We start from the raw sequence: 55,211 nt of genomic DNA on the forward strand, positions 1-55,211 counted from the left end.
ATCTCCGCCATCACGTGGAGAGCCGTGAGCAGGCCGTCGCCGGTGGTGGCGTGCCGACTGAGGATCACGTGACCGGACTGCTCACCGCCGATGGAGTAGCCGCCGGCATGCATCGCCTCGAGCACGTAGCGGTCGCCGACGGCGGTCTGGGCGAGCGTGATGCCGGCCTCGCGCATGGCGTGGTGCAGGCCGAGGTTGCTCATGACCGTGACGACGAGGGTGTCGTCGACGAGCCGACCCGTCTCGTGCAGACCCACGGCGAGCAGGGCGAGGATCTGGTCGCCGTCGACGACCTGGCCGGTGTGGTCGACCGCGAGGCAGCGGTCGGCGTCGCCGTCGACGGCGAAACCGGCGTCGGCTCCGTGCTCGAGCACCGCTTGACGCAACGGAGCGAGGTGGGTGGAACCGCAGCCGTCGTTGATGTTGAGACCGTCGGGGCGGTCGCCGATGGCGATCACCTTCGCCCCCGCGGCGGCCAGCGCCGCCGGACCTGCCTCGTGGGCCGCGCCGTGGGCGCAGTCGAGCACCACGGTGAGTCCGTCGAGGGGCTCACCCAAGGTGCCGAGCAGGTGCTCGACGTAGTCGGTGAGCGTGCTGGCGTAGGGCGTGACCCGGCCGACGTCACCGCCGGTGGGGCGGGCCACCGCAGCCTCCATCGCGGCCTCGATGCGCTGCTCGAGGGCGTCGTCGAGCTTGCGGCCGCCGCGCCCCAGCAGCTTGATGCCGTTGTCGGGCATCGGGTTGTGCGAGGCGCTGATGACGACGCCGAGATCGGCGTCGAGATGGTCGGTCAGGTAGGCCACGCCCGGCGTCGGCACCACGCGCAGGCGCAGCACGTCGACACCGGCCGAGGCCAGCCCGGCCACCACGGCGTGCTCGAGGAACTGTCCCGAGATCCTGGTGTCGCGACCGACGACGGCCAGTGGACGGCGTCCGTCGGTCGCATCGACCAGGACCGACGCCGCGGCCTCGCCCAGGCGCAGCGCGAGGTCCGCGGTCAGGTCGCCGTTGGCGAGACCGCGGACCCCGTCGGTGCCGAAAAGACGTCCCATCAGTCAGAGTCTCCCGCGGTGTGTGACGGAGTGCCTGGCAGGGCGGAGGAGGGAAGGCGGCCCGCCCATCCTGATCGATGAGGGGGCCGCCGACCGACGACAACGCCGCCGGGTGCCTGTCACACGGCGCAGGATCAGCGCTTGGAGAACTGAGGTGCCTTGCGGGCCTTCTTCAGACCGGCCTTCTTGCGCTCGATGACGCGGGCGTCACGCGTGAGCAGCCCGGCCTTCTTCAGCGACGGGCGGTTGGCCTCGAGGTCGACCGCGTTGAGCGCGCGGGCCACGCCCAGGCGCAGCGCGCCGGCCTGACCGGTGATGCCGCCGCCGTGCACGCGGGCGATGACGTCGAAGCGGCCCTCGAGCTGGGTGGTCACGAAGGGCTCGTTGACGACCTGCTGGTGCAGCTTGTTCGGGAAGTAGGAGTCGAGCGAGCGACCGTTGACGGTCCACTCGCCGGTGCCCGGAACGATCCGCACGCGGGCGACGGCCTCCTTGCGGCGGCCGGTGCCGGCCGAGGGCGCGATGGTGGCCGGGCGGTCGGACGTCGCGGCGCTGGGCGCGGACTCCGAGCTGTAGGCGACGCCCTGCTCGTCGGTGGTGTAGGTCTCCTCGGCCTCGGTGGCCTCGGTGGTGGCGTTGGTCTCAGCCATGGGTCTGCCTCAAATCCTCGTCGTCGATTACTGGGAGATCTGGCTGATCTCGAACGGCACGGCCTGCTGGGCCGAGTGCGGGTGGTCGGGGCCGGAGTACACCTTGAGCTTCTTGATGATCTGGCGACCGAGCTTGTTCTTGGGGAGCATGCCCCAGACCGCGTTCTCGACGACCTTGCGGGCGTCCTTCTCGAGGAGGTCGCCGACCGGGGTGGCGGTGAGGCCGCCCGGGAAGCCGGAGTGGCGGTAGGACATCTTCTTGGTGTGCTTGCTGCCGCTCAGGGCGATCTTCGACGCGTTGACGACGATCACGAAGTCGCCGGTGTCGGCGTGCGGGGCGTACTGCGGCTTGTGCTTGCCACGCAGCAGGGTCGCGGCCTGGACGGCGAGCCGACCGAGGACGACGTCCTCGGCGTCGATCACGTGCCACTGGCGCGTGATGTCACCGGGCTTGGGGCTGTAGGTGCGCACGGCTGTCCTACTCTCTGGGTTCGTGGGTCCGAGCCGGGGGCTCCCGGTTCGGCTGGTGCAGCTGCGGCCTCTGACGAACACGGCCCGGATCGCACCGGCCCACCGCCTGATCGACGGTGCGGCTCACGTCCGGATCAGCACCTCGCTCGAGGACGAGCGCGGCGCGGCAGGGGTCGCGACAGATGAGACTACGGCGCGCCGCGGCGTCCGGCCAAAACGCGGCGCTCGTTCCCTCACCCGAGACGGGCGGTTCCGGGCCCGAGGGGTCCGGACTAGCATCGAGGACGTGACCGAATCTCTGACAGTCCGTGACAACCGCACCGGACAGGAGTACGACGTCCCGATCTCCGAAGGCGCCATCAAGGCCAAGGACATCGGGGCCATCAAGGCCGACGACGACAGCCCCGGGCTCGCCATCTACGACCCCGGCTTCGTCAACACCGCCTCCTGCCGCAGTGCCGTGACCTTCATCGACGGCGAGAAGGGCATCTTGGAGTACCGCGGGTACCCCATCGAGCAGCTCGCCGAGTCCTCGACCTTCCTCGAGGTGGCCTACCTGCTCATCAACGGGGCCCTCCCGAGCAAGGCCGAGTACGAGCAGTGGGTGCACGACATCACCTACCACACGTTCGTCCACGAGAACGTGAAGTCGTTCATGGAGGGCTTCCGCTACGACGCGCACCCGATGGGGATGCTGATGGCGTCGGTGGGGGCCCTCTCGACGTTCTACCCTGAGGCCGGCGTGATCGGCGACGCCGACAACCGGATGATCCAGATCATCCGGATGATCGCGAAGATGCCGACGCTGGGGGCCTGGTCGTTCCGCAACGCGCAGGGCAAGCCGTTCGTCTACCCCGACAACGAGCTCTCCTACACCGCCAACTTCCTCTCCATGCTGTTCAAGATGAGCGAGAGCAGGTACGAGGCCGACGAGCGGCTGGTGAAGGCGCTCGACACGCTGTTCATCCTGCACGCCGACCACGAGCAGAACTGCTCGGCCAACGCGGTGCGCTCGGTCGGCTCCAGCCAGGTCGACCCGTACTCCGCCGTCGCCGCCGGCATCGGCGCCCTCTACGGGCCGCTGCACGGCGGCGCCAACGAGGCCGTGCTGCGCATGTTGCGGCGGATCGGCTCGAAGTCGGAGATCCCCGCCTTCATCGAGGGCGTCAAGAACGGCAACGAGAAGCTGATGGGCTTCGGTCACCGGGTCTACAAGAACTACGACCCGCGCGCGAAGATCATCAAGAAGGCCTGCGACGACGTCTTCGACGTCACCGGGGTCAACCCGCTCCTCGAGATCGCCCAGGAGCTGGAGAAGATCGCGCTCGAGGACGACTACTTCGTCTCCCGCAAGCTCTACCCGAACGTCGACTTCTACTCGGGCCTGATCTACGAGGCCTTCCAGTTCCCGCCGGAGATGTTCACCGTGCTGTTCGCCATCGGCCGCACCCCCGGCTGGCTGGCGCAGTGGCTGGAGCTGACCCAGGACAAGGAGCAGAAGATCGCTCGCCCCAAGCAGATCTACACCGGCGACCGCGGCCTGGACTTCACCCCGCGCGATCAGCGTTGGGCCTGACTCACTCGCGGTGGTTGAGCCGTGAGGCCGGCCACGGCCGAGCGTGTCGAAACCGAGTGAGATGAGAGGCGACAGCACCCGGAGCGCGACCCCCGACACCTCGGTGTCGGGGGTCGTGTGGGATCTGGGCAACGTCATCGTCGACTGGCAACCCCGCTTCGCCGTGGCCGCGGGCGTGGGCGAGGCGGAGGCCGCCCGCTTCCTCGCCGCCGACGACCTCGACTTCCGCGCCTACAACCACGGGCCGGACTCCGGTCAGAGCTGGGACGACGCGGAGGCGGCGCTGGCCATCAGCCACCCGCACTGGCTCGAGCACGCGCGGGCCTACCGGCGCCACTTCGAGGAGTCGTTGCGAGGCGAGGTACCCGGGACCGGTGCGCTGCTGCGCGAACTCGACACGGCCGGTGTGCCGCAGTGGGGTCTGACCAACTGGTCCGACGAGCTCTACCACCGCTACGCGCCGCGGGCGTACCCGGTCCTGGCGCTGCTGCGCGAGGTCGTCGTCTCCGGCACGGAGGGCGTCGCCAAGCCCGACCGCGCGGCCTACGACCTCACGGTGGCGCGCACCGGTCGGCCCGCGTCGTCCCTGGTGTTCGTCGACGACCGCGCCGACAACGTCGAGGCCGCACGAGACGCCGGGCTGCACGGCGTCGTGTTCACCGACGCCGCAACCCTGCGGCTCGAGCTGCGAGGGCTCGGCCTGCCGGTGTGAGTCGCACGGTGGTTGAGCCGGCCAAGGCCGTGCCCCACGGTGGTTGAGCCGGCCAAGGCCGTGCCCCACGGTGGTTGAGCCGGCCAAGGCCGTGCCCCACGGTGGTTGAGCCGGCCGAGGCGCTAGCCGAGGCCGTGTCGAAACCCCGCAGGGCGCCGATCAGCCTTGCGTGTCAGGTCACCGGGGCTCGACCCGCCCGTCGCGCCCTCGTTCCTCGGGCGCGGGGCTTGCTCGACCTTCGCTCGCTCGTCCGGGCTCGTCCTCGCCCGGACGGCTCGCTCACTCCAAGAAGTCCGGGACGATGAGGGCGTCGGGGTCGGCCCGGGGCGGGACGGCGGCGAGCGCGGCCTGCACGAGGGCGATGCGGGCGCGCTGTTCGACCGCACGGCGCATCCGGCCGACATCGCCGAGGGTGGCCTCGACGGCCTCGCGGATCTGGTCGTCGGTGAAGGTGGGACGGGTACCGGACTCGACCTCGACATCGGGCAGCGCGGTGAGCACGGGCAGCACCTGCCCGGAGAGCCCGTCGAGCACGACGTAACGCTGGTAGCGGTCCATCTCGCGCCAGAAGTCGTTGATGTCCTTGCCGGACTTGCGGACCTCACGCTGGGCACCGAGCACGGCTTTGGCGGCGCCCTCGAGGGCGCGGGTCATCTCGTTCTCGGTGAAGCGCACGGCGAGAAGCATGCCACCGGGGGCCGCGCGAGGCTCCGCCCGGACCTCAAGCGACGCGCTCGTGCGGCACGTCGAGCTTCGGCACCCCGCCCAGGCAGCGCCGGTAGTGCACGTGCCCGGCGTAGCGGGCGAGCGCATCCCAGAGCACCTGGTGCGCACGCCAGGGCAGCGGCTCCTCGCCGTCGCGCCAACTCTCGCCGAAGGAGACCCATACCGGCGTCCAGTGCTCGGCGTCGTCCCAGGCTCCGCGCCTGGCCATCAGCATCCGGCGCCGCACCTGGAACGCGCGGCGCGGACCATCGGCGCAGATGGGCGCGGTGGCGATCGGCCACGGGCGCAGGTCGAGGCTCATCAGGTGAACCTCGAGGTCGTGCAGCACCGTGGGGTCGACCAGCACGGTCGCCACGTTCTCGTGCGGCACTCGCTCCATGGCGTGAACGCTGCTCCGCCGACGCACCCGCGTCAACCCCTCCTCCACCGGCGGGTGAGAGGCTGGCACGGTGCTCGTCGAAGTCACTGCTCTCTTCGCGGACGACGACCACGACGACCACCACGCCCTGCGCGCCCTCGCCCAGGCGCACCTCGGTCACCCGACACGACTGTGCCCGCACTGCGCGTCGACCGCCCACGGCCGCCCGCGCAGCCGCACGCGCGGTGAGCGGCTCTCGATCTCCTACGCCCGCGGGCTGGTGGTCACCGCTCGAGCCACCGCGCGGGTCGGCGTCGACGTGGAGCACACCGGCCAGGCAGTGCCCGACGGCTTGGCCGACCTCACGCACTGGACCCGCTCCGAGGCCGTGCTCAAGGCCACCGGCACCGGTCTGCGGCGCGATCCTGCCGGGGTCCGAGCCGACGAGGCGCACACGCTGCCGCTCCCCTTGCCCGACGGCTGGGTCGGCAGCGTCGCGGTCCTCGATGCCACGGAGATCGACCTCGCGTGGCTCGTGCGGTGAGCCACGCTCCCTCCCGGGCCCGACGCCTCACGATCAGGGCAGCGGCGGGACGGCCCTCTCGTAGAGCCACGGCGCCAGCAGCGAGGTGGCGTCGAGCCGCGTGAGCGACGAGGCATGGGCGAGGAAGTCCTCGGTGGTGACCGAGCGCCCCGAGAAGGTGGCGACCCACGAACGCAGCAGCTCGAAGAACGCCTCGTCGCCCGCGGCGACCCGCAGCGTGTGCAGGGTCAGCGCGCCACGCTTGTAGACCCGGTCGTCGAACATGTCGGCCGGGCCAGGGTCGGCGAGCAGCAGATCCTGCTTCTTCTCCACCAGCCGCGCGTGGTGAGAGGCGGCGTGCTCGGCTGCGGGGCGGCGTCCGGAACGCTCCGACCACAACCACTCGGAGTAGCAGGCAAAGCCCTCGTGCAGCCAGATGTCGCGCCACCAGCGCAGCGTGACGGCGTTGCCGAACCACTGGTGCGACAGCTCATGGGCGATGAGCCGTTCCTGCTCCCAGTCGTCGCCCACGAGGTTGCGGCCGAAGGTCGACAACGCCTGGGACTCCAACGGGATCTCCAGGTCGTCGCCGGTGACGACCACGGTGTAGCCGGCGAACGGGTAGGGCCCGAACAGGCTCTCGTAGGCGTCGACCATCTCGTGCTGGCGTCCGAAGCCGGCGCGGTGCTGGGCGTCCGGCAGGTCGGCGGGTGCGGCGATGCGCAGCGGCAGCCCTGAGGCCGGCCGCCCGACCTCGCGGTCGACGTACCGTCCGATCTGCACGGTGGCCAGGTAGGTGGCCATCGGCTCGGCCTGCTCGAAGACCCACGTCTCGGTGGAGCCGCCGCGCTTGTGCTTGGTCTGCTTGCCGTTGGAGACCACGGTGTAGCCGGCGGTGCAGGTGATCTCGAGCCGGTAGGAGGCCTTGTCGTCGGGCCGGTCGTTGCACGGGAACCAGGTGGGTGCGCCGTGCGGCTGGGCGGCGACGATGACACCGTCGGTCAGCTCCTCCCAGCCGGCGTCGCCGAGGTGGCGGGCGATGAGCGGCCTGGGCTGGCCGGAGTAGCGCACGTCGAGAGTGAGCTCGGTGCCGGAGGCGACTTCCTCGGCGAGGTCGATCACGAGCCGGTGCAGCCGGCTGCCGAACCTGCGCAGCTTGGCGCCCTTGAGGCGCACCTTCTCGGCCTTGAGGTGGGAGAGGTCGAGCACGAGCCGGCGGGTGGGCTCGAGCACCTCGACCGACAACGAGGCATCGCCGTCGAGGCGATTGCCCTCCACCGCGTAGTGCAGCGTGAGGTCGTAGTGCCGGACGGCGTAGCAGGGGTCGCCGTGCGAGGGCAGGTAGTCGTCGGCGGTGGGCAGGTTCACTGGTGGTACCCAACCGTCCAGGGACCGATCGGGTTGCCGATCCACACGGTCTTGTCGGGCACCGACTCACCCCTCATCACCAACGACACCGGGCCGACCGTAGCGTGCCGGCCGATGCTGGCCGCGGGCAGCACCACGGAGTTCGGGCCGAGCGTGCCGCCGCGGCGGATGCGCACCCGGTCACACGCCAGCACGCGGTCGTGGAAGAGGTGGGTCTGCACCACGGTGCCGGCGTTCACGACGGCGCCGTCGCCCAGCTCGATCAGGTCGGTCTCGGGCAGCCAGTAGCTCTCGCACCACACGCCGCGACCGATCCTGGCGCCCATCGCGCGCAGCCACGCCACGAGCGCCGGCGAGCCGGCCGCGGCGTGGGCGAACCAGGGCGCGGCGAGCACCTCGACGAAGGTGTCGGCCAGCTCGTTGCGCCACACGAACGAGCTCCACAGCGGGTGCGAGCCCACCCGGTGCCGGCCGACCAGCAGCCATTTCGCCGCCACCGCGAGCGCGGCAGCGACCACTCCGGCCGCCACCAGGAGCAGCCCGAGCAGCACCACGGCGAGCACCGCCCCGGCGACCGGGCCGGCGGCGTCGCGGGCGTCGTCCCAGGCTTGGAGCGCGAGCAGACCCACCAGCACGTGCAGCAGCACGCCGAAAGTGACCGGCACGGAGCGCGCCGCCTCCCAGCACGCCCGCGCCACCCGAAGTCGTGGTGGCGGCGCGAAGGTGCGGGAGTCGTCACCGGCCTCGCTCGTACGCCGCAGTGCCGAGGGCGGGCTGCCCAGCCACGAGTCCCCCTTGCGCGCGGTCTTGCGGTTGGGTGCCGCCGAGAGGACGGCGACCAGCGCCCGCTTGGGCACCTTGCGGCCCGGCGCGGCCATACCGGAGTTGCCCACGAAGGAACGCTTGCCGATCTTCACGTGCTCGGCGCGCAGCCAGCCGCCGCCCAGCTCGTACCCGCCGATGAGGGTGTCGTCGGCGAGGAAAGCCTGGTCTGCCACGCGGGTGAGCGTCGGGATCATGAGCACGGTCGACGCCTCGACGTCGTCGCCGACGCGGGCACCCAGCGCCCGCAGCCACAGCGGGGTCAGCGTCGAGGAGTACAGCGGGAACAGCCAGGTGCGGGCTTCGTCGAGCACCCGCACGGTGGTCCACGTCGCGAGCGCCGGGGCGCTGCGCACGGCGTGCACGCCGGGCTCGACCGCGAGACCGGCCAGCCGCACCACTCCCAGCACGAGGAGCGCCAGCACCACCCAGCCGACCAGGGTCGCGGGCACCAGCCACGGCCACAGCGCCACGAGCGTCGAGCGAGCACCCGTCGTGTCGCCGAGGTCGGCGAGCGCGAGCGCCGTCGCGACTCCGAGGAGGACGGCGACCGCGGGCAGCACGGAGACGACCACGGCCGCCAGGGCGTAGCCGAGCGACCACAGCCGCCCGCCCGTGGGCCGCTCGGCCCACGGACCGCGCGCCCCCTTGCTGATGCGCCGGGCCGGTGCACCCGACCAGAACTCGCCCTCGGGCACCTCGCCGAACACCGCCGAGCCCGGCGCGACCTCGCTGTCGTCGCCGAGCACCGCGCCGGGGCACAGCGTCGAACGGGTGCCGACGCGGGCGCGCCTGCCGACCCGCACCTCGCCGAGGTGCAGCACGTCGCCGTCGATCCAGTGGCCGGTGAGGTCGACCTCCGGCTCGATCGCGCAACCGCGACCCAGCCGCAGGTGGCCGGTGACCGGCGGTAGCGAGTGCAGGTCGACGTCTCGGGAGACCCGGGCCCCGAGCAGCCGGGCGTACCAGGTCATCAGGGCGGCGCCGGAGAGGTTGGTGGCTCCGAGTTGCTCGACCGACCGCTCGGCCAGCCACACCCGCAGGTGCACCTTGCCTCCGCGGGGATAGCGCCCGACCTCGACACCACGCAGCACGAACCGGGCCAGAGCGGCGGCGAGCAGCATCCGTCCCGGCGGGCTGAGGAACACCAGCGCGGCGACCGCCAGCACCCACCACGGCGTGGTCGGCACCCACGGCACGACCCCGTGAGCGAGGTTGGCGCCGACTGCGAGCCAGGTGAGACGACCGGGCGCGGCGAGCATCCGCACACCCACCAGGGCGGCCACCTGGCCGGCCTGGGTCTTGAGCGGGGTCGGGCGGATCTCCCGGTCGAGCACGTTGTCGGCCCCCGCGGCCAGTGAGTCGACGTAGGCCGCCATCGCGCCGAGCCGGGAGTGGTCGTAGACATCGCCGACCGCCAGGTCGGGGTGCGTGCGGCGAAGCCGGGTCACCAGCTGGGCGGCGCCCAGACTGCCACCGCCGAGATCGAAGAAGTCGTCGTCGAGCGCCTCCGGCGCGGTGCCGAGCACCTGCTGCCACAGCTCGGCGATCATCGCCGCCGTGCCCGCGAGTCCGGACGCCGCCGGGTCGGTCCGCTCCAGCGGCCACGGCAGCGCCTCGCGATCGACCTTGCCCGAGGTGCGGGTCGCGATGTCGTCGACCACCGCCAGCCGAGGCACCAGGGCGGCCGGAAGGTCGGCACGCAGCCGCGCCAACGCGGCGGCCTGATCGAAGGCCTCGGTGGTGGTCACGTAGCCGACCAGCAACGAGGTGCCGGCCTCCGTGCGCCGTACCGCGGCGGCCGCGCCCACCACTCCGGTGAGCCCGAGCAGGGCCGAGTCGATCTCGCCGAGCTCGATGCGTCGTCCGCCGACCTTCACCTGGTCGTCGGCACGACCGCTGAACAGCAGGCCGACGGAGTCGTTCTCGACGAGGTCGCCGGAGCGGTAGGCGCGCTCCCAGCCGAGACTCGGCATCGGCGCGTACTTCTCGGCGTCCTTCTCGGGGTCGAGGTAGCGGGCCAGGCCGACGCCGCCGATGATCAGCTCGCCCGTCTCGCCTTCGGGCACCGGTTGCCCGTCGGCGTCGACGACGGCGAGATCCCAGCCGTCGAGCGGCAGCCCGATGCGCACCGGCCCCTCGACGTCGAGCTGCGCGGCGCAGGCCACCACGGTGGCCTCGGTGGGGCCGTAGGTGTTCCACACCTCACGGCCCTCACGACACAGCCGCGGCGCGAGGCCGGGCGGCACCGCCTCCCCGCCGAGGATGAGCATGCGCACCCGCTCCAGCGCCTCGTCGGGCCAGAGACTCACCAGGGTCGGCACGGTCGAGACGATGGTGACGCCGTTGGCCACCAGCCACGGGCCGACGTCCATGCCGCTCTTGACCAGCGCGCGCGGCGCGGGCACGAGGGTGGCGCCGTGGCGCCAGGCCAGCCACATCTCCTCGCACGAGGCGTCGAAGGCCACCGAGAGGCCCGCCATCACGCGGTCGTGCGGACCGATCGGGTCGTGGGTCAAGAACAGCCGCGACTCGGCGTCGACGAACGCCGCGGCGTTGCGGTGGGTGACGGCCACGCCCTTGGGCTTGCCGGTGGAGCCGGAGGTGAAGATGATCCACGCGTCGTCACCCGGGCCGGGCTCCTCGCGCTCCCGCGGCGCCCGCAGCGCGCCGTCCGGGCCGGGACGGACGTCGAGCGCCAGGCCCGCGCCCACGACCGCGGCGACCTCGGCCTCGCCGAACACCACGCGCGCCCGCTCGTCGGGGTCGTCGGCGTCGACCGGCACATAGGCCGCACCGGCGTGCAGCACCCCGAGGATGGCGACGTAGAGCTCGGTCGTGCCCGACGGCGCCCGCACGCCGACCCGATCGCCCCGGCCCACCCCCAGCCGGGCCAGCTCGTCGGCGACGTCCTCCGCCGCCTCGGCCAGCTCGGCGTAGGTCAGCTGCTCGGTGCCGCTGTCGAGCGCCGTGGCGTCGGGGTGCGTGGCGACCGAGACGCGGAAGGCGTCGAGGAGAGTGCGCGGCGCGGGAGCGTGCTCGCCGCGCATGAGGGTGGGCAACGGAGTCGCGGACGGGCTCACGGGGTCATCGTGGTGCATCCAGGTGAACGGACGGTGCCGTCGGGTCGCCGTCCGGACCGAGACTCAGCGGCGGGCGGAGAGCTGCCAGACCGGCGACACGGTGATCGTGTAGGTCGCGTCGGTCGTGCTCGCACCGATCACCGTGCCGCCCCACCCCAGCCGGCTCGTGGGGCCGCCGCCGAAGCGGGAGGTGTCCCACTGGTCGTCGGTGGAGAAGAACCCGACCCCACTGAGCGTCTCGGGGTCGTCGTCCGAGGGCGCTGACACGGTCACGATGCGATCCTCCGCCTGACCCGGGACGACGTACGGCGCACTGCCCGTGCCCTGCTCGTGCCCCGTGACGGAGTCCTCGGAGGTGGTGGACGTCGCCACCGTGGCCCCCGGCACGACGTGCACGCCCACCTTCAGGTCCGCCGCCCCCGAGCGGGTGCGATCGGCCCCCACGGTGAGCACCCGGGCGGCGAAGGTCGTGTCGTGGCCGGGGTCGGAGTCGACCTGGACCGACCAGTCGTTGATCGGGCAGAACGACCAGTCGTAGGAGTCGCGGTCGTGGCCGCTGCCGCCCCGACTGCCGGAGAAGGAGTCCCAGGTCAGTGGCAGGGCGCCACCGAGCTGGGAGTCCTCCGCACTCAGGGTCGCGTCGGTGGAGCCCTTCATCTCGCCCGCCTCGACCACGGTCCAGTCCCGGTCGAAGCTCGTCACGTCGGGGAAGTCCGAGCCGCAGGGCTGGGGCCAGGTCGACGTCTCGGTGGCGGAGGTCTCCCAGGCCAGGTCGAGATCGACGGCGACCTCGGCGCACTGCGGGAGCGCGGCCTCCCAGTCGCCTCGCCGGTAGTCGCCCTCACCGGAGCCCAGCGCCACGCGGCGCGCCGCGAGCATGCCGCGGAGGGCGGTGATGCCGCCGTCGCCCGGGGCGCAGGAGGCAATGGCCTGGTCGAGGCCGAGTCGTGCCAGGTGGTCGATCATCGTGGGCACCTGGTCGAGCAGCGCCGGTAGGGGGACGGCGTCGGCCGCCGGGCTCTGCTCGGCCTGCTGAGCCCAGTCGGAGATCGTCTGGGTCGCGCTCACCACGGCGATCGGGTCGCCGCCCAGCGCATCGTCGTAGGCCGGGATCGCCACCTCGTTCCACCGGGCCAGCAGCATGCCGAGGCGATCGGCGCGGTCCTGGTCGGGATCGAGCGGGGGCGTGCCGGCCAGTGCCGAGGCCCGTGCGGACAACGCGCCGGGGGCCGCGGCGGCCTCGGCCTGCAGGTCGCTGAGGGCGGGCCAGTCCTCATGCAGGGCGGCCAGCTGACCGGGATCGGCCACAGCGACGCCGAAGACCCCGAGATGCGAGGTGAGCACGCTGATCTCGTCGGTGCTCCAGCCGCCGCCCGGGTTCTCGACGACGGGCAGCAGGTGCAGATTGCTGCCGTCCGCGCCAGCGCCGAACACGACCACGGAGTCGGTGGGCTCGTCGAGGGTGAAGGTGACCCTCAGCCGGCGCTGGGCCAGCAGGTCGCTGGGCTCGAGGTCGACGGCGCCGAGCACGGTGAACGGCAGCGGGTGATCGGCGTCGGTCTCACTCACCCGTGCCGGGGTGAGACTCACCTGCTGGTCCTCGAGGAAGGCACCCGCAGGCACGCGGACGGTGGCGTGCACCCCCGCACCCGCCTGAGCGCTCAGCACCCGGTCGCTGGCGTAGGGCACCCACTGCTGCACGGTCGGCGGGTCGAGTCCGACCGCAACGCTCGCCGGTGCCGGAGTGTGCGGGAAGGCGGGATCGGCCCCCTCGGCGGGCGTCAGGGGTCGGGTGAGATCGACGAAGGAGACCTGACGACTCAGACAGTTGTCGGACTCGTCGCTCTCCTCGAACGGCCAGTACGGCGTGGACCGCGCCGCGTCGGCGGCGGAGGTGACTGCGTCGGCGCACACGACCAGGTAACGCGGGTCGGCCGGAACCTGGCCCGGCCAGTCCAGTGCGAAGCTCAGACGCGCGGGGTCGTCTTGGGTCCAGTCGCGGGACTGCCACACGGCGGCCCCGTCGCTCCATTGCGGGGTATCGGTGATCTCGGCGGTGACGGCGAGCGGATCACCGGAGGTGATGGGTACACCCCCGAGGGATCCGAGGTCCGCCACGTCGACCCCGACGTGCAGCGAAGAGCGCAGGTCGCCGGCGATGGCGAAGGCACCGGTCGTCAGATCCTCGAGCGTGAAGTCGGGTTCCTGGCCTTCGCTGTAGGTCGGATGCAGGCGCAGACTCGTCGTCGCGCTGGTCAGCACCCTTCCGTCCGGGGCGAGGAGCACGATCCGCAGCCCGGCTGCCCGGCGTTGCGGCTGGGAGTACGACGCCAGCGCGAGGTCGACGGGGAGCTCGGCCTCGTCGCTCGGCCCCAACGACGGGACGACGAGTCGACGCTGGTCCGGCGCGCTCCATCCCGAAGCCGGGTCGAGCTCGTCGGTCGCGGACACGATCTGGAGCGACGTGGCGGGACTCGCGACCTGGGTCTCGTTGCGCAGCGTGATCGTCAGCGGCAGCGTGCCACCCGCACCGTCGACGTCGACGACCCCCGGCAGTCCGAGCCCCACCGAGACGTCGGGCCAGCCCGGCGTGATGGTGATCGGCTGCGAGAAGCAGTTGTCGGATTCGTCGGCCTCCTCGACCGCTCGGTCGTCATCGGCGCACGCGATGACGAAGAGATCGCCTGCGGTGTCGGGCAGGTCGGCGTAGGTCGATCCGCGCTGGCTGGCACCGCCTTCGAGCTGGCCGACCTGCACGAGGCCGAGCACCACATCGCCTGCGTCGGGGGCGTCGTCGGCGGAGAGGTAGACGCGGGTGAGGCTGGCCGCAGCCGGGACCGAAGCGGAGTTCGCGGTGGTGACCTGCACCAGTTGTCGCGACCCGGCGGCCACCACGGGGCCGCTCCCCCGGTAGTCCGGGCTGCTCACGGTGAGCGCGGTGACGCCGAGGTCGGGCCGTGCCGGCTCACGGACCACGAGGGAGATCGCACGGCAGTTGTCGTCCTCATCGGTCTCCCGCACCGCGTGCCTGGCATCGGCGCAGGCGAGCAGGTGGAAGCTGCCTGGCGTCCTCGGCGCCTCGACAGCCACCGACACCCGCTTCCCGGCACCCCTCGTCAGTCGCGGCACCGCCAGCCGGGCGAGTACGACGTCTCCGCGGCTCGGCCGGGCATCGCGTGAGAGCAGCAGGGAGGTCGTGGAGCGGCCCGCGGCCCCACGGCCCCGGTTCCTCGTCGTCGTGCTCACGTGCAGGCTGCTTCCCGCCTCCACGACGGAGGCCGACGGCACCACGCGCGTCACGACGAGGTCGGGTCGAGCCCCGGCCGCCGCTGCGGTCTCGAGAGGCACGCAAGCCAGGGCCGCGAGCGACGTCGACCCGAGCAGGACGGCGACCAGGAACCCGATCCGGGGAATGCGAAGCGCCATGCGCCTGAGCCTGCACACCGCGAGGCGCCCTCGCATCGGGGTTCGACCCTGAACCTGGGAGGGCGAGGTGGATGGCCGCGGCGCGCCGCAGAGCGCGACGCGGACGCCTGGCTGGCCTTCATGCCGCTCCTCTCCCGCCCGCTCCGGCGGCACACCTATGACACAGTCCGAGGCGTGCGGGTGGCGGTGGTCGGGCTGGGCAATGCGGGCGCTACCGCGGCCTGCCTGCTGCACGACGCCGGTCACCACGTCGAGGTGATCGAGCAAGCAGCGGATCCGCGGCCGGTCGGTGCCGGCATCTGGCTCCAGGCCATGGGCCAGCGGGTGCTCGACCACCTCGGCCTGCTCGAGCCGCTGCGCGCCTGCTCCACCGTGGTCGACACGATCGACATCCGCCGTCACGACGGACACCAGCTGCTGACGCTGGGCTACGACGACCTGCCCGGGTCCACGCCGGCCCTCGGCGTGGCCCGCGGTGACCTGTTCTCCCTGCTCCACGATGCGGTCCGGGCCCGCGGCATCCCGGTCCGCACCGGCGTCCGGGTCGACGACGTCACGCCGACTGCGGCCGGCGCCGTCGTCCGGGTGGCCCGGCGCGAGGTGGGTCGCTACGACCTCGTCGTCGGCGCCGACGGCAGCCGTTCGGCCGTGCGCGGAGCCCTCGGACTCGCCCGGCGCGACCACCCCTACCGCTGGGGAGCCTGGTGGGCGGTCGTCGACGACCCCGAACAGGTGGCCGGCACGAGGCTGCTGCAGACCCTGCGCGGCACCCGCGAGTACGTCGGCGTGCTACCGACCGGACGACGACGCGCCTCGTTGTTCGTCTCCGTCGCGGTCACCGCCCTGACCGGCCCGGCTCCCGATCTCGACGCGTGGCGCGCGCAGTGCGCCGGGCTCCTACCAGGCGCCGAGCCGCTGCTGCACCGGGTGCGCGAGCTGCTGCCCGCCACCTACCGCGATGTCGTGGTGCGCACGCCCTACCGCATCGGGCAGGGAGCCGCGGCGGTGTTGATCGGCGACGCCGCGCACGCGATGAGTCCACAGCTGGGCACCGGCACGAGCCTCGCCCTCGCCGACGCATGGAGCCTGGCGGCGGCGTTGCGCACGACGTCCGAGGCGGGCGGGTCCGAGGTGGGGACGGCGCTGCGCCGGCATGCGGCCGACCGGCGGGCGCACGTGCGCTGGTACCAGTGGTGGACGCGGCTGATGATGCCGGCCTTCCAGAGCGGACTCACCCCACTGGCGGTACCCCGCGACCACCTGGCGCCGCTGGTCGCACGCCCCCCGTGGCTGCGACGTCAACTCGTCGGCACGCTGTGCGGCGATCGCACCGGCCCGTTCGGCGTGTGGCGGGCGCCCTGAACCGGCCGGTGCCCGTCGCAACGGCCGGTGGGCCCTCACTGTCCATCCGCGAGCCCGGGGCAGTGGAGGATCTCGATGCCGCTCAGCCTTCGCCGTAGGTGTCGCGCAGGGTGCGCTTGAGCACCTTCCCCGTGGGGTTGCGCGGCAGGGCGTCGACGACCTCGACGGTCTTGGGGCACTTGAAGTGCGCGAGCTGTTCGCGGCTGTAGGCGATGAGCTCGTCAGGGGTGGCCGAGGCGCCCTCGTGGAAGGCGACGACGGCCTTGACCGACTCGCCCCATCGGTCGTCGGGCACGCCGATGACGGCGACCTCCATGACGGCCGGGTGCTCGGCCAGCACCCGCTCGACCTCGGGTGAGTAGATGTTCTCGCCGCCCGAGATGATCATGTCCTTGAGCCGGTCCTGCACGTAGACGAACCCGTCGGCGTCGAGGCGGCCGCCGTCGCCGGTGCGGAACCAGCCGTGGTCCGGCCCCCCGTGGTGCAGCACCTCGGCGGTGGCCTCGGGCTTGCCGAGGTAGCCGGCGAACAGCTGTGGGGTGCGCAGCCAGATCTCGCCGTGCTCCCCGACGGGGAGATCCTCGAGCGTGCCGGGGTCGACGATGCGCACCTCGACCCCCGGCAACGGCTTGCCCGCGGAGACCAGTCGCTCGGGGTGCCCGCTGGAGACGGCGGTGCGGTGGTCCTCGGCGCTGAGCTGGGTTGCCACGCCGCAGACCTCGGTGAGCCCGTAGACCTGGATGAAGTCGGTGTCGGGCCACGCCTCCATCGCCGCGCGCAGCAGCGGCGGCGGCATGGGCGCGGCGCCGTAGGTGTAGGTCTTCAGCGCCCCGAACAGCTTGACGGCGTCCGGCCCGGACTGGAGCACCTGGGCGAGCACGGCCGGCACCAGGAACGTGCGGTTGGCGCCCCCGAGGATGGCCCCGGCCAGCGAGGCGCCGTCGGGTTCGCGGGTCATGATGCTGGGGATGCCGTCGTGGAGGCCGAACATGATGTACGACGACCCGCCGACGTGGAACAGCGGCATGGCGACCAGCGACTTGTCGCCCTCCTCGAACCCCCACCCGTCGTGGGCGGCCAGGGTGTGGGCGCTCATGTTGGCGTGGCTGAGCGTGACGCCCTTGGGCCGCCCGGTCGTGCCGGAGGAGTACATGATGAGCGCGGTGTCCTCCGGGGTGACCTCGCGGCTGCGGCCGACCGGAGTGGCCTCGGCCAGCAGTTGCTCGTAGGCATCGCCCGCGCCGCCGCCCGGTGTCACCTCGACGACGTGCTCGACGTGCTCGAGCTGGTCGCGGATCTTCTCGATGGCCGGCATGAGCTCGGTGCCGACGACGAGCACCTTCGACCCGGCGTCGTTGATCGCATAGTCGATCTCGTCGGGCGCCAGGCGGAAGTTGATGATGGCGTTCGCCGCGCCCAGCGACCCGGCGGCGAGGCTCAGCTCGAGGCAGGCGGGGTGGTTCTTGTCGAGGAACGACACCACGTCGCCGCGACCGACCCCCCATGCCGCCAGGGCGCCGGCCAGCCGGCGGATGCGGTCGTCGAGCTGGGCGTAGGTCCAGGTGCGCTCGAGGTAGGTGATCGCGTCGGCGTCGGGCGTCGTCACCGCCCAGTGCGCCACCCGGTCGTCGAGGAAACGTGGCTCCGGGGCATCGGAGGTGTCGATGAGCCGGGGCTCGGCGTGGGGCTGCTGGGTCTCGGTGTCCGTGGCCGTCATACGTCATTGTGACCCAGGACACACATCGGTCTCAACCGTGGCCAGGGTTCTTTCCCAGCGCCAAGTGGAGTCTCAGCGCAGTCACAGACATGCCACGCACGGTTGAGGACATGAACGACGAGAACCCGGGCGGTCCCAGCGATCCCCGCGACCCTGCCGGCGACGCCGACCGCTGGAGTGGCGCGCCCTCCAGTTCGGGCTCCAGCTCCTCATCCGGCGGTGGACCCACTCCCCCCACGAACCCGTTCCACGACCCGTTCAACGATCGTGGCCTGCACGACACCGCACCCGTCGGTGTCGCGGCGTCCGCGGCCCCGGCCGATGACGAGCACACCGCTGCCATGCCGCCGTACCCGGCCTCGACCGCCGTCGCACCGAAGAAGGCGCGCGGCGGCCGCATGGTCTTCGCGGCAAGCGTCGTGGCGGCGTCCCTGCTCGTGGGCGGCGGCGCCGGCTTCGGCGGCGCGGCGGCCTACCACTCCTGGCAGGGCGACGACGGCGGCACCTCCACGCCGTCGGCGGCCACGAAGACCTCCGACGTCGTCGACACCCCCTCGACTCCCGGCCAGGACGGCTCGGTGCAGCAGGTGGCGTCCGAGGTGCTGCCCTCGGTCGTGAAGATCGACGTCAAGGGCAGCCAGGAGGAGGGATCCGGCTCCGGCATCATCCTCTCCTCGGACGGCACGATCCTCACCAACAACCACGTGGTCGAGGTCGCCGGCCAGAACGGGTCGATCGTCGTCGACTTCAACGACGGCTCCAGCGCCCCGGCGAAGATCGTCGGTACCGACCCGCTCACCGACACCGCCGTCATCAAGGCCCAGGGCGTCAGCGGCCTCACGCCGGCCACCATCGGCAAGTCCAGCAGCCTGGCTGTCGGCCAGGGTGTCGTGGCCATCGGCTCGCCCTTCGGCCTCGACGCGACCGTCACCAGCGGCATCGTCTCCGCGCTCGACCGGCCCGTCGACGTCGGCCGCGACAGCAGCGACAACGTGACCGCCTACCCCGCGATCCAGACCGACGCGGCGATCAACCCCGGCAACAGCGGCGGTCCGCTGGTCAACCTCTCCGGGCAGGTCGTCGGCATCAACGCCTCGATCCAGACGACCGGCTCCGACTCCTCCTCGCCGTTCGGCCAGACCCAGGAGTCCGGCTCCATCGGCCTCGGGTTCGCCATCCCGATGGACGAGGTGATGCCGGTGGTCGCTCAGATGATCAAGGGCGAGACCCCGACCCACGCCCGGCTGGGCATCTCGGTCAGCGACAACACCGCGGCGTCCGGCGACAACGCCGACACCACCGAGGGTGCCCTGGTGCAGGACGTCTCGTCCGACTCCACCGCGAGCAAGGCCGGTTTGTCGAAGGGCGACCTCATCACCAAGGTCGACGACCACATCATCACCGGCGCCGACTCGCTGGTCGCCACGATCCGGTCCTACCGCCCGGGCGACAAGGTCACCGTGACCTACCTGCAGGATGGCGACACCAAGACCGCGGACCTCGTGCTCGACTCCGACGAGGAGGTCAGCAACTCCTGAGCTGACCCCACCCACGTCCCCGGACGCACGCTCGTCCGTCCGGGGTCCGGTGGCCACGGACTCCTCTCTCCCGCGGTCACCCTCCGACGCGCGACCCGCTCCTCTTTCGACGCCGACTCGTCATCGGCGGGAGCGGGCCGCGCGTCGTCATGACGGCGGGCAAATTCACCGGACGTCCGGCGAACTTGCCCCCGGGACGGTGAAATTTCGTCGTCCCTGGGGCGATTTCACCGGACGTCCGGTGAATTCGTCCCGCGACGGACCCCGCACCCCGGGGGGGACCGGGAGGCCGGGGGGACCGGGGGGGGTTGCCCGGCCGCACGACGGCTCAGCGGACGCGCTGCACGCGCCCCTCGTCCCAGACCGGCTCGTCGGACTCGTACACCGAACCGTCGGCGCCGTAGACCAGGAACCGGTCGAACCCGCGGGCGAACCAGCGGTCGTGGGTGACGGCGAGCACCGTGCCCTCGAACGCGGCCAACCCCTCCTCCAAGGCCTCGGCCGACTGCACGTCGAGGTTGTCGGTGGGCTCGTCGAGCAGCAGCAGGGTCGCCCCCGACAGCTCCAACAACAGGATCTGGAACCTCGCCTGCTGACCGCCCGAGAGCGACTCGAAGGTCTGCTCGCCGGACGCCGAGAGCTCGTAGCGATCCAGCACCCGGGCCGCCTGCTCACGGCCCATGCCCGCTCGTCCGTCGGGGTGTCCGTCGCCGCGGTGCAGGACGTCGAGCAGGGTGCGGCCGATCAGCTCCGGGTGGTCGTGGGTCTGCACGAACCAGCCGGGCCGCACCCGGGCACCCAACTTGGCCGTGCCGGTGTGGACGACGGGCGCGATCCGGTCGGCGACCTCGCCGACGGGCCGGTTGCCGACGTCCGGGTCGGTGCCGCCGCCGGCCAGCAGCCGCAGGAAGTGCGACTTGCCGGAGCCGTTCGAGCCGAGCACCGCCACCCGCTCGCCGTACCAGACCTCCAGGTCGAAGGGACGCATCAAGCCGGTGAGCTCGAGGTTCTCGCACACCACGGCCCGCTTGCCCGTGCGGCCGCCGCGCAGCCGCATCGTCACGGCCTGCTCCCGGGGCTGGGCGGTCGGCGGCCCGGCGTCGGTGAACTTGCGCAGCCGGGTCTGCGCGGCCTTGTAGGCGCCGGCCATGCCGTCGTTGAACTCCGCCTTGGTCTTCAGGTGCAGCACCAGCGCCTTGAGCTTGGCGTGCTCCTCGTCCCAGCGGCGCCGCAGCTCCTCGAAGCGGGCGAACCGGTCGCGCCGAGCCTCGTGGTAGCTGGCGAACCCGCCGGGGTGGGTCCACACGGTGTTGCCGGCCCAGCCGAGCTCGACGGTGACGACGCGGGTGGCGGTGTGGTCGAGCAGCTCCCGGTCGTGGCTGATCATCAGCACCGTCTTGGCGCTCTCACGGATCCGCCCCTCGAGCCAGATCTTGCCGGGCACGTCGAGGTAGTTGTCGGGCTCGTCGAGCAGCAGCACCTGCTCCGGGCCGGCCAGTAGGTACTCCAGCACCAGCCGCTTCTGCTCCCCGCCCGACAGCGTCGCCAGCTCGCGGTACTTCGCCCGCTCGTAGGGCACGGCGAGCGCGGAGGTCGTGACGACGTCCCAGATCACCTCGAGGTCGTAGCCGCCGGCGTCGGCGTACTCGGCCAGCGCCTCGGCGTAGCGCATCTGGGTGCGCTCGTCGTCGGTGTCCATGAGCGCCAGCTCGAGCCGGTCGACCTCGGCCACTGCCGCGCGCACCCGCGGCGGGGCCACCGACAGCAGCAGGTCGGCGATGGTCGCCCCCGGCCCCAGCCCGGCCTTGACGTCCTGCCGCATCACGCCCAGTCCGCCGCTGCGGGTCACGGTGCCGGCGTGCGGCTTGAGGTCGCCGGTGATGATGCGCAGGAGCGTGGTCTTGCCCGCGCCGTTGGCCCCCACCAGTGCCACCTTCGCGCCCTCGCCGACCCGGAACGACACCGCGTCGAGCAGCACCCGCCCGTCGGGCAGCTCGTAGCGCACTCCAGCGACGTCCACATGTCCCACGGGGCCTCATGCTCCCAGGCCCGGCGCCCACCGGTCACCTGGTTTGCCGGGTGCGCTCAGAGATCGAGGGCACGGTTGAGCCAGGTCGAGGCGACCACCATGCCCACCCGCTCGTAGAGCCCCAGCGCGCCGGTACGGGAGTCGGTGGAGAGCGAGGAGCGCACGGCCCCCTGGCGGGTCGCCTCGCCGAAGCAGTCCACCAGCAGCGCCTGCGCGAGACCTCGACCCCGCTGGTCGGCTCGGACGGCGAGCTGGTCGACGTAGCCCTCGACCCCCGTGCCGCCGTCGGGCAGGTCGACGGTCGCCATGGCCAGGAACGCCATCGCCACCACGTCACCGCCGGGGTCGGCGACGACCCGCAGGTGCCACGGCTCGAAGCCCGGACGCCGCACCGAGCCCGCGCACCAGTCCTCGAACGACTCCCGCTCACGCTCGTCCCATTCGAGGAAGGCGTCCTCCTCGACCGCCCAGCACGCCGGCCACTCCTCGGACTCAGCGGCGCGCACGACGTACCCCGACGGCAGCACCCGCTCGGGTACCCGCGCACCCGCGGGCAGCACCAGCACCCAGCTCTCCCAGCGCACCCGGTAGCCCAGCGAGGCCAGCAGCCGGTCGGCGTCCGAGCCGCGCGCGACCGGCATGCCGATCGTCGTCAGACCACGCGAGCGAGCCGTACGGCCGAGCCACCCGGCGAGTGCCGTGCCGATGCCGCGGCCCCGCTGCTCGGGGTGCACGGCGGCGTCGCAGCGGTCGCCCCCCATCAGCTCGCCGTAGCCGACGAGACGCTCACCGCTCCACACGCCCACGCTGCTGGCGGCGAGGTCGTGCGAGGGCCGCTGCCAGTCGGCGACGATGTCGGCCTCCTCGATCATCACCTCGCCGGTGTCGTGCCGCTCCTGGGCGGCCATCACCTCGTAGACGGCGCGAGCATCGGTGTGCGCGAGCGGCCGCGAGGTGAGGCCGGCGGGAAGGTCGAGGTCCACGAGGCACATCGTGGCTCCTCAGACGCCGAGCAGCACCTGCAATTCCCTCCAGGCGCGCTCCCCCAGCCGCCGGTCGGCAGTCTCGGTGCCGCCGCGCGCCATCCGCTGCCCTCCTGCGACCACGGCCTCCCCCGGCAGCACGGTGCGGTGCCCCGCCTCCGCGTCCGTGACCACGGTGGTGGCGAGCCCGTGCAGCGCCCGCCGGTGCCGGATCGCCTCGGCGTGCTCGACCGCGGGCCAGACCCGGTCGTCCCCACCAGCCACGCACAGCAGGGTCGGAATCCTCTCGACCGCGATGGCGGCGGCCGCCACTCGTTGCGGCGCGACCTCGCGCGCGCGTCGGTACATCCCGGCGTAGCTGGGCGGGTCGTCGTCGGGCTCCCAGTCCTCGGCGAACGGCACGAACGGCACCGGGGTGCCGCCGATGCTCCAGTGCGAGGTCTGGGTGCCGTCGGGGCGCACCCCCGCCCACGCCACGTCGGACGGCGCGAACGCGGCCACGGCGTCGACGGCGCCGTCCGCGTGGGCGGCGGTGAGCAGCACCGCCTCGGCCCCGAAGGAGAGCCCCACGAGCACCACCCGGTCGCACCGGGCGCGCAGCGCGGCCACCCGGGCGAGGAACAACTCGATCGGCACGTCGTAGGGGCCGGGGCTCTGACCCTCGCCACCGAACCACCGCACCGACTCCGCCAGCACCCCCTGCGCCGCCAGTAGCCAGACCCGGCCGACGTCGATCCGCCCGCTCGACCCGGCGACCACCAACACCCCGGCGCCGCCCGGACGCTCGGGCACACACCGCACACCCGCGGCGGGCGGATCGATCTGGCGCAGCGGCTCCTCGCGCATGCGGTCATCCTGCCCTGAGCCGCTCCTACGCATCTCGCGACGCGGGCAGGAACCGCTCTCGGCGTGTCTGGGCGACCGGACCCGACGACCGGACCCGACGACCGGACCCGACGACCGGACCCGACGACCGGACCCGACGACCGGACCCGACGACCGGGCTTCGGCTACCGGGCTTCGGCTACCGACGCGGCCCCTGATGCAGCCCCTGATGTAGCTCGGCGAGCGCCTGCTCCAGGTCGACCTTGGGGCTCCAGCCCCATGCCCTCGCGCGATCGGTCTGGATCGAACCCCGCCATGCGGGCTCGTCGGTCCACTCCGGCTCGACGCCCAGCGCGTCGCAGACGGTGCCGACGTAGTCGCGCTGGGTGGCCCGGGGCGCGGCCACGTTGAGCGCCGTGCAGGCGCCTTCGACCGGCCCCCGGCCCGCGTCGTCGGACGACCGCACCGCCCCCACGGCCACGAGCGCGGCCAGGGCGGCCAGGTCGTCGACGTGCACCCACGCCCACGTCGCGTCGGGCACGGCGCGGCGCTCGGCGGCGTCCGTGCTCATGGCGCGGGGGCGCAGGGTGTTCCACACCGAGGTGTCGCCCGAGCCCAGGATCGCGGGCGGGCGCAGCAGCACGGTGGTGGATCCCTCGACCGCGCCGAGCCCGGTGTCGGTGTCGCGCTTGGTCACCGCGTAGTCGTCGGCGTCGTCGTCGACGAGTGCGGCGGCCTCGTCGACCTCGCCGGCGGACGGCGAACGGTCATAGACCGCGGCCGTCGAGAGGTGCACGAACCGGGCCACGCCGGCGTCCCGCGCCGCCCTCGCCAGCACGGGCGTGCCCACGACCGCGACGGCGTGCTGCGTCGCGAGGTCGGAGCCCATCGGGTGCACGGTGGTCACGACGCCCGCCGCGCCGACGACCACGCGTGCCGCGAACTCCGGATCGGCGAAGTCGCCGACGACCTCCTCGACACCGGCCAGGTCCGGCGCGGCGCCGGGCCGCCGGACGACGGCGCGCACGGGCGCGCCCCGCTCCAGCAGGGCCGCGCAGACGCGAGATCCGACCAGGCCGTTCGCGCCGGTCACCACCACGGGGTCCGAGACGAGATCACTCATGCCCCGAGCCTGCCATCGTGCACCCCACCTGACCCTCACCTGACCGGGATCGGCCCCTCCCGGGCGGAGCCACGCCTGCTCACGCCGCCCTGCTCGCCGAGCCACAGCGCACCCACAGCCTCCGCGCGCATCGTCGTTCTCATGACCGACACCCCCGACCGGCCCCGCCGCTTCGGCCGCAGCATCGTCGCCGGCGGCCTCACCGCCACCGTCGCCCTCGTCGCGGCCGCGTGCGGTCTCGACGCCGCCACCACCCACGGCACGTCGACCGACGTCTCGGGCACGACGACGACCCAGACGACCTCCCAGGGCTCCGGTGACACGACGTCCTCGAGCTCGTCGGGCAGTTCGTCGGGCAGTTCGTCGGGCAGTTCGGACTCCGGCTCGACCAGCTCGGGCTCCAGCAGCTCCGGCAGCAGCTCGTCATCGGTGCCGCAGGGCTCGACCGGTCTCTCCTCCGGCAGCGGCTCGAGCCACGCCAGTTCGCAGGGCTCGTGATGAGCCAGACCGCCGCCCACGAGTGGAGTCTCTGGTCGACCACCGCCCGCCTGGTCGTCACCGACCCCGGCAGACTCCTCCCCGCTCTGCACACGGCCCGGGCCGTCCTCTCCGAGGTCGACGCCGCCGCGAACCGCTTCGACCCGCTCTCAGAGATCTCGCGGCTGCCGGCCCAGGGCGGCACCACCACGCTCAGCCCCATGCTCGCCGCACTGGTGCGCGAGTCGCTGGACGCCGCCCGCGACACCGAGGGCGTGGTCGACCCGACCGTGGGTCGGGCGCTGGTCGACCTCGGCTACGACCGCGACATCTCGCTCGTGCTGGAGGGCGACCGCCCGGTCGCGCGCGTGCGCCGGGTGGCGGGGTGGCGCGCCGTCCGCCTCTCGGGCAGCGAGCTCACCCTGCCTCCGGGCGTGCTCCTCGACCTGGGCGCCACGGCCAAGGCCAGCGCCGCCGACCGCGTCGCCGCGGCCGTGCACCGCGAGCACGGCACCGGCGTGCTGATGAGCCTGGGCGGCGACATCGCGACCGCCGGCGTGTCACCGGAAGACGGCTGGCAGGTGCACGTCCAAGACACCGACGCCGATCCCTCCGACGCCGTCGCCCTCCCTGCCGGCGCCGGCCTGGCGACGTCCTCGACCGTGCGGCGGGCCTGGACCACCGGCGGGCGTCGGGTGCACCACCTGCTCGACCCGGCCACGGGCGAGCCGGCCCCGCGCACCTGGCGCAGCGCCACGGTGGCGGCGCCCACCGCGCTCGCCGCGAACATCGCGAGCACCGCGGTCGTGGTGCTCGGCGAGCGCGCTCCGGCCTGGCTGGTGGCCCACGATCTCGACGCCCGTCTGGTCGACACCGGCGGCCGCGTGCACCGCTTCGGCGGCTGGCCGACCTCGGCCGCGGCCTGAACCTCTCGAACACCCGGGGCGGGTGTGTGACCGCCACCACCCACGGAGCATGATCAGGGCACGACTTCAGGAGGTTCCCGATGCAGCTTGCCCTCTCCGCCGAGGACGAGGCCTTCCGCGCCGAGATGCGGGAGTTCTTCACCACCCAGGTGCCCGACGACATCCGCGCGGCAGTCATCGAGGGCCGTGAGCTCTCCAAGGAGCAGATCGCCGGCAGCATGAAGGTGCTCGACGAGCACGACCTCGCCGCGCCGCACTGGCCCGAGGAGTGGGGTGGCCGCGGCTGGTCCGACCTGCGCCGGCACATCTACCTCGACGAGATGCAGGCCGCCGGATGCCCGGTGCCGCTGGCGTTCAACACCTCCATGATCGGGCCGGTGCTGGCGCAGTTCGGAAGCCAGGAGCAGAAGGAGCGGTTCCTGGCGAAGACGCGCAACTGCGAGATCTGGTGGAGCCAGGGGTTCTCCGAGCCCGACGCCGGTTCCGACCTCGCGAGCCTGCGCACCACCGCGGTCAAGGACGGCGACGACTGGGTCGTCAACGGCCAGAAGACGTGGACCACGCTGGGCCAGTACGGAGACTGGATCTTCACGCTGGTGCGCACGAATCCCGAGGTCAAGAAGCAGGCGGGCATCTCGATGCTGCTCATCGACATGACCTCTCCCGGCCTCGAGGTGCGCCCGATCGAGCTCATCGACGGCGGTCACGAGGTCAACGAGGTGTGGTTCGAGGACGTCCGGGTGCCGGGCGAGAACCTCGTCGGCGAGGAGGGTCAGGGCTGGACCATCGCCAAGTTCCTGCTCGGCAACGAGCGCGTCGGCGTCGCGCCGGTGGGTGCGATCAAGCGCCACCTGGCTCGGCTCAAGGAGCTCAACGGCGAGCGCATCGGCGCCGAGCCGCGGCTGGCGGCCCGGGTGGCCGAGCTCGAGAACGAGCTGCTCGCCCTCGAGCTCACCGCGCTGCGCGTCGTCGCGCACTCCTCCGAGGGCGAGCCGCACCCGGCCTCCAGCGTGCTCAAGCTCAAGGGAACGGTGCTCCAGCAGGCGGTCAGCGAGCTGGGGGTCGACCTCGCCGGCCCGGCGTCCCTGGCCTCGGGCGCGGGTGACGGCACCGCACTGCCCGACTGGACGCCGCACACCGCTCCCACCTACCTCAACCTGCGCAAGGCCTCGATCTACGGCGGCTCCAACGAGGTGCAGCGCCAGATCATCGCCCGCACGATCCTCGGCCTCTGAGCCGCGCACCAGAGACCGGAGCGAAGGAGAGAACGACATGGACTTCACCTACGACGACGAGCAGGAGTCGCTGCGCGACGCCGTGCGCGGCCTGCTCGGCAAGGCCTACTCCGACTTCGAGCAGCGCCGCCAGACCACCAAGGAGGATCCCGGCTTCTCCGAGAAGACATGGCGTCAGATGGCCGAGATGGGCCTGCTCGGGCTGCCCTTCAGCGAGGACGACGGCGGTGTGGGCGCGGGTCCGGTCGAGATCGGCATCGTGTGCCAGGAGATCGGCCGCGTCATCGCTCCCGAGCCCTACCTGCCGGTCGTGGTGCTCGCGGGTGGGCTCGTGCAGGCCTGCGGCACGCCCGAGCAGCGCGCCGAGGTGCTCGGCGGCATCGCCTCGGGCGAGCAGGTCGTGGCCTTCGCCCACGACGAGCCCGGCTCGCGCTGGGCCCCCGCGGCGAGCGGCGTGACGGCGTCCGAGAGCGACGGGTCGTGGACCCTGACCGGCACCAAGGAGCCGGTCGTGGCCGGCGAGCGTGCCGACGCGCTGGTCGTCACCGCGGCACTCCCCGGCGGCGGCACCGGCGCCTTCCTGGTCCAGGGCGCGGACGCCGAGCGCACCGGCTATGCCACCTACGACGGCGGCCGCGCGGCCAGGGTGGTGCTCGACGGCACGGCGGCGACGCCGCTGGGCGAGCCGGGCACCGACCTGACCGCCTCGATCGGCACCGTGCTCGACATCGGCCGGATCATGGCCGGGAACATCGCGCTGGGTGCGATGCAGACCGCACTGCGCTCCACCACCGAGTACCTCAAGAGCCGCAAGCAGTTCGGGGTCACGCTCAACACCTTCCAGGCGCTGACGTTCCGCTCGGCCGACATGTACATCTCCCTCGAGCTGGCCAGCAGCATGGTGCAGTGGGCCACGATGGTCATCGAGTCCGGCGATGCCGACGCCGTCCGCGTCGCGGCCGCCCGGTGCGGCGTCCAGGTGTCGCGGTCGTCTCGACACATCGGGCAGGAGGCCATCCAGCTGCACGGCGGCATCGGCATGACGGCCGAGTACTCGGTGGGCTCCTACACCGCGGTGCTGACCATGCTCGACCACCTGCTCGGCGACGGCGACCACCACGTCGACGTGCTGGCGGCCGGCGTGCTCGACCACGGGTCGCTCGACCCTTTGGCCATGGCGTGAGCACTCCCCGTCCGTGAGACGAGTCGCGGTCTCTTTACACTTGGTCGGTGACCGACGGCAACTACCACACCTCGCGTCGGGCGCGGGGGCTGGCGGTGGCCGCGTGGTGCCTCGCCCTCGTGGTCTGGAGCGGACTGATCGGCATACCGAACGACCCGCTCGGGGTGTTCGTGTGGATCTGGCTGCTGCTCGTGGCCTGGGACGTGCAGGCGCCCCGCCAACACCACCTGCGCTTCCCGCGCGACTGGTGGCCGGTGCTGGTCGGCCTGATCGTCTACTGGCTCACGCGTGGCATCGCCGACAACGTCGGGATCCCCGTGCACTACGAGATGCCGATCCGCGTCGACCGGTGGATCTCGGGCCTCTTCGGCGGACACGAGATCCCGACGGCAGTGCTCCAGCACGCGTGGTGCGCCGACCCGTGCTCGAGGTCGACTCCGCACCGCTGGTACGACACGCTGCTCACGACCGTCTACGCCTCGCACTTCCTGGTCGGGCTCACCCTCGCCGCGGTGCTCTGGGTGCGCGAGCGCCGGGAGTGGCAGCGCTGGATGCGCCGCTACCTGGCCATCAACTACGCCGCCTTGGTGGTCTACCTGACCTACCCCATGGCGCCGCCCTGGCTGGCCTCGCAACGGGGCTACCTGACCCCGCTGGCGCGCACCACCAGCCGTGGCTGGGAGGGCACCGGCCTGGGCCGGGCCAACATCGTGCTCCAGGGCATGGGCAACCAGGTCGCGGCGATGCCGTCGCTGCACACCGGCGTCGCCACGCTGGTCGCGTTGTACGGCGTGTGGCGCCTGCGCACCGCGTGGCGGTTCCTGCTGCTGCTCTACCCCGTCGCCATGGGCACTGCCCTGGTGTACTTCGCGGAGCACTACGTGATCGACGTCCTGGCGGGCATGGCCCTGGCCGCGGCCGTGATGGTCGTCGTCCGCCTCTGGGAGGATCGACACGAGCCCGTCACACCTCAGGAGATCGCGCATGACCCCGCCACCACCCCCGCCGGCACCTGACGCCGTGGCCGGCTCGCCACGAGGACTCGACCTCGAGGCGTTCGCCCAGTGGTACGAGGGCGAGCGGCCCGGTGAGCTCGCAGGGCCGCTGCGCGGCGAGCTGATCGCGGGCGGACGCTCCAACCTGACCTACACCGTGACCGACGGACGACGGCGGTTCGTCGTGCGGCGCCCGCCCCTGGGCCACGTGCAGGCGACCGCTCACGACATGGGCCGGGAGTACCGCGTGATGTCGGCTCTCGCAGGATCCTCCGTGCCGGTGCCGCAGACCTACGCGTCGTGCCCGGACCCCGACATCGTCGGGGCGCCGTTCTACGTCATGGAGCAGGTGCCGGGGCGCGCGATCCGCGACGCGCAGGAGCTGGACGCGCTCGGCACCCACGAGACCGAGCGCATCGTGCGCGACCTCGTGGCCGTGCTCGTGGCGCTGCACGAGGTCGACCCGGACGCCGTCGGGCTCGGCGACCTCGGCCGGCCCGCGGGGTTCCTGGGCCGCCAGGTCAAGCGCTGGGGCCAGCAGCTCGACGGCTCGCGCAGCCGCGACCTGCCCGACGCCGACACCCTCGTGGCCCGGCTGGCCGACCACGTGCCACCCGACGGCGCGCCCGGCATCGTGCACGGCGACTACCGCCTCGACAACCTGCTCGTCGACCCCGCGGCGTCGGGCCGGCCCGTCCTGGCCGTCGTCGACTGGGAGATGGCGACGCTGGGCGACCCGCTCACCGACCTCGCGCTGTTGGTCGTCTACGACACCATCGCCTCCCTCGGCGGCTCCGACACCGGTCTGGTCAGCAACGTCTCGCTGGCGGCGGGCTACCCCGACGCCGACACCAAGCTCCAGTGGTACGCCGAGGCCCGCGGTCGCGAGCTACCCGACCTCTCCTTCCATCTCGGGCTGGCCTACTTCAAGCTCGCCGTGATCTTGGAGGGCATCCACTTCCGCTTCACCCAGGGTCAGACGCTGGGCGAGGGGTTCGAGGCCATCGGCGAGGCGGTGGCGCCGCTCCTGGCCGCGGGCCTCGACGTCACCCGCGATCTTCGCTGACCCACCCACCGAGAGGATCCACCCATGGACTTCACGTTCGACGCGCCCACCGAGGAGCTCCGCGCACGACTGCTGGCCTTCATGGCCGAACACGTGCACCCCGCCGAGGAGCGCTTCCACACCGAGCTCGTTGCCCTCGACGACCCCTTCGCCTGGACCACGGCCCCGGTGATGGGCGAGCTGCGGGCGCAGGCGCGCGGCCAGGGCCTTTGGAACCTCTTCCTCCCCGTCAACCACTACGGTGCCCTGCCCGACGGGCTCGGCGGCGGCCTCACCAACCTCCAGTACGCCCCGCTCGCCGAGATCACCGGGCACAGCGGGCACCTGGCCCCGGCGGCCCTCAACTGCGCCGCCCCGGACACCGGCAACATGGAGGTGCTCGCCCTCTTCGGCACACCGGAGCAGAAGGAGCGCTGGCTCGACCCGCTGCTCAAGGCCGAGATCCGCTCCGCGTTCGCGATGACCGAGCCCGACGTGGCGTCCTCGGACGCGACCAACATCGAGACCTCGATCGTGCGCGACGGCGACTCCTACGTCGTCAACGGCCGCAAGTGGTGGATCACCGGGGCCATGAACCCCGAGTGCGAGATCTTCATCGTCATGGGCAAGACCGACCCCGACGCCTCTCGCCACCAGCAGCAGTCGATGATCCTGGTGCCCCGTGACACCCCCGGCCTGGAGGTCGTGCGGCCTATGCACGTGTTCGGCTACGACGACCACGAGCACGGCGGTCACGCCGAGCTGCGGTTCACCGACGTGCGGGTGCCGGCCGAGAACCTGATCGGCGAGGAGGGCCAGGGCTTCGCCATCGCCCAGGCCCGGCTCGGCCCCGGGCGCATCCACCACTGCATGCGCTCCATCGGCGTCGCCGAGAAGGCGATCGAGCTGATGTGCTCGCGCGCCACCCAGCGCGTCGCGTTCGGCCGGCCGCTCGCGGCTCAAGGCGTCGTCCGGGAATGGATCGCGGAGTCGCGGGTGCGGCTGGAGCAGCTGCGGCTGCTCGTGCTCAAGACCGCGTGGCTCATGGACACCCGTGGCACCAAGGCGGCGCACACCGAGATCCAGGCGATCAAGATCGCCACGCCGGCCTGCGTGCAGTGGATCCTCGACAAGGCGATCCAGACCCACGGCGCAGGCGGGCTGTCGCAGGACTTCCCGCTGGCCGCCAGTTACGCCGGCATCCGCACCCTGCGGTTCGCCGACGGGCCCGACGAGGTGCACAAGAACTCCCTGGCCAAGGCCGAGATCGCTCGGTGGCAGGCGTGAGTCCGACCTGACCCGAGGTCGCGGCAGAGCCGGGGCCGACGCAGGTTTGGGACGCCTGCTCCCGCGGAAGGGTGCCACCACCCGACCCGCGAGGAGATGCACATGGCCGTACGGCCCGTCCCTGGCCGCCGCGCCTTCGTCCTGGGCGCCGGTCTCGTCGTACTCGGTGGCTGCTCACGTTCGGGCGACGCCCCCGAGACGACGAGCGGGTCGCCGGGCCCGACGGCGGGCTCGTCGGGGCCGATCGTGCAGCAGCAGCAGGCCGGCACGATCATCACCCCCGAGGACCTGGACGGCATCGTCGATCGCATGGACGCCGCCGTGCACGCAGGCGACGCCGCGGCGCTGCGAGCGGTGGTGCCCGACCTGCCGCTCGCACAGTGGCGTCACCGGCTGCGCAGCATGTCCCAGTTCCCCCTGACCGATCTCGGCTTCGTCTTCGAGCGAGCCAACGACCGGTTCCGCAACGCCAGCGGTGGCGCGCTCGAGGTGACGGCGAGCCTGGTGCTCACACACCGCCTCAAGGGGTGCGATGCCCGGCTCAGCACGCAGTCCTACGACATCCGGCTCAGCAAGGAGGGGGCAGACGCACCCCTGCAGGTGGCCGACCTGTCCGGGCCGATCGGCGACCAGAACCCCTGGGATCTGCCCGGCACCTGGGAGGTGCTGGAGTCCGAGCACGTGGTGCTCATCTGCCGCGCCGAGCACCTCGACGTGGCGCGGGCCCGGCTGGCCGCCGTCGACGCCGGCATCGTGGATGCGATGCAGTTCATCGCGCCGGCGAAGGGCACCTCGCGCCTGGCCTTCACCCTCGACGAGCCGCAGAGCAAGGTGTACGGCGGCGGTGCCGTCGATCGCGGCGGATTCGCGACCCGCGTCGACTTCATCGACCCGCAGGTCGCGGCGACGGCCGCCGGCAAGTCCACCCGGGTCAAGGGCGATCGCATCTTCGCCGGGGCTCGCGTGGTCGTCCGCCCCGACGGCCTCGACAGCACGCCTGCTGCTCGAGAGCTCTCCGCGCACGAGGCCATCCATGCCCTGGCCCTGCAGTGGGCACCGTTCGCCGCCCCCTGGGTCGCGGAGGGTCTCGCCGAGTGGGTCAGTGTCGGCACCGCGTCGGGCATCCGCAACGACGGCTACGCCGTGAGCCTGATCCGCAGCCGCTTCGCCGGCTTCGCCGACCGCTTCCAGGGCTTCGACGCAAGCTGGGACGACGCCTTGTTCCAGAAGCAGGACGACACCACGGTCTACGCCAACTACCTGTGCTCGGCTGCGATCTACGCGATGGTCGAGGAGACGCGCGGGCGCGACGCCGCCCTCGCCCTGGGCAGGGCGCTGTACGAGGACGACGTCGAGAGCGGGCCCGGCACGGCCGGCTGGGGCTCCCAGCGGGCGCTCTTCGATCGCACGGCGCAGTGGGTGGAGTCGCTGTGAGCGCCCGCGGCTGGCGTGCGGCCGTCGCGCTGTCGGGCACGCTCGGCGCACTCGCTCTCGCCGGGTGCACGGGATCCTCCGACGATCCCGATGCCCCCGCTCCCACGAGCGGGTCGAGCGCCACGACGCCGTCCGGTCCCTCGTTGCCCGATCCCACCTCGGTTGCCACCGAGGGCTCCATCGCCGACCCGATGGCCGCTGCGGTCTGGTTGCTCCGCGCCACCGGCACGGCGAGCGACGCCGACTACGACGCCCGGAGCCAAGCGGTCTTCGTCGACGGCGACGTGGCGGTCTACGCCACCCAGGACACCGTGCTCGGCGTGTCCACCACGGACGGCTCGACCATCTGGCAGAGCCCGGTCGACATGGGCGGAGAGGTGATCTCCGCCGCGGCGCCGCGCGCCACCTCCGAGCACACGTGGACCTTCGGGTACACCAACCGCCAGCTCCCCGACGACCTCGGTGACCCGGACCCCACCGGTGACCACATCGTCACCCTCGACATCACCACCGGCGACGTCCTGCGCGACACCGTCGTCGACGGCTTCTTGAGCCTGGAGAACATAGTGATGCTGGGCGACACCGTGTACTACCTCGGTTCCGGCGGCATCTACGAGGTCGAGGCCGACGGCCTCGTCCACGTGCGCCCGCTGGTGCGCAGCAAGGCCCTGGAGAAGGGCGGCGCCTACCCCGCGAGCATCGCCACCTCGCCGTCCAACGATCACGTGATCGTGGCCTACCTGCGTTCCTCCGAGCGCGCCGGTGAGGCGCTGGTCGGCATCGACGTCGAGACCAGGAAGATCCTCTGGCGCCGGCAACTCCAGGACTTCATGGCCCCAGGCCACCTCCAGCAGTACTCCGACGGCAGCGCCCTCGACGCACGGTGGGTGGTGATCCGGGAGTGGTCCGGGGCACCCGACTACGAGACCTGGAACCGCATCAGCACGATCGACGTCGAGACGGGCAAGACGCTGATCGACGGCGGCAGGATCGGCCAGAGCTTCCGCACTCGCGACCAGCGGCTGCACCAGCCGCAGATCGACACCGACGACACCTACGACAGCGGCAGCACGACGATCATGCAGCAGGTGCCCGGCAGCGACACCGACGTGCTCGTCGAGGACATCGACGGCATCACCCGCGTGAACACCGAGACCGGGAGACTGCGCTGGACCAGCAACACCAGTGGGGCCTACCTCGATCGCGGCGGGAGGCTGACCTGGACGCAAGGGCCGCTGCTGCCGGACGGCGAGCACGTGCTCGCCGCGTTGACCTCGGGCGTGTCCGGCGACCTGGGCGTCATCGACCTCGAGGACGGGAGCCTGGTGGGTCGCTGGCACCTCGACGACGAGTTCGCCTCCGGGCTGCTGAAGCGGCCGCTGATGGTCCTCGACGGCGATGCCGTGCTACTGGCACGCAACCAGGCGGAGCAGGGCAGCATGACCCGCTACAACGGCAAGACCCAGAAGACCAAGGGCAAGATCAACGACCTCGGCTGGTTCTCCCTGGCCTCCTGAGCGCCGCATCGGCGTCCGAGTGGCTGCCAGCGGGCGCCATTGACCGGCGGGGCAGACTGACGGGGTGGACCTCACCCTCACCGACGAGCAGCAGTCCTTCCGCCGGGTAGCCCGCGAGTTCTTCGACGCCGAGGCCCTGCCGCACCGCGCCCAGTGGGACCGCGACGAGCAGGTCGACCTCGCCATCGTGCCCAAGATGGGCGAGCTCGGGTTCTTCGGCCTCACCATCCCCGAGGCCTACGGCGGCCTCGGGGGCGACTACCTCACCTACGTGCTGGCGATGGAGGAGCTCGGCCGCGCCGACTCCGCCCTGCGCGGCATCGTCTCGGTGAGCAACGGGCTCTTCGGCAAGTCGGTGCTCGAGTGGGGCACCGAGGAGCAGAAGCAGGAGTACCTGCCAGGCATCGCATCCGGCGAGATCCTCGGCTGCTTCGGCCTCACCGAACCCGACACCGGCTCGGACGCCGGCAACCTCACCAGCCGGGCGAAGCGTGACGGTGACGACTACGTCATCGACGGCCGCAAGCTCTTCATCACCAACGGCACCTGGGCGAAGGTCGCCCTCGTCTTCGCCCGCACCGGCGACGCCGGGCCGCGCGGCGTCTCGGCCTTCCTGGTGCCCACCGACACCCCCGGATTCGAGGCGCTCGAGGTCAAGGGCAAGCTCGGGCTGCGCGGGCAGGCCACCGCCGAGCTCGTGCTCGACGGCGTCCGGGTGCCGGCATCGGCGCGCCTCGGCGAGGAGGGCGAAGGCTTCAAGATCGCCATGAGAACCCTCGACAAGGGGCGGGTGTCGGTCGCGGCCGGCTGCGTCGGGATCGTGCAGGGCTGTCTCGAGGCCTCGGTGGAGTACGCGACCGGGCGCACCCAGTTCGGCAAGCAGCTCGCCGCGTTCCAGCTCGTGCAGGATCTCATCGCCGACATCTCGGTCGACGCCGACGCCGCACGCCTCATGGTCTGGCGCTGCGCCGACCTCATCGACCGCGGCGAACCGTTCGGCACCGCGGCGTCCAAGGCCAAGCTCTTCGCCTCGGAGGCGGCCGTGCGCGCCGCCAACAACGCCGTGCAGGTGCACGGCGGGTCGGGCTACATCGACGAGTACCCGGTGCAGAAGTACCTGCGCGACGCCCGCGTGATGACCCTCTACGAGGGCACCAGCCAGATCCAGAAGCTGCTCATCGGCCGAGCGGAGACCGGCGTCAGCGCCTTCGTGTGACCCGACCACCGGTGGTTGAGCCGCCGGATGCCGAAGGCGGAGGCGTGTCGAAACCCTGCGAGGATGCGCTCGTGACCTTCGATTGGAACGCCCTGCTCACCCAGGCCACCGACGACTTCGCGTTGCTCACCTCGCAGGTCGACCCCACCTCAGACGTACCCACCTGCGACGACTGGTGCGTGGCCGACCTCGTCGACCACCTCGCCGGGGTGCACCAGTGGGCCCGGCACGCCATCGTGCACGGCACCCCCGAGGGCGTGCCCGAGCCGGCCCCGACCGACCTCAGCGCACTGGCCCCGTGGTACGAGGGTCACGCCGCCGCGCTACGCGAGACGCTGACCCGAACCGACGCCGACGCCCCCGCCTGGACCTTCGGACGCCAGTCCGGGACGGCCGGCTGGTGGTATCGCCGTCAGGTGCACGAGACCCTCATGCACACCTACGACCTCCTCGCGGCGGCCGACCGCACGGGTGAGTGGCGCATCGGCCCCGACCTGGCCTGGGACGGCGTGGCCGAGGTGCTCGACACGTTCTACGTGCGCCAGGTGCGACTGGCCCGCTGCGAGCCCCTGGGCGGCACCCTGCGCCTGGTCGCCACCGACCTCGACGACGCAGCACCCGTGTGCCTGGGCGAGATGGCACCCGTCGTCGAGATCGCCGCCCCCGCCCACGAGATCCTGCTCGGACTCTGGAAGCGGGCCCCCATGCCCACCACCGACGAGACCGCGCTCACCCTGCTCGACTCCCCCGTCGTCCCCTGACCCGTCGCCAGTTTTCCGCTGACCCGTCGCCAGTTTTCCGCTGACCTGCCACGACTTTTCACCGTCCTGAAAACTCGCGGCAGGTCACGCGCAAAAACGTGACGGGTCACGTGAAAACTGGTGGCAGGTCAGCGGGGGTGGGACTCCAGGATGCGGAAGCCCTTGGCCGAGGCCAGTCGGTGGGTGGGGAAGCCCTGGTCGGTGAGCCAGCGCTGCAGGGAGTCCGCCCCGAGGTTCTTGCCGACCACCATGACGGCGCGTCCGCCCGGTGCCAGCCGGGCCAGCCAGGTGAGCAGCAGGTCGTGCAGCGCCTGCTTGCCGATGCGGATCGGCGGGTTCGACCAGATCTCGTCGAAGGTCGTGTCGAGGGCCACCTGGCCCGGCGTGCACGCCGTGTAGCGGTCGGCGACGCCGAGGGTGGCGGCGTTCTCGTTGGCCAACAGGACGGCGCGCTCGTTGACGTCGACCGCGGTCACGGTGATGCCGGGCGTGGCCACCGCCGCGGCGAGCCCGATCACGCCGTACCCGCACCCCAGGTCGAGCACGTGACCTCCGGCGGGAGGTTCGGTCTCGCGGAACAGCACCGCGGTGCCGATGTCGACGCGCCCCCGCGCGAACACCCCGGACCCGCTCACCAGCCGGAGGTCGTGGCCCCACACGCTGGCCTCGACCGACTCGCGCTTGAACGGCACCGAGGGGTCGGCGCTGAAGTAGTGCTCGTCCTGCTCGTTCACCGGTGCTCCTCCCCGAGCGGTGCTCGCCGCGCCCGGGTCTGCTCCGCACGCGCGGCGAGCTCGGCGGCGTCGGGATAGCCGACCTCCTCCAACGTCAACCCGTGCGCCGGGGCGACCGCGACCTCGGGCGAGCGCGTGGCGCCGGCCAGCACCTGCGCCGACCACGCTGCGGGGCGGCGGCCCTCACCGACGGCGAGCAGACAGCCGACCAGCGCGCGCACCATCGAGTGGCAGAACGCGTCGGCCCGCACCGTCGCCTCGAGCACGCCGTCCGGCCGACGCGCCCAGGCCAGGTCGAGCAGGGTGCGCACGGTGGTGGCTCCCTCGCGTTGCTTGCAGAACGCCGCGAAGTCGTGCAGCCCGACCAGCGGCTCGCTCGCCGCCCGCAGCGAAGCGAGGTCGAGCGGGCGGGCCCAGGCGAGCACGTGCTGTCGGGCCAGTGGGTCGACGGCGGCCGCGCGGTCGGCGACCCGGTACACGTAGCGCCGCCAGGTCGCCGAGAACCGAGCGTCGAACCCGTCGGCGGCCTCATTCACGCGCCGCACGACGACGTCGTCGGGCAGGATGCCGGCCAGCCGCCGCGTCAGCGCGTCGAGCGGCGGCTCCGGGCTCCGCCCGGCCGAGGCCGCGAGCTCGTCGGCGGTCGTGTCGACGTGCAGCACCTGCCCCCGGGCGTGGACGCCGGTGTCGGTACGCCCCGCGCACACGACGGGCACGCGGATCAGGGTGCCGTCTGGCTCCCGGCGACGCAGCGCCACCGCCAGCGCCCGCTCGACCTCGCCCTGCACGGTGCGCAGCCCCGGCTGGGTGGCCCAGCCGTGGAAGGCGGTGCCGTCGTAGGCGAGATCAACGCGGAGGCGCACCCCATCATCCTTCCGTACGCTGGCCGCGTGAGCACTTCGGGCGCCCCGACCCCACCCGCGGGTTCCGTGGCCACGACCCTTCCCGGCCCCGCACCCAGCATCGTGCTGTGCGCGCAGGAGCACCTCGACACCCTGCGCGACTCCTTCGCCCGCTACGAGCGCGAGTACGACCTGCGTACCGCCCGGACGGCGTCCGAGGCGGAGCAGGTGGCGCGCGAGGTCGTGCGCGACGGCGGCACGGTGGCACTGTTCGTGTCCGACTCCCGGCTGCCTGACTCGCACGTGCTCGCCGCGTTCCACCGGTGGCGCCAGGTCGTGCCGACGGCCCGGCGGTTGATCGCCTCGCACTGGGAGTACTTCCTGCCCGACGCCGCCGACCTGCGCGCCGGCATGGCGAAGGGCAAGTACGACGGCTACCTGCTGATGCCGCGCGGGGTGCGCGACGAGGAGTTCCACCACGCGGTGAGCGAGCTGCTCTCGGACTGGAGTTCCACGTCGGCCAACCCCGAGGTCGTGTCGGTGAAGATCGTGAGCGACGACGCGCACGGCCTGGTGCTGGAGATCCGCGACTTTCTCGACCGCATGGGCATGCCGAACCGGGTCTACCACCCCGACAGCGACGTCGGACGCGCGCTGCACGAGCAGGCCGGGCCACCCGCCGAGGGCGAGCCCGGCTATCCACTGGTCATGGCGCTGAACCGGCTGCCGGTGCGTCCGCGCAGCGTGCGCGAGGTCGCGGCCGGCATCTATGGCGCACCGAGCGAGGTCACGCTCGAGCGCACCGTCGACCTGTGTGTGGTCGGTGGCGGGCCCGCCGGACTGGCTGCCTCGGTGTACGGCGCCTCCGAGGGGCTCTCCACCGTGCTCGTCGAGGCCGAGGCCATCGGCGGGCAGGCCGGCACCTCGTCGATGATCCGCAACTACCTCGGCTTTCCACGCGGCATCTCGGGCATGCGGCTGGCCCAGCGCGCCCGCAACCAGGCGCTGCGCTTCGGCACCGAGTTCTTCACCGGTTGTCAGGTCGAGCGTCTCGAGCCCGGCGTCGGCGGCGCACCGCACCGGCTGCACACCTCCGGTGGCGAGCTCGCCGCGCGCGCCGTCGTGATCGCCAGCGGAGTCGCCTACCGCAAGCTGCGCGTCGAGCCGCTGGAGCACCTCGTCGGGCGCGGCGTCTTCTACGGCGCCGCCATGACCGCCGCCCGCGAGATGGAAGGCCAGGACGTCTTCGTCGTGGGCGGTGGCAACTCGGCCGGCCAGGCTGCCGTGCACCTGGCGCGGTTCGCGCGGTCGGTGACGATCGTCGTCCGCCGCCGCGGGCTGGAGGAGACGATGTCGAGCTACCTCATCGGCGAGATCGCCTACAACCCCCGCATCACGGTGCGCCCCTGCACCGAGGTCACGGACGGCGGTGGCGCCGCGCACCTGGAGTGGCTGGCACTCACCGACTCCCGCGACGGCTCGGTCGAACAGGTGCCGGCCTACGGACTGTTCCTGCTGCTCGGCGCCGCCCCGCACTGCGACTGGCTGCCCGAGTCCTTGGCCCGCGACCCCGGCGGCTTCGTGCTCACCGGACGCGACGTGCCCCAGCAGTGCTGGCTCGACGGCCTGCCCCCGGCCAATCTCGCCACCACCGTGCCCGGCGTCTTCGCGGTCGGCGACATCCGCGCCGGCTCGATGAAGCGGGTCGCCGCGGCGGCCGGCGAGGGCGCCTCCGTCGTGCCCCTGGTGCACAGCTACCTCACCTGACCGCCCTCACCCCCGAGGGGCCGCGAATCGTCCCCCGAGGGGCCGCGAATCGTCCCCCCGAAGGGTCGCGAATCGTGTCTCGAGGGGTCAGGCTCCGAGCAGCTCGTGGCGGTACGGCGGGTCCGCACCCGGACGCGACACGGTGATGGCCGCGGCCGTGGCGGCGTGGTCGAGCAGTTCCTCGACGACGTCGTCGGGGACGCCGGACACGCGACCGCCCAGCAGTCCGCGCGACCAGAGTGCGTCGAGGAGGGCGGCCGCGAAGGTGTCGCCCGCGCCGATGGTGTCGGCGACGGTGACCGGCCGTGAGGCCACCGTGAGCGCACGGTCGGCGTCGACCCAGGTGGCGCCCTCGCCGCCCCGGGTGATCACCACCGCGCCCGCGCCGAGACGCACGAGACGCCGGGCGGCGTCGTCCACGGCCAGATCGGGCCAGAGAGCCTCGAGATCCTCGTCGCTGGCCTTCACGACATCGGCCAGGGCGGCCAGTCGCTCCACGACGGCGACCACCTCCGGACCGTCTCCGGTGATGGTCGTCCGCGCGTTGACGTCGTAGGTCACCGTGGCGTGCGGTCGCAGCGCCTCGACCAGCCCGGCCACATCGTCGGCACCGGGCTGCACCACTGCTCCCAGCGCGCACGCGTGCACGGCGAGCGGGGCGGGCGCCAGGGGCACCTCGCCCAACCGCCACTCGACGTCGAACTCGTACGAGGCGGAGCCGTCGCGCCCGATGGTCGCCTGGGCCGAGGAGCTGTGACCCACCACGTGCGGGTCGGAGGCGAGCTCGACGCCCGAGTCGCTCAGGTGCCGACCGAGCAGGCGGCCGTACTCGTCGTCGGCGAAGGCGGTCGCGAACCGCACGGGCCGCTCGAGGCGGGCGAGGGCGACGGCCACGTTCGCAGCGCTCCCGCCCGCGTGTTCGGACACCGTGCCGTCCGCCGCGTGCACGACGTCGACGAGCGACTCCCCGACGACCAGCACGTCGGCCCGCTGACTGCTCATGCCGGGTGTGTACCACGTCACGTCGAGCCCACACACCTCGACGGGGGTCCGGGCACCCTCGGCCTACAGTGCGGGCATGAGCGTGCTCCCCCTCGAGGACTCCGCCGACGTGCCGCCCTTCGAGCAGCTGCGCCGGCAGATCGCCTCGCGCGCGTCGTCCGGTGACCTGCCGCCCGGCACCAGGCTGCCCACGGTGCGCGCGCTGGCCGAGCAGCTCGGACTCGCGAACAACACCGTCGCCAAGACCTACCGCGCCCTGGAGGGTGACGGCGTGATCGTCACCGAAGGACGCCGCGGCACGTTCGTGGCCTCGGGCTCCCGGGCCGCGAGCGAGGACGCCGCCCGGGCGGCCTCGACCTACGCCGGTCGCGCCCGCCGGCTCGGCCTGGGCCTGGCAGAGGCCCAGCGGCTCCTGGCCGAGCGGTGGGAGGTCCGCTGATGCGTCACGTCGTCGTCGGAGCGGGTGCCATCGGGGCGGGCGTCGCGGCGCTCCTGCACGAGGCCGGACTGCCCGTCGCGCTGGTCGCACGCGGCGACACCCTGGCCGCGGTGCGGGAGCACGGGGTACGGCTCACCGTCGGGCACGACGAGCGGTTCGTGCCGGTGCCCGTCGTCGGGTCGCTCGCCGATCTCGACTGGACGCCGCCCGACGCCGTCGTCCACCTCGCGGTGAAGTCGCACCAGACCGAGGCGATCGTGCCCGACCTCGTCGCCCACGTGCCCGACCGGGTACCCGTGGTGTGCCTGCAGAACGGGGTGTCGAACGAGCGGTTGCTGCTGCGCCACCGCCCGCTCGTGCACGGGTGCGTGGTGATGATGCCGGCCTCGAGCCTGGCCCCGGGCGAGGTGCTGCTGCACTCCTTGAACCGGCCCGGCCTGTTCGACGTCGGCCGCTTCCCCGCTGGTGCCGACGCCGACGACGACGCGCTCGCGACCGACCTGCGTCACGCAGGCTTCGACGTCGTGGTGCGCCCCGAGGTGATGGCGTGGAAGCACCGCAAGCTGCTGATGAACCTGGGCAACGCCGTCGACGCCGCGTGCCTCGACTCCCCCGACGCCGATCGCCTCACCGACATCCTGCGCGCCGAGGGCCAGGAGATCCTGGAGCGCCGTGGCGTCGCGGTGGTCGGCCAGGACGCCGACCGCGATCGCCGCGGCGACCTGCTGCGCCCACTCGTGCGACGCGACGAGGCCGGTAGCTCCACGTGGCAGAGCCTGGCACGCGGCACCGGGAGCACCGAGGTCGACCACCTCAACGGCGAGATCGTGCTCCAGGCCCGGCTGGGCGGGTTCGAGGCCCCCGCCAACGCCCTGCTGCAGAACACCGTCGTCGAGCTGGCCCGGGCCGGCGGGGCACCTCGCTCGCTGGACGCCGCCTCGTTGCTCGCGCAGCTCTGACCGCGATCCCACCGCCTGACGCGAGAAGCACGCGAGGCCCCGACCCGGGATGCGGGTCGGGGCCTCGTGGGCTGGCTGCTGGGCGGTGAGGAGGTCAGGCCTTCTCGTCGTCGGCGGCCGGGGTCTCGGCGTCGGACGCCTCGTCGGCGGGAACCTCGTCGGTCGCCTCGGTGGCGGCCTCCTCGGTGCCCTCGACGTTGGGGGCCTCGGACTCCAGCGTCGCGTCGGCGTCACCCTCGGTGGTCACGTCGTCCTCGACAGCCGGCTCGTCGGCCGGGGTGCTGGTAGCGGCCGGAGCGGTGGCCTTGGCGTTCGACGGCTTGGGCGAGTACGCCTCGGTCACGAGCTCGATGACGGCCATGGGCGCGTTGTCGCCCTTACGGGGGCCGAGCTTGGTGATGCGGGTGTAGCCGCCCGGACGGTCGGCGAAGGCCGGCGCGATCTCGGTGAAGAGGCGGTGCTGGGGGAACTTGTTGACGACGAGCACGCCGTCCTCCTCCAGCGCGCGCTGGTCGACGCCCGGGAAGAGCTCGCGCAACACGAGGCGACGGTTGTGCAGGTCGCCCTTCTTGGCCTTGGTGATGAGCTTCTCGGCGTAGGGGCGCAGCGCCCGGGCCTTGCGCTCGGTGGTGGTGATCCGGCCGTAGGTGAACAGCTGGGTGGCCAGGTTGCGCAGGATGAGGCGCTGGTGGGCCGGGCTGCCGCCGAGGCGGGGGCCCTTGGTGGGCTTGGGCATGTCTTCTCTCTCATTCTCCCCGGCCGTACCAGGTACCGGGGTAGACGTTGATTGTCTTGAGGACTGAGCTCTGCGCTCAGTACTGCTCGTCCTCGACGAAGGCGTCGTCCTCGTCGTCGGAGTACGCCGCGAGGGCGGCCTGCGGGTCGAAACCGGGGGCGCTGTCCTTGAGGGACAGACCCATCTCGACCAGCTTGGCCTTGACCTCGTCGATCGACTTCGCGCCGAAGTTGCGGATGTCGAGCAGGTCTTGCTCCGAGCGGCTGATGAGCTCACCCACGGTGTGGATGCCCTCGCGCTTGAGGCAGTTGTAGGACCGCACGGTCAGCTGGAGGTCCTCGACCGGGAGGGCGAGGTCGGCCGCGAGCTGCTCGTCGACCGGCGAGGGGCCGATGTCGATGCCCTCGGCCTCGACGTTGAGCTCGCGGGCCAGGCCGAACAGCTCGACGAGGGTCTTGCCGGCCGAGGCGATGGCGTCGCGGGGACGGATCGAGGGCTTGGTCTCGACGTCGATCACCAGCTTGTCGAAGTCGGTGCGCTGCTCGACACGGGTGGCCTCGACCTTGTACGACACCCGCAGCACGGGGCTGTAGATGGAGTCGACGGGCATCCGGCCGATCTCGTTGTCGGCGCCCTTGTTCTGCTGGCTCGACACGTAGCCGCGGCCACGCTCGACGACCAGCTCCATCTCCAGCTTGCCCTTGTCGGACAGCGTGGCGATGACCAGGTCGGGGTTGTGCACCTCGACACCGGCCGGCGGGGCGATGTCGGCCGCGGTGACGGGGCCGGCACCGGACTTGCGCAGGTACATGGTGACCGGCTCGTCGTGCTCCGAGGAGACGACCAGGGCCTTGAGGTTGAGGATGACCTCGGTGACGTCCTCCTTGACACCCTCGATGGTGGTGAACTCGTGGAGGACGTTGTCGATCTTGATGCTCGTGACCGAGGCACCGGGGATCGAGCTGAGCAGGGTGCGGCGCAGCGAGTTGCCGAGGGTGTAGCCGAAGCCCGGCTCGAGGGGCTCGATGACGAACCGCGAGCGGAACTCGTCGATGGTCTCTTCCGAGAGGGTGGGGCGCTGTGCGATGAGCACTTGTTCTTTCCTTTCCGGACCCGACCGCTATATGAGGGATCCGAACTGCGAGGTGGAAGGGAAACGTGGTGACTTCCACCCACGGTCCCCGACCCAGACTCCGACGGTGCGTACCGAAGGGGGTCTGGGGCGGAGCCCCAGTGGGGGGCAGTCGGGGGGGCGAAGCCCCCCGACCGATTACTTCTTGGAGTAGAACTCGACGATCAGCTGCTCCTGCACCGGGATGTCGATCTGGGCCCGGACGGGCACCTGGTGCACGAGGATGCGCATACGGTTCGGCAGCGCCTGGAGCCAGGCCGGGACGACGCGCTCGCCGTGGGTCTCGCGAGCCACGATGAACGGGGTCATCTCCAGGGACTTCTGGCGCACGTCGATGATGTCGTGCGCGGTGACCTGGAACGAGGGGATGTCGACCTTGGTGCCGTTGACCACGAAGTGGCCGTGGCTCACGAGCTGGCGGGCGTGACGACGCGTGCGGGCGAACCCGGCGCGGTAGACCACGTTGTCGAGACGGCACTCGAGCAGCTGGAGCAGGTTGTCACCTGTCTTGCCGTCCCGCCGAGCGGCCTCGACGTAGTAGTTGTAGAACTGCTTCTCCATCACGCCGTAGGTGAAGCGCGCCTTCTGCTTCTCCTGGAGCTGGTTGCGGTACTCGCTCTCCTTGATGCGAGCACGACCGTGCTGGCCGGGAGCGTAGGGGCGACGCTCGAACGCGGCGTCACCGCCGATCAGGTCCACGCCGAGGCGGCGGGACTTGCGGGTCATGGGGCCGGTGTAACGGGCCATTTCAGTAGTCTCCTAGTTCCGTAGCCGCGGGTCAGACGCGGCGGCGCTTCGGCGGGCGGCAGCCGTTGTGCGGCGTGGGCGTGACGTCCTGGATGGTGCCGACCTCGAGGCCGATGGCACCCAGGGAGCGGATCGCGGTCTCGCGGCCCGAGCCCGGGCCCTTGACGAAGACGTCGATCTTCTTCATGCCGTGCTCCATCGCCCGGCGGCCAGCGGCCTCGGCGGCCATCTGGGCGGCGTACGGGGTGGACTTGCGCGAGCCCTTGAAGCCGACGGTGCCGGCAGAGGCCCACGAGATCACCGCACCGGTGGGGTCGGTGATGGTGACGATGGTGTTGTTGAACGTGCTCTTGATGTGAGCTTCGCCGGTGGCGACGTTCTTCTTCTCCTTGCGGCGCACCTTCTTGGCGCCGGCCGCGGTGCGGCTCTTGGGAGGCATACGGTTTCTCCTACGAGTTGCTGGTCAGTGAGGCGTGGGGCCGAGGGACGTGGCGCAGAGGCGCACGCGTCACTTGGCCTTCTTCTTGCCGGCGACGGTGCGCTTGGGGCCCTTGCGGGTACGCGCGTTGGTCTTGGTGCGCTGGCCGCGCACGGGCAGACCCATGCGGTGGCGGCGTCCCTGGTAGCTACCGATCTCGATCTTGCGGCGGATGTCCGCCTGGACCTCACGACGGAGGTCACCTTCGATCTGGTAGCTGGCCTCGATCGCGTCGCGGAGCTTGACCAGCTCAGCGTCGCCGAGCTCGTGCACCCGCAGGTCGGGGCTCACGCCGGTCTCGGCGAGCAGCTTCTGGGCGGAGGTACGGCCGATGCCGTAGATGTAGGTGAGTGCGACCTCGATGCGCTTGTCACGCGGGAGGTCGACACCGACGAGGCGAGCCATGTTCATGGCCTTTCCGTGGTTCACAGAGGTGTCGGTCGTGACGCGCCCCGCTGTGCGGGCTCCGGCCCCTGTTCCGGAGGTCAAGTCAGCACGCGGGTTGCGTGCCTAGCGTTCACGTTGGGGTGGTGTTCAGTTGTGGTGCTGGTGGTGCTGCGTGTGAGGTGGTGCTGCTTCCTCACCGGGTTTCGACTCGCCCGTTCCCGCCTCGCGAGCTCGGCGGGAGGGCTTGCTCAACCTGCGGCGCAGAGGCCGTCGACGCTCCTTCGTCGCGTCGTCGGCTTCAGCCTTGCCGCTGCTTGTGACGCGGGTTGTCGCAGATCACCATGACGCGGCCGTGGCGACGGATCACCTGGCACTTGTCGCAGATGCGCTTGACGCTGGGCTTGACCTTCATCTGAGGCCCTTTCTGGTGAGCAGGACGTGCCTGCTCGTCGGCTGGCTACTTGTACCGGTAGACGATGCGACCTCGGGTGAGGTCGTAGGGGGAGAGCTCCACCACCACGCGGTCCTCGGGGAGGATCCGGATGTAGTGCTGGCGCATCTTGCCGCTGATGTGGGCGAGAACCTTGTGTCCGTTGCTCAGCTCCACACGGAACATCGCGTTGGGGAGGGCCTCCACTACGGTGCCCTCGATCTCGATCACGCCTTCCTTCTTCGGCATGTCCTCCACAATCTCTCGTCGCGTTGTCTACCCTTGCTGCACCGCTCGGCCGAGGCCGAGCGGGTGACCCGGGAACCGCCCTGGCGCGCGGAGTTGACCACGACACGCAGGTGGACCTCGTGCGGCAGATCCGGCGCCTCGCCCAGCACCTGGCACTCATCACTGCGAGCAGCGAATCACCGGGTCCGGGCAGCCGTGAGGCGCCATCGGACATGCCCACGTTGGGCCGACACGCCAGTGTAGGGGTATCGGAGGTCGAAACCCCAATCGCGCGGCGGCTCGCCGGCGGGCCCGCTCACCGGTCCAGGAGCAGGCGCAGCGTCGTCTCTCGGGCGGGCGCGACACCCGGCTCGGTGCCCACATGGGCACCAGCGACCGGATGCACCATGACCTCGTCGACTCCGTACTCCTCGGCGAGCTCGCTGATGCGGGCACGTGCCTGCGCGGCGTCCCCGATGACCCAGCGGCCGGCCATCTTCTCCACCAGGTCGCGCTGGGGATCGGTGAGCTCGACCTTCTCCGCCTCCTCGACCAGTAGCTGCGCCGACAGCGGCTGACCGGTGCGCAGTGCCAGCATCATCAGCTGGTTGGGCAGGGCGAGACGCCAGGCCTCCTCGCTGGTGTCGGCGACGACGGCATTGACGGTGAGGAACGTGCGCGGTGCTTCCAGCACAGCCGAGGGCTGGAAGCCGGAGCGGTACAGCTCGAGGGCCTCTGCGGTGCCGGACCCGGAGAAGTGGTGCGCGAACACGTAGGGCAGCCCGCGCGAAGCGGCAAGCTGCGCGGAATAGTCCGACGACCCGAGCAGCCACAGGTCGGGCACCCCGGCCGCGGCCGGGGTGGCGCGCAACGCCTGGCTGCGGCCCGCCACGCTGACTGCGACGCCCTTGGGAGCCATCATCGAGGCCACGTTGTCGACATAGGCGGGGAACTGCGAGACCGCGTCGTCGCCGACTCCCCCGGCCCCGTGCCGCAGTGCGTAGGAGGTGATCGGGTCGGTGCCGGGCGCGCGCCCGATGCCGAGGTCGACCCGGCCGGGGAAGGCGGCCTCGAGCAGGGCGAACTGCTCGGCCACCACGAGGGGTGCGTGGTTGGGCAGCATGACGCCGCCCGAGCCCACCCGGATCCGTTCGGTGCGAGAGCCGATCAGCCCGATCATCACCGGAGGGTTCGTGGCCGCGACGGCCGGCATGTTGTGGTGCTCGGCCACCCAGAACCGCCGGTAGCCCGCCCGGTCGGCTGTCTGCGCGAGACGCAATGACGCCGCCACGGCGTCCGCGGAGGTCTGGTCGGAGCGCACGGGTACGAGGTCGAGAACGGAGAGGGCAGGCAGGTCACTCATCGCCGTGTCAACACCAGCACCGGCACGCCCATTCCAGGCACGGCGCACGGACCATCGTGCGGTACGGCACTGCCCCACCGCCCGCGGAGGGCTCGCGGTCGGATCAGTCCGCCCAGGGACCGAACGGCACGCCCAAGCGGGTCAGGTCCGCCTCGCCGCCGTCGAGAGCGGTGAGTACCCAGGCGCCCGAGGGCGTGAGGGTGAACGTGTGCTCCCAGTGCGCGGCCCAAGAGCCATCGGCAGTGACGGCGGTCCAGTCGTCGTCGAGCACGTCGCACTCGTGCGTGCCGAGGGTGACCATCGGCTCGACCGCCAGCGCGAGACCCTCGCGAAGCCGAGGGCCGCGGCCGGGACGGCCGACGTTCGGCACGTTGGGCGGTAGGTGCATCTGGCTGCCGATGCCGTGCCCGGTGAAGTCCTCGACGATGCCGTAGGGGCCTTGCGCGCGCAGGTAGCTCTCGACGGCGTGCGAGATGTCCCCGATGCGGGCGCCTACGTGGGCAGCCGCGATGCCGCGCCACATCGACTCTCGCGTCACCTCGATCAGCTCACCGACCTGCTCGGGCACCCCGCCGACCGCCACGGTCAGCGCGGCGTCGCCGTGCCAGCCCTCGACGATCGCACCGCAGTCGATGGAGATGACGTCGCCCTCTGCCAGCACCCGGGAACCGGGGATGCCGTGCACCACCTCGTCGTTGACCGAGGCGCAGATGGAACCCGGGAAGCCGTGGTAGCCGAGGAAGGACGGCGTCGCTCCGGCGCCTCGGATCGCGTCCTCCGCGAGCGCATCGAGCTCGCCCGTGCTCAGCCCGGGCCGCACGGCGTCACGGAGGAGCTGGAGCGTCTCACCGACCACCAATCCGGCTCGCCTCATCAGGCGCACCTGCTCGGCGTCCTTGATCTCCAGGCCTCGGTCGAGGAGTCCCACCTCTGTCACCGCCGCTGTGGACGGCTCAGCCCCGCGAGGGGTCGGGCAGCGCGGCGAAGATGCGCGAGGTGACCTCGTCGATCTCCCCCAGCCCGTCGACCTCGACGAGCAGACCGCGCTCGCGGTAGACGTCGATGAGCGGTGCGGTCTCGTTGACGTAGACCTTCTGACGCTCGCGGATGACCTGCTCGGTGTCGTCACTGCGCCCGCTGGTCTCGGCCCGCTTGAGGAGCCGGGTGATGAGCTCCTCGGAGTCGACGGTGAGCACGACCACGTGCTCGAGGTCGTGGCCGGAGTCGGCCAGCATGCCGTCGAGCTCGGTGACCTGGGCGAGCGTGCGCGGGTAGCCGTCGAGCAGGAAGCCCGGCTCGGCGTCGGGCTGCGCGATGCGGTCGCGCACCATGTCGTTGGTGACCGAGTCGGGCACGTACTGCCCGGCGTCCATGTACTTCTTGGCCTCGAGCCCCAGCGGCGTGCCCTCACCGACGTTGGCGCGGAAGATGTCGCCGGTCGAGATGGCAGGGATGCCGTAGCGGCCGGCCACGAACTGCGCCTGAGTGCCCTTACCAGCACCAGGGGGGCCCATGAAGATGAGTCTCATCGCAGGAATCCTTCGTAGTTGCGCTGCTGGAGCTGGCTCTCGACCTGCTTCACGGTGTCGAGGGCCACGCCGACCATGATGAGGATCGACGTACCGCCGAACGGGAAGTTCTGGTTGGCGGAGATGAGGACCAAGGCTATGAGCGGGATGAGGGCGATGAGACCCAGGTAGAGCGAACCCGGAGCGGTGATGCGCGAGAGGACGTAGGCCAGGTAGTCCTCGGTCGGCTTGCCCGCTCGGATGCCGGGGATGAACCCGCCGAACTTCTTCATGTTGTCGGCGACCTCGTGCGGGTCGAAGCTGATCGAGACGTAGAAGTAGGTGAAGAACACGATCAGCAGGAAGTAGGCGATCATGTAGAGCGGGTGATCCCCCCGCACGAAGTACTGGCTGACGAACTTGACCCAGCCGCTGGGTTCCTCGCCCGCCGCCGGCTGGTTGAACTGCACGGCCATCGCCGGCAGGTAGAGCAGCGAGCTGGCGAAGATGACCGGGATGATGCCGGCCTGGTTGACCTTGAGCGGGATGTAGGTCGAGGAGCCGCCGAACATCTTGCGGCCCACCATGCGGCGCGCGTACTGCACCGGGATGCGGCGCTGCGCCTGCTCGATGAAGATGACCGCCGCCACGAGCACCAGGCCGATGAGGAGGACGATGCCGAAGGTCCACCAACCCTGGCTCTTCTGCACCTGCCACAGCGCAGCCGGGAAGGTCGCCACGACCTGGGTGAAGATGAGGATCGACATGCCGTTGCCGATGCCGCGCTCGGTGATGAGCTCGCCGAGCCACATGATGACCGCGGTGCCGGCGGTCATGGTGACGACCATGACCAGGAACGTCTCGGTGCTCTTGGAGTGCAGCAGGTCGAGGTCGCACTGGAGCAGTTGGCCGGAGCGGGCGAGCGCGACGATGCCGGTCGCCTGGAGCAGCGCGAGCCCGAGGGTGAGGTAGCGGGTGTACTGGGTGATCTTCGTCTGCCCGGACTGCCCCTCCTTCTTCAGCGCCTCGAGTCGGGGGATCACGACCACGAGCAGCTGGAGGATGATGCTGGCGGTGATGTAGGGCATGATCCCGAGCGCGAACACGGTGAGCTGGAGCAACGCTCCACCTGAGAACAGGTTCACCAGGGAGTAGAGGCTCGCGTTCTCGCCACTTTGCGCCTGTTGGATGCACTGCTGCACGTTGGCGACGTTGACACCGGGAGCCGGCAGCTGGGATCCGGCGCGGAAGACGATGATGATGCCCAGGACGAACAGCAGCTTGCGCCGCAGGTCGGGCGTCCTGAAAGCATTGGCGAAAGCGCCGAGCACGAGTTCCTCTTTCTCTGCACGTGGGTGCAGCCCATCGAGCAGTCGCGCCCCCGGGCCGCCTGAAGCCTAACAGCCGGGCCCGAGTTCACGGCCCGAGCACCGACCACGACGAAGGGCGGCGCCCCCGGCGCTGGCCGGGGACGCCGCCCTCTTGACGTCGTCGCGGATCAGACCGTGGTGGTCGAGCCGCCGGCGGCCTCGATCTTCGAGATCGCCGAGGCGGAGAACGCGTGGGCCGTGACGTCGAGCTTCACGCTGATCTCGCCGGAGCCGAGCACCTTGACCGGCTGGTTCTTGCGGACCGCGCCCTTGGCCACGAGCTCGTCGACGCCCACGGCGCCGCCCTCGGGGAAGAGGGTCGAGATCTTGTCGAGGTTGACGACCTGGAACTCCACCTTGAACGGGTTCTTGAAGCCCTTGAGCTTCGGGAGCCGCATGTGGATGGGCATCTGGCCACCCTCGAACGCCACGGGCACCTGGTAACGGGCCTTGGTGCCCTTGGTACCGCGACCGGCGGTCTTGCCCTTGGAGGCCTCACCGCGACCCACGCGGGTCTTCGCGGTCTTGGCACCCGGAGCGGGCTTGAGGTTGTGCAGCTTCAGGGACATGTCAGTCCACCTCCTCGACCGTCACGAGGTGACGGACGGTGTTGACCATGCCGCGAATCTCCGGCCGGTCCTCCTTGACGACCACGTCGCCGATGCGCTTGAGGCCCAGGCTGCGCATGCTCGCGCGCTGGTTGGCCTTGCACCCGATCGTGGACTTCTTCTGCTCCACCTTGAGCTGTCCCATCAGGAGGACACCTCCTCGGAGACACCCGCCGGGATCTCCTCGCGCGCCTTGAGCAGCGCAGCGGGGGTGACCTCCTCGACGGGCAGGCCGCGACGGGCGGCGACGGCCTCGGGCTGCTCGAGCATCCGCAGGGCCTCCACCGTGGCGTGCACGATGTTGATCTGGTTCGACGACCCCAGCGACTTGCTGAGGATGTCGTGGATGCCGGCGCACTCGAGCACCGCACGCACCGGACCACCGGCGATCACACCGGTACCGGGAGCGGCGGGACGCAGCATGACCACGCCGGCCGCCTTCTCGCCCTGGACCGGGTGCGGGATCGTTCCCTGGATGCGGGGGACGCGGAAGAAGTTCTTCTTCGCCTCCTCGACACCCTTCGAGATCGCGGCCGGCACCTCCTTGGCCTTGCCGTAGCCGACACCGACCAGGCCGTCGCCGTCGCCGACGACCACGAGGGCGGTGAAGCTGAAGCGACGACCACCCTTCACGACCTTGGCGACACGGTTGATCGCGACGACACGCTCGATGTAGGCGGTCTTGTCAGCACCCTGGCCGCCACGACGATCGTCGCGGCCACGGCGCTCGCCACCGCGCTGTCCGCGCTGGGCTCCGCTCATGAGACTTTCCTCTTTCCTGTTTCCGCGATCAGAAGGTCAGGCCGCCCTCACGGGCGGCGTCGGCCAGGGCCGCGATGCGGCCGTGGTACTTGTTGCCGGCGCGGTCGAAGACCACGCCCTCGACACCGGCCGCCTTGGCCCGCTCGGCGACGAGCTCGCCGACGCGCTTGGCCTTGGCGGTCTTGTCGGCCTCCAGCGAGCGCAGGTCGACCTCCATGGTGGAGGCGCTGACCAGCGTCTTGCCCACGAGGTCGTCGACGACCTGCGCGGAGATGTGCTTGGAGCTACGGGTGACCACCAGACGCGGGGTCTCAGCGGTACCGGAGAGCTTCTTGCGCCCGCGGACCTGACGGCGCAGCCGCGACTTCGTGCGCGCTGCGGTGTGCTTGTGCTGCGAGAGGGAGATACCCATGACTCACTTACCAGCCTTTCCGACCTTGCGGCGGATGTGCTCGCCGGCGTAGCGCACGCCCTTGCCCTTGTACGGCTCGGGCTTGCGGAGCTTGCGGATGTTCGCAGCGGTCTCGCCGACCAGCTGCTTGTCGATGCCCTGGACACCCAGCTTCGTGGGGCCCTCCACGGTGAACGTGATGCCGTCGGGGGCGCTGAAGACGATCGGGTGGCTGTAGCCGAGCTGGAACTCCAGCTGCGTAGGCCCCTTGGACAGCACGCGATAGCCGACGCCGACGATCTCGAGCTTCTTCTCGTAGCCCTCGGTGACACCCACGACCATGTTGTTGACCAGGGTGCGGGTGAGTCCGTGCAGCGAGCGCGACTCGCGCTCGTCGTCGGGACGCTTGACGTCGAGGACGCTCTCGTTCCTCTCGACCGTGATCGGGGCGGCGACCGTGTGGGTCAGCGTGCCCTTGGGGCCCTTCACCGTGACCAGGGCGCCGTCGATCGAGACGTCGACCCCGGACGGCACCGGGACGGGGAGCTTGCCAATGCGCGACATTTTCCTTCTCTCCTCTCGTCCGTCACCAGACGTAGGCGAGGACTTCCCCACCCACGCCCTTCTGGTTCGCCTGGCGGTCGGTCAGCAGGCCCTGGCTCGTCGAGATGATCGCGACGCCCAAGCCGCCCAGCACCTTCGGCAGGCCGGTGTGCTTGGCGTAGACCCGGAGACCGGGCTTGCTGATGCGGCGCACGCCAGCGATGGAACGCTCGCGGTTGCGGCCGTACTTCAAGGTGATGGTGAGGGTCTTGGAGACCTCACCCTCGGCGGGCTCGGCGACCTCGTAGGAGGTGATGTAACCCTCCTGCTGGAGGATCTCCGCCACGCCGGCCTTGAGCTTGCTGTAGGGCATGCTCACGTCGTCGTGGAAGGCCCGGTTGGCGTTGCGCAGACGGGTCAGCATGTCTGCGATCGGGTCGGTCATCGTCATGTTGGTTGAATCTTTCTCTCTGCGGTTTCCCCTCGCTCGTCGGCGGAGGGGACCTTCAGTGGGTAGGAAGGGTCGTCGTCACCAGGACGACTTGGTGACGCCGGGCAGCTCGCCGCGGTGGGCCATCTCGCGCAGGCAGATCCGGCAGAGGCCGAACTTGCGGTACACGGCCTTGGGCCGGCCGCAGCGCTGGCAGCGGGTGTAGCCGCGGACGGCGAACTTGGGCTTGCGGGCCGCCTTCACCTTAAGGGCAGTCTTCGCCATGTCAGTTCTCCTTGAACGGGAAGCCCAGCTGCTTGAGCAGCGCGCGGCCCTGGTCGTCGGTGGTGGCGGTGGTCACGACGGTGATGTCCATGCCGCGCGACCGGTCGATCTTGTCCTGGTCGATCTCGTGGAACATGACCTGCTCGGTGAGACCGAAGGTGTAGTTGCCGCGCCCGTCGAACTGCTTGCCGTTGAGTCCGCGGAAGTCGCGGATGCGGGGCAGCGCGAGCGAGAGCAGCCGGTCGAGGAACTCCCACATGCGGTCGCCGCGCAGGGTAACGTGCGCACCGATCGGCATGCCCTCACGCAGCTTGAACTGCGCGATGGACTTGCGGGCCTTGGTGACCGTCGGCTTCTGGCCGGTGATAGCGGTCAGGTCGCGCACGGCGCCGTCGATGAGCTTGGAGTCGCGCGCGGCCTCGCCGACGCCCATGTTGACCACGATCTTGGTCAGGCCGGGCACCTGCATGACGTTGGCGATGCCGAACTCGTCCTTGAGTGCCGGCAGGATCTCCTCGCGGTAGCGCACCTTGAGACGGGGCGGCTCCTTGGCGGAGATCACCGGGGTCTCGGTGGTCTCGATCTCGGTCATCTCAGATCTCCTTGCCGGTCTTGCGCGAGATGCGGACGCTGCGCTCGGCCTCGTAGGTCGAGCCGTCGGGGCGCCGCTTGGTGACGGTCTCGCGCTTGAAGCCGATCCGGGTGGTGGTGTCGCCCTCGACGAGCATCACGTTCGAGACGTGGATGGGCGCCTCGGCGGTGATGATGCCGCCGGTCGTGCCGGCGCGGCCGCCCTGATTGACCACCTTGGTGTGCTTCTTGACGCGGTTGACGCCCTCGACGATCACGCGCTGCTCCTCACGGAGCACCCCGATGACCTTGCCCTCGGCGCCCTTGTCCTTGCCTGCGATCACCTTGACGGTGTCGCCCTTCTTGATGTTCATCGAACCCTTCGCCATGGCTTCAGAGCACCTCCGGAGCGAGGGAGATGATGCGCATGAACTTCTTGTCGCGCAGCTCGCGGCCCACCGGGCCGAAGATGCGGGTGCCGCGCGGCTCGCCGTCGTTCTTGAGGATGACGGCGGCGTTCTCGTCGAAGCGGATGTAGGACCCGTCGGGACGCCGGCGCTCCTTGACGGTGCGCACGACCACGGCCTTGACGACGTCGCCCTTCTTGACGTTGCCGCCGGGGATGGCGTCCTTGACGGTGGCCACGATGGTGTCACCGATGCCGGCGTAGCGACGGCCGGAGCCACCGAGAACGCGGATGCAGAGGATCTCCTTGGCACCCGTGTTGTCGGCGACCTTGAGCCGCGACTCCTGCTGAATCATTCGTTTTCTCCTGGTTGTCGTGCCGGTTCTGCGCCGCCGTCTCGGGGCAGCGAGCCTGGCCGAACGGGTGGATTACTTGGCGCGCTCGAGGATCTCGACGACGCGCCAGCGCTTGGTGGCCGACAGCGGGCGGGTCTCCATGATGAGAACCCGGTCGCCGATACGAGCGTCATTGGTCTCGTCGTGCGCCTTGAGCTTGCTCGTCTTACGCATGACCTTGCCGTAGAGCGCGTGCTTGACGCGGTCCTCGACGGAGACCACGACGGTCTTGTCCATCTTGTCGGAGACGACCAGGCCCTCGCGGGTCTTGCGGCTGTT

The 55,211-nt window shown here is 71.4% G+C and carries 57 protein-coding genes (2 of these 57 running past the window's edge); 19 read left to right on the forward strand and 38 right to left on the reverse strand.

Annotated features, from left to right (window positions below):
- The 3 genes from glmM to rplM form a co-directional block, all read right to left on the reverse strand.
- Positions 1-1,052, reverse strand: partial view of a phosphoglucosamine mutase gene (glmM, locus tag ISG29_RS14615; protein WP_194504192.1) — the 5' portion only. Its footprint begins 289 nt before the window's first position; 1,052 of the gene's 1,341 nt are visible here — the first part of the coding sequence; the start codon lies at positions 1,050-1,052; its stop codon lies beyond the left edge, outside the window.
- A 134-nt stretch (positions 1,053-1,186) separates the two neighbouring features.
- Positions 1,187-1,702 (reverse strand): 30S ribosomal protein S9, encoded by a 516-nt coding sequence (gene rpsI / locus ISG29_RS14620; protein ID WP_194504193.1) that lies wholly within the window; start codon positions 1,700-1,702, stop codon positions 1,187-1,189.
- Positions 1,703-1,729: 27 nt separating this feature from the next.
- Positions 1,730-2,173 carry a 50S ribosomal protein L13 gene (gene rplM / locus ISG29_RS14625; RefSeq protein ID WP_194504194.1) on the reverse strand — a complete coding sequence of 148 codons (444 nt, stop codon included), beginning with the start codon at positions 2,171-2,173 and terminating at the stop codon, positions 1,730-1,732.
- A 286-nt stretch (positions 2,174-2,459) separates the two neighbouring features.
- On the opposite strand from rplM, the gene ISG29_RS14630 reads away from it, so the two are divergent.
- Positions 2,460-3,749 (forward strand): citrate synthase, encoded by a 1,290-nt coding sequence (locus tag ISG29_RS14630; RefSeq protein WP_194504195.1) that lies wholly within the window; start codon positions 2,460-2,462, stop codon positions 3,747-3,749.
- A gap of 61 nt (positions 3,750-3,810) precedes the next feature.
- Positions 3,811-4,461, forward strand: a complete 651-nt coding sequence (locus tag ISG29_RS14635; protein WP_194504196.1) for an HAD-IA family hydrolase — start codon at positions 3,811-3,813, stop codon at positions 4,459-4,461.
- Between the two features lie 279 nt (positions 4,462-4,740).
- Here ISG29_RS14635 and ISG29_RS14640 read toward each other — a convergent pair whose 3' ends face one another.
- Both ISG29_RS14640 and ISG29_RS14645 read right to left on the reverse strand, forming a co-directional pair.
- Positions 4,741-5,136, reverse strand: a complete 396-nt coding sequence (locus ISG29_RS14640) for a hypothetical protein (protein ID WP_328829270.1) — start codon at positions 5,134-5,136, stop codon at positions 4,741-4,743.
- Between the two features lie 46 nt (positions 5,137-5,182).
- Complete coding sequence (locus ISG29_RS14645) at positions 5,183-5,566, reverse strand: hypothetical protein (protein WP_194504198.1); 384 nt, start codon at positions 5,564-5,566, stop codon at positions 5,183-5,185.
- Between the two features lie 70 nt (positions 5,567-5,636).
- On the opposite strand from ISG29_RS14645, the gene ISG29_RS14650 reads away from it, so the two are divergent.
- Entirely contained in the window at positions 5,637-6,089 is a 453-nt protein-coding gene (locus ISG29_RS14650) for a 4'-phosphopantetheinyl transferase family protein (RefSeq protein ID WP_194504199.1), read from the forward strand.
- A 33-nt stretch (positions 6,090-6,122) separates the two neighbouring features.
- Here ISG29_RS14650 and ISG29_RS14655 read toward each other — a convergent pair whose 3' ends face one another.
- The 3 genes from ISG29_RS14655 to ISG29_RS14665 form a co-directional block, all read right to left on the reverse strand.
- Complete coding sequence (locus tag ISG29_RS14655) at positions 6,123-7,436, reverse strand: M1 family metallopeptidase (RefSeq protein ID WP_194504200.1); 1,314 nt, start codon at positions 7,434-7,436, stop codon at positions 6,123-6,125.
- Positions 7,433-11,341 carry a Pls/PosA family non-ribosomal peptide synthetase gene (locus tag ISG29_RS14660; protein ID WP_328829273.1) on the reverse strand — a complete coding sequence of 1,303 codons (3,909 nt, stop codon included), beginning with the start codon at positions 11,339-11,341 and terminating at the stop codon, positions 7,433-7,435. The genes ISG29_RS14655 and ISG29_RS14660 overlap by 4 nt, the downstream gene beginning before the upstream one ends.
- A gap of 63 nt (positions 11,342-11,404) precedes the next feature.
- On the reverse strand, positions 11,405-14,767 hold the full coding sequence (locus ISG29_RS14665; protein ID WP_194504202.1) for a CARDB domain-containing protein: 3,363 nt from the start codon (positions 14,765-14,767) through the stop codon (positions 11,405-11,407).
- A 174-nt stretch (positions 14,768-14,941) separates the two neighbouring features.
- Here ISG29_RS14665 and ISG29_RS14670 point away from each other — a divergent pair, with 174 nt between their 5' ends.
- Entirely contained in the window at positions 14,942-16,129 is a 1,188-nt protein-coding gene (locus ISG29_RS14670; protein WP_194504203.1) for an FAD-dependent oxidoreductase, read from the forward strand.
- A gap of 82 nt (positions 16,130-16,211) precedes the next feature.
- Here the strand turns inward: ISG29_RS14670 and ISG29_RS14675 are convergent, their stop codons facing one another.
- Positions 16,212-17,846: a long-chain-fatty-acid--CoA ligase gene (locus ISG29_RS14675; protein ID WP_194504204.1), complete on the reverse strand. Its 1,635-nt coding sequence runs from the start codon at positions 17,844-17,846 to the stop codon at positions 16,212-16,214.
- Positions 17,847-17,956: 110 nt separating this feature from the next.
- On the opposite strand from ISG29_RS14675, the gene ISG29_RS14680 reads away from it, so the two are divergent.
- Positions 17,957-19,384, forward strand: a complete 1,428-nt coding sequence (locus tag ISG29_RS14680) for a S1C family serine protease (RefSeq protein WP_235959952.1) — start codon at positions 17,957-17,959, stop codon at positions 19,382-19,384.
- Between the two features lie 328 nt (positions 19,385-19,712).
- Here the strand turns inward: ISG29_RS14680 and ISG29_RS14685 are convergent, their stop codons facing one another.
- The 4 genes from ISG29_RS14685 to ISG29_RS14700 form a co-directional block, all read right to left on the reverse strand.
- Entirely contained in the window at positions 19,713-21,413 is a 1,701-nt protein-coding gene (locus tag ISG29_RS14685; RefSeq protein WP_194504205.1) for an ABC-F family ATP-binding cassette domain-containing protein, read from the reverse strand.
- A gap of 56 nt (positions 21,414-21,469) precedes the next feature.
- A complete protein-coding gene (locus ISG29_RS14690) occupies positions 21,470-22,405 on the reverse strand; it encodes a GNAT family N-acetyltransferase (protein ID WP_194504206.1) in 936 nt (311 codons plus the stop codon).
- A 9-nt stretch (positions 22,406-22,414) separates the two neighbouring features.
- A complete protein-coding gene (locus tag ISG29_RS14695; RefSeq protein ID WP_194504207.1) occupies positions 22,415-23,242 on the reverse strand; it encodes an alpha/beta fold hydrolase in 828 nt (275 codons plus the stop codon).
- Positions 23,243-23,420: 178 nt separating this feature from the next.
- Positions 23,421-24,344, reverse strand: a complete 924-nt coding sequence (locus ISG29_RS14700; RefSeq protein ID WP_194504208.1) for an NAD-dependent epimerase/dehydratase family protein — start codon at positions 24,342-24,344, stop codon at positions 23,421-23,423.
- Between the two features lie 141 nt (positions 24,345-24,485).
- On the opposite strand from ISG29_RS14700, the gene ISG29_RS14705 reads away from it, so the two are divergent.
- The 11 genes from ISG29_RS14705 to ISG29_RS14755 all read left to right on the forward strand — a co-directional run bounded on the left by ISG29_RS14705 (position 24,486) and on the right by ISG29_RS14755 (position 36,420).
- The gene (locus ISG29_RS14705) at positions 24,486-24,842 is read left to right on the forward strand and encodes a hypothetical protein (protein ID WP_194504209.1); all 357 of its coding nucleotides are present in this window, start codon (positions 24,486-24,488) and stop codon (positions 24,840-24,842) included.
- Complete coding sequence (locus ISG29_RS14710) at positions 24,842-25,747, forward strand: FAD:protein FMN transferase (RefSeq protein WP_194504210.1); 906 nt, start codon at positions 24,842-24,844, stop codon at positions 25,745-25,747. Before ISG29_RS14705 ends, ISG29_RS14710 begins: the two co-directional genes overlap by 1 nt.
- 80 nt (positions 25,748-25,827) lie before the next feature.
- Positions 25,828-26,982, forward strand: a complete 1,155-nt coding sequence (locus ISG29_RS14715) for an acyl-CoA dehydrogenase family protein (RefSeq protein WP_194504211.1) — start codon at positions 25,828-25,830, stop codon at positions 26,980-26,982.
- A gap of 37 nt (positions 26,983-27,019) precedes the next feature.
- Positions 27,020-28,165, forward strand: coding sequence for an acyl-CoA dehydrogenase family protein (locus ISG29_RS14720; RefSeq protein WP_194504212.1), 1,146 nt, complete (start codon positions 27,020-27,022; stop codon positions 28,163-28,165).
- 47 nt (positions 28,166-28,212) lie between these two features.
- The gene (locus ISG29_RS14725) at positions 28,213-29,181 is read left to right on the forward strand and encodes a phosphatase PAP2 family protein (protein ID WP_194504213.1); all 969 of its coding nucleotides are present in this window, start codon (positions 28,213-28,215) and stop codon (positions 29,179-29,181) included.
- Positions 29,150-30,226 (forward strand): phosphotransferase family protein, encoded by a 1,077-nt coding sequence (locus tag ISG29_RS14730; protein ID WP_194504214.1) that lies wholly within the window; start codon positions 29,150-29,152, stop codon positions 30,224-30,226. Before ISG29_RS14725 ends, ISG29_RS14730 begins: the two co-directional genes overlap by 32 nt.
- Before the next feature lie 24 nt (positions 30,227-30,250).
- Positions 30,251-31,492, forward strand: coding sequence for an acyl-CoA dehydrogenase family protein (locus ISG29_RS14735; protein ID WP_194504215.1), 1,242 nt, complete (start codon positions 30,251-30,253; stop codon positions 31,490-31,492).
- 102 nt (positions 31,493-31,594) lie between these two features.
- Positions 31,595-32,926, forward strand: coding sequence for a hypothetical protein (locus tag ISG29_RS14740; protein WP_194504216.1), 1,332 nt, complete (start codon positions 31,595-31,597; stop codon positions 32,924-32,926).
- On the forward strand, positions 32,923-34,443 hold the full coding sequence (locus ISG29_RS14745) for a PQQ-binding-like beta-propeller repeat protein (protein ID WP_194504217.1): 1,521 nt from the start codon (positions 32,923-32,925) through the stop codon (positions 34,441-34,443). The genes ISG29_RS14740 and ISG29_RS14745 overlap by 4 nt, the downstream gene beginning before the upstream one ends.
- Before the next feature lie 64 nt (positions 34,444-34,507).
- Entirely contained in the window at positions 34,508-35,659 is a 1,152-nt protein-coding gene (locus tag ISG29_RS14750; protein WP_194504218.1) for an acyl-CoA dehydrogenase family protein, read from the forward strand.
- Positions 35,660-35,730: 71 nt separating this feature from the next.
- Positions 35,731-36,420, forward strand: coding sequence for a maleylpyruvate isomerase family mycothiol-dependent enzyme (locus ISG29_RS14755; RefSeq protein WP_194504219.1), 690 nt, complete (start codon positions 35,731-35,733; stop codon positions 36,418-36,420).
- Between the two features lie 128 nt (positions 36,421-36,548).
- Here ISG29_RS14755 and ISG29_RS14760 read toward each other — a convergent pair whose 3' ends face one another.
- Both ISG29_RS14760 and truA read right to left on the reverse strand, forming a co-directional pair.
- Positions 36,549-37,154, reverse strand: a complete 606-nt coding sequence (locus ISG29_RS14760) for a class I SAM-dependent methyltransferase (protein ID WP_194504220.1) — start codon at positions 37,152-37,154, stop codon at positions 36,549-36,551.
- On the reverse strand, positions 37,151-38,017 hold the full coding sequence (gene truA, locus ISG29_RS14765; protein ID WP_194504221.1) for a tRNA pseudouridine(38-40) synthase TruA: 867 nt from the start codon (positions 38,015-38,017) through the stop codon (positions 37,151-37,153). The genes ISG29_RS14760 and truA overlap by 4 nt, the downstream gene beginning before the upstream one ends.
- Positions 38,018-38,044: 27 nt before the next feature.
- On the opposite strand from truA, the gene ISG29_RS14770 reads away from it, so the two are divergent.
- Entirely contained in the window at positions 38,045-39,763 is a 1,719-nt protein-coding gene (locus ISG29_RS14770; protein WP_328829285.1) for an FAD-dependent oxidoreductase, read from the forward strand.
- A gap of 87 nt (positions 39,764-39,850) precedes the next feature.
- On the opposite strand, the gene ISG29_RS14775 is transcribed toward ISG29_RS14770, so the two are convergent.
- Positions 39,851-40,765 carry a PfkB family carbohydrate kinase gene (locus tag ISG29_RS14775; RefSeq protein ID WP_207793158.1) on the reverse strand — a complete coding sequence of 305 codons (915 nt, stop codon included), beginning with the start codon at positions 40,763-40,765 and terminating at the stop codon, positions 39,851-39,853.
- Between the two features lie 76 nt (positions 40,766-40,841).
- Here ISG29_RS14775 and ISG29_RS14780 point away from each other — a divergent pair, with 76 nt between their 5' ends.
- Entirely contained in the window at positions 40,842-41,204 is a 363-nt protein-coding gene (locus ISG29_RS14780; protein WP_194504222.1) for a GntR family transcriptional regulator, read from the forward strand.
- On the forward strand, positions 41,204-42,163 hold the full coding sequence (locus tag ISG29_RS14785; RefSeq protein WP_194504223.1) for a ketopantoate reductase family protein: 960 nt from the start codon (positions 41,204-41,206) through the stop codon (positions 42,161-42,163). Before ISG29_RS14780 ends, ISG29_RS14785 begins: the two co-directional genes overlap by 1 nt.
- Before the next feature lie 94 nt (positions 42,164-42,257).
- Here the strand turns inward: ISG29_RS14785 and rplQ are convergent, their stop codons facing one another.
- The 22 genes from rplQ to rpsQ form a co-directional block, all read right to left on the reverse strand.
- The gene (gene rplQ / locus ISG29_RS14790) at positions 42,258-42,899 is read right to left on the reverse strand and encodes a 50S ribosomal protein L17 (RefSeq protein WP_194504224.1); all 642 of its coding nucleotides are present in this window, start codon (positions 42,897-42,899) and stop codon (positions 42,258-42,260) included.
- 76 nt (positions 42,900-42,975) lie between these two features.
- Positions 42,976-43,992, reverse strand: a complete 1,017-nt coding sequence (locus ISG29_RS14795) for a DNA-directed RNA polymerase subunit alpha (RefSeq protein WP_194504225.1) — start codon at positions 43,990-43,992, stop codon at positions 42,976-42,978.
- Positions 43,993-44,169: 177 nt separating this feature from the next.
- Positions 44,170-44,778 (reverse strand): 30S ribosomal protein S4, encoded by a 609-nt coding sequence (gene rpsD, locus ISG29_RS14800; RefSeq protein WP_194504226.1) that lies wholly within the window; start codon positions 44,776-44,778, stop codon positions 44,170-44,172.
- A 31-nt stretch (positions 44,779-44,809) separates the two neighbouring features.
- Entirely contained in the window at positions 44,810-45,217 is a 408-nt protein-coding gene (gene rpsK / locus ISG29_RS14805; protein WP_194504227.1) for a 30S ribosomal protein S11, read from the reverse strand.
- Positions 45,218-45,286: 69 nt separating this feature from the next.
- Positions 45,287-45,661: a 30S ribosomal protein S13 gene (gene rpsM / locus ISG29_RS14810; RefSeq protein WP_194504228.1), complete on the reverse strand. Its 375-nt coding sequence runs from the start codon at positions 45,659-45,661 to the stop codon at positions 45,287-45,289.
- A gap of 280 nt (positions 45,662-45,941) precedes the next feature.
- Entirely contained in the window at positions 45,942-46,055 is a 114-nt protein-coding gene (rpmJ, locus tag ISG29_RS14815; RefSeq protein WP_194504229.1) for a 50S ribosomal protein L36, read from the reverse strand.
- Between the two features lie 45 nt (positions 46,056-46,100).
- The gene (gene infA, locus ISG29_RS14820) at positions 46,101-46,322 is read right to left on the reverse strand and encodes a translation initiation factor IF-1 (protein WP_011757309.1); all 222 of its coding nucleotides are present in this window, start codon (positions 46,320-46,322) and stop codon (positions 46,101-46,103) included.
- 295 nt (positions 46,323-46,617) lie between these two features.
- On the reverse strand, positions 46,618-47,664 hold the full coding sequence (locus ISG29_RS14825) for an LLM class flavin-dependent oxidoreductase (protein ID WP_194504230.1): 1,047 nt from the start codon (positions 47,662-47,664) through the stop codon (positions 46,618-46,620).
- 103 nt (positions 47,665-47,767) lie between these two features.
- Complete coding sequence (map, locus tag ISG29_RS14830; RefSeq protein WP_194504231.1) at positions 47,768-48,592, reverse strand: type I methionyl aminopeptidase; 825 nt, start codon at positions 48,590-48,592, stop codon at positions 47,768-47,770.
- A 25-nt stretch (positions 48,593-48,617) separates the two neighbouring features.
- Positions 48,618-49,193 carry an adenylate kinase gene (locus ISG29_RS14835; RefSeq protein ID WP_194504232.1) on the reverse strand — a complete coding sequence of 192 codons (576 nt, stop codon included), beginning with the start codon at positions 49,191-49,193 and terminating at the stop codon, positions 48,618-48,620.
- Entirely contained in the window at positions 49,190-50,503 is a 1,314-nt protein-coding gene (gene secY / locus ISG29_RS14840) for a preprotein translocase subunit SecY (protein WP_194504233.1), read from the reverse strand. Before secY ends, ISG29_RS14835 begins: the two co-directional genes overlap by 4 nt.
- A gap of 167 nt (positions 50,504-50,670) precedes the next feature.
- A complete protein-coding gene (gene rplO, locus ISG29_RS14845; RefSeq protein WP_194504234.1) occupies positions 50,671-51,111 on the reverse strand; it encodes a 50S ribosomal protein L15 in 441 nt (146 codons plus the stop codon).
- Position 51,112: 1 nt separating this feature from the next.
- A complete protein-coding gene (gene rpmD, locus ISG29_RS14850) occupies positions 51,113-51,295 on the reverse strand; it encodes a 50S ribosomal protein L30 (protein ID WP_194504235.1) in 183 nt (60 codons plus the stop codon).
- The gene (gene rpsE / locus ISG29_RS14855) at positions 51,295-51,912 is read right to left on the reverse strand and encodes a 30S ribosomal protein S5 (RefSeq protein ID WP_194504236.1); all 618 of its coding nucleotides are present in this window, start codon (positions 51,910-51,912) and stop codon (positions 51,295-51,297) included. Before rpsE ends, rpmD begins: the two co-directional genes overlap by 1 nt.
- A gap of 28 nt (positions 51,913-51,940) precedes the next feature.
- On the reverse strand, positions 51,941-52,324 hold the full coding sequence (gene rplR / locus ISG29_RS14860) for a 50S ribosomal protein L18 (protein WP_194504237.1): 384 nt from the start codon (positions 52,322-52,324) through the stop codon (positions 51,941-51,943).
- A 3-nt stretch (positions 52,325-52,327) separates the two neighbouring features.
- On the reverse strand, positions 52,328-52,867 hold the full coding sequence (gene rplF, locus ISG29_RS14865; RefSeq protein WP_194504238.1) for a 50S ribosomal protein L6: 540 nt from the start codon (positions 52,865-52,867) through the stop codon (positions 52,328-52,330).
- A gap of 22 nt (positions 52,868-52,889) precedes the next feature.
- The gene (rpsH, locus tag ISG29_RS14870) at positions 52,890-53,297 is read right to left on the reverse strand and encodes a 30S ribosomal protein S8 (protein ID WP_194504239.1); all 408 of its coding nucleotides are present in this window, start codon (positions 53,295-53,297) and stop codon (positions 52,890-52,892) included.
- 78 nt (positions 53,298-53,375) lie between these two features.
- Positions 53,376-53,561: a type Z 30S ribosomal protein S14 gene (locus ISG29_RS14875; RefSeq protein ID WP_011757321.1), complete on the reverse strand. Its 186-nt coding sequence runs from the start codon at positions 53,559-53,561 to the stop codon at positions 53,376-53,378.
- A gap of 1 nt (position 53,562) precedes the next feature.
- Positions 53,563-54,153 (reverse strand): 50S ribosomal protein L5, encoded by a 591-nt coding sequence (rplE, locus tag ISG29_RS14880; RefSeq protein WP_207793159.1) that lies wholly within the window; start codon positions 54,151-54,153, stop codon positions 53,563-53,565.
- 1 nt (position 54,154) lies between these two features.
- The gene (rplX, locus tag ISG29_RS14885; RefSeq protein WP_235959957.1) at positions 54,155-54,520 is read right to left on the reverse strand and encodes a 50S ribosomal protein L24; all 366 of its coding nucleotides are present in this window, start codon (positions 54,518-54,520) and stop codon (positions 54,155-54,157) included.
- A gap of 4 nt (positions 54,521-54,524) precedes the next feature.
- Positions 54,525-54,893: a 50S ribosomal protein L14 gene (gene rplN, locus ISG29_RS14890; RefSeq protein ID WP_194504240.1), complete on the reverse strand. Its 369-nt coding sequence runs from the start codon at positions 54,891-54,893 to the stop codon at positions 54,525-54,527.
- Between the two features lie 72 nt (positions 54,894-54,965).
- Positions 54,966-55,211, reverse strand: the 3' portion of a protein-coding gene (gene rpsQ, locus ISG29_RS14895; protein WP_194504241.1) for a 30S ribosomal protein S17. 45 nt of this gene lie beyond the right edge of the window; 246 of the gene's 291 nt are visible here — the last part of the coding sequence; the start codon falls outside the window, past its right edge; it ends in the stop codon at positions 54,966-54,968.

The sequence above is a fragment of the Nocardioides acrostichi genome, from assembly GCF_015319165.1.
In the GTDB taxonomy this organism is placed as follows: Bacteria; Actinomycetota; Actinomycetes; order Propionibacteriales; family Nocardioidaceae; genus Nocardioides; species Nocardioides acrostichi.

What these genes read in the sequence shown, in the direction of transcription:
- rpsI (WP_194504193.1), bottom strand. Translation starts at nt 1,702, where the DNA reads ATGGCTGAGACCAACGCCACCACCGAGGCCACCGAGGCCGAGGAGACC.
- ISG29_RS14635 (WP_194504196.1), top strand. Translation starts at nt 3,811, where the DNA reads ATGAGAGGCGACAGCACCCGGAGCGCGACCCCCGACACCTCGGTGTCG.
- ISG29_RS14645 (WP_194504198.1), bottom strand. Translation starts at nt 5,566, where the DNA reads ATGGAGCGAGTGCCGCACGAGAACGTGGCGACCGTGCTGGTCGACCCC.
- ISG29_RS14665 (WP_194504202.1), bottom strand. Translation starts at nt 14,767, where the DNA reads ATGGCGCTTCGCATTCCCCGGATCGGGTTCCTGGTCGCCGTCCTGCTC.
- ISG29_RS14675 (WP_194504204.1), bottom strand. Translation starts at nt 17,846, where the DNA reads ATGACGGCCACGGACACCGAGACCCAGCAGCCCCACGCCGAGCCCCGG.
- ISG29_RS14680 (WP_235959952.1), top strand. Translation starts at nt 17,957, where the DNA reads ATGAACGACGAGAACCCGGGCGGTCCCAGCGATCCCCGCGACCCTGCC.
- ISG29_RS14690 (WP_194504206.1), bottom strand. Translation starts at nt 22,405, where the DNA reads ATGTGCCTCGTGGACCTCGACCTTCCCGCCGGCCTCACCTCGCGGCCG.
- ISG29_RS14695 (WP_194504207.1), bottom strand. Translation starts at nt 23,242, where the DNA reads ATGCGCGAGGAGCCGCTGCGCCAGATCGATCCGCCCGCCGCGGGTGTG.
- ISG29_RS14700 (WP_194504208.1), bottom strand. Translation starts at nt 24,344, where the DNA reads ATGAGTGATCTCGTCTCGGACCCCGTGGTGGTGACCGGCGCGAACGGC.
- ISG29_RS14705 (WP_194504209.1), top strand. Translation starts at nt 24,486, where the DNA reads ATGACCGACACCCCCGACCGGCCCCGCCGCTTCGGCCGCAGCATCGTC.
- ISG29_RS14710 (WP_194504210.1), top strand. Translation starts at nt 24,842, where the DNA reads ATGAGCCAGACCGCCGCCCACGAGTGGAGTCTCTGGTCGACCACCGCC.
- ISG29_RS14715 (WP_194504211.1), top strand. Translation starts at nt 25,828, where the DNA reads ATGCAGCTTGCCCTCTCCGCCGAGGACGAGGCCTTCCGCGCCGAGATG.
- ISG29_RS14720 (WP_194504212.1), top strand. Translation starts at nt 27,020, where the DNA reads ATGGACTTCACCTACGACGACGAGCAGGAGTCGCTGCGCGACGCCGTG.
- ISG29_RS14730 (WP_194504214.1), top strand. Translation starts at nt 29,150, where the DNA reads ATGACCCCGCCACCACCCCCGCCGGCACCTGACGCCGTGGCCGGCTCG.
- ISG29_RS14735 (WP_194504215.1), top strand. Translation starts at nt 30,251, where the DNA reads ATGGACTTCACGTTCGACGCGCCCACCGAGGAGCTCCGCGCACGACTG.
- ISG29_RS14740 (WP_194504216.1), top strand. Translation starts at nt 31,595, where the DNA reads ATGGCCGTACGGCCCGTCCCTGGCCGCCGCGCCTTCGTCCTGGGCGCC.
- ISG29_RS14775 (WP_207793158.1), bottom strand. Translation starts at nt 40,765, where the DNA reads ATGAGCAGTCAGCGGGCCGACGTGCTGGTCGTCGGGGAGTCGCTCGTC.
- ISG29_RS14780 (WP_194504222.1), top strand. Translation starts at nt 40,842, where the DNA reads ATGAGCGTGCTCCCCCTCGAGGACTCCGCCGACGTGCCGCCCTTCGAG.
- ISG29_RS14785 (WP_194504223.1), top strand. Translation starts at nt 41,204, where the DNA reads ATGCGTCACGTCGTCGTCGGAGCGGGTGCCATCGGGGCGGGCGTCGCG.
- rplQ (WP_194504224.1), bottom strand. Translation starts at nt 42,899, where the DNA reads ATGCCCAAGCCCACCAAGGGCCCCCGCCTCGGCGGCAGCCCGGCCCAC.
- rpsD (WP_194504226.1), bottom strand. Translation starts at nt 44,778, where the DNA reads ATGGCCCGTTACACCGGCCCCATGACCCGCAAGTCCCGCCGCCTCGGC.
- rpsK (WP_194504227.1), bottom strand. Translation starts at nt 45,217, where the DNA reads ATGCCTCCCAAGAGCCGCACCGCGGCCGGCGCCAAGAAGGTGCGCCGC.
- rpsM (WP_194504228.1), bottom strand. Translation starts at nt 45,661, where the DNA reads ATGGCTCGCCTCGTCGGTGTCGACCTCCCGCGTGACAAGCGCATCGAG.
- rpmJ (WP_194504229.1), bottom strand. Translation starts at nt 46,055, where the DNA reads ATGAAGGTCAAGCCCAGCGTCAAGCGCATCTGCGACAAGTGCCAGGTG.
- infA (WP_011757309.1), bottom strand. Translation starts at nt 46,322, where the DNA reads ATGCCGAAGAAGGAAGGCGTGATCGAGATCGAGGGCACCGTAGTGGAG.
- ISG29_RS14825 (WP_194504230.1), bottom strand. Translation starts at nt 47,664, where the DNA reads ATGAGTGACCTGCCTGCCCTCTCCGTTCTCGACCTCGTACCCGTGCGC.
- ISG29_RS14835 (WP_194504232.1), bottom strand. Translation starts at nt 49,193, where the DNA reads ATGAGACTCATCTTCATGGGCCCCCCTGGTGCTGGTAAGGGCACTCAG.
- rplO (WP_194504234.1), bottom strand. Translation starts at nt 51,111, where the DNA reads ATGTCCCTGAAGCTGCACAACCTCAAGCCCGCTCCGGGTGCCAAGACC.
- rpmD (WP_194504235.1), bottom strand. Translation starts at nt 51,295, where the DNA reads ATGGGACAGCTCAAGGTGGAGCAGAAGAAGTCCACGATCGGGTGCAAG.
- rpsE (WP_194504236.1), bottom strand. Translation starts at nt 51,912, where the DNA reads ATGAGCGGAGCCCAGCGCGGACAGCGCGGTGGCGAGCGCCGTGGCCGC.
- rplR (WP_194504237.1), bottom strand. Translation starts at nt 52,324, where the DNA reads ATGGGTATCTCCCTCTCGCAGCACAAGCACACCGCAGCGCGCACGAAG.
- rplF (WP_194504238.1), bottom strand. Translation starts at nt 52,867, where the DNA reads ATGTCGCGCATTGGCAAGCTCCCCGTCCCGGTGCCGTCCGGGGTCGAC.
- rpsH (WP_194504239.1), bottom strand. Translation starts at nt 53,297, where the DNA reads ATGACGATGACCGACCCGATCGCAGACATGCTGACCCGTCTGCGCAAC.
- ISG29_RS14875 (WP_011757321.1), bottom strand. Translation starts at nt 53,561, where the DNA reads ATGGCGAAGACTGCCCTTAAGGTGAAGGCGGCCCGCAAGCCCAAGTTC.
- rplE (WP_207793159.1), bottom strand. Translation starts at nt 54,153, where the DNA reads ATGACCGAGATCGAGACCACCGAGACCCCGGTGATCTCCGCCAAGGAG.
- rplX (WP_235959957.1), bottom strand. Translation starts at nt 54,520, where the DNA reads ATGGCGAAGGGTTCGATGAACATCAAGAAGGGCGACACCGTCAAGGTG.
- rplN (WP_194504240.1), bottom strand. Translation starts at nt 54,893, where the DNA reads ATGATTCAGCAGGAGTCGCGGCTCAAGGTCGCCGACAACACGGGTGCC.